Source organism: Bacillus sp. FSL M8-0049, from assembly GCF_038593355.1.
GTDB classification, from domain to species: Bacteria; Bacillota; Bacilli; order Bacillales; family Bacillaceae; genus Bacillus; species Bacillus safensis.
On sequence record NZ_CP151986.1, the window covers coordinates 2067545 to 2125215 of the forward strand.

The 57671-nt window shown below is 41.1% G+C and carries 67 protein-coding genes, 1 pseudogene and 2 riboswitches (2 of these 70 running past the window's edge); of the genes and pseudogenes, 7 read left to right on the plus strand and 61 right to left on the minus strand.

Annotated features, from left to right (window positions below):
* The 12 genes from ypeB to NSU13_RS10580 form a co-directional block, all read right to left on the minus strand.
* Positions 1-1327, minus strand: partial view of a germination protein YpeB gene (ypeB, locus tag NSU13_RS10525; RefSeq protein ID WP_101676906.1) — the 5' portion only. Its footprint begins 23 nt before the window's first position; only the first 1327 of its 1350 coding nucleotides appear in the window; its start codon is at positions 1325-1327; its stop codon lies off the left edge, out of view.
* A gap of 16 nt (positions 1328-1343) precedes the next feature.
* Positions 1344-2255, minus strand: coding sequence for a spore cortex-lytic enzyme (sleB, locus tag NSU13_RS10530; RefSeq protein WP_101676905.1), 912 nt, complete (start codon positions 2253-2255; stop codon positions 1344-1346).
* Positions 2256-2388: 133 nt separating this feature from the next.
* Positions 2389-3045: a glutamic-type intramembrane protease PrsW gene (gene prsW / locus NSU13_RS10535; RefSeq protein WP_024422824.1), complete on the minus strand. Its 657-nt coding sequence runs from the start codon at positions 3043-3045 to the stop codon at positions 2389-2391.
* A gap of 155 nt (positions 3046-3200) precedes the next feature.
* A complete protein-coding gene (locus tag NSU13_RS10540; protein ID WP_034280402.1) occupies positions 3201-4172 on the minus strand; it encodes a YpdA family putative bacillithiol disulfide reductase in 972 nt (323 codons plus the stop codon).
* Between the two features lie 124 nt (positions 4173-4296).
* Positions 4297-5571, minus strand: a complete 1275-nt coding sequence (locus tag NSU13_RS10545) for a Glu/Leu/Phe/Val dehydrogenase (RefSeq protein WP_007500982.1) — start codon at positions 5569-5571, stop codon at positions 4297-4299.
* A gap of 196 nt (positions 5572-5767) precedes the next feature.
* Positions 5768-6346: a genetic competence negative regulator gene (locus tag NSU13_RS10550; RefSeq protein ID WP_024428080.1), complete on the minus strand. Its 579-nt coding sequence runs from the start codon at positions 6344-6346 to the stop codon at positions 5768-5770.
* Positions 6347-6511: 165 nt separating this feature from the next.
* A complete protein-coding gene (locus NSU13_RS10555) occupies positions 6512-7300 on the minus strand; it encodes a metallophosphoesterase (protein ID WP_034280400.1) in 789 nt (262 codons plus the stop codon).
* Positions 7301-7387: 87 nt separating this feature from the next.
* Positions 7388-7843, minus strand: coding sequence for a DUF2663 family protein (locus NSU13_RS10560; RefSeq protein ID WP_070326536.1), 456 nt, complete (start codon positions 7841-7843; stop codon positions 7388-7390).
* Between the two features lie 64 nt (positions 7844-7907).
* Entirely contained in the window at positions 7908-8693 is a 786-nt protein-coding gene (locus NSU13_RS10565; protein ID WP_061109299.1) for a LysM peptidoglycan-binding domain-containing protein, read from the minus strand.
* The gene (locus NSU13_RS10570) at positions 8638-9279 is read right to left on the minus strand and encodes a CPBP family intramembrane glutamic endopeptidase (protein WP_034280396.1); all 642 of its coding nucleotides are present in this window, start codon (positions 9277-9279) and stop codon (positions 8638-8640) included. Before NSU13_RS10570 ends, NSU13_RS10565 begins: the two co-directional genes overlap by 56 nt.
* Complete coding sequence (locus NSU13_RS10575; RefSeq protein WP_342489510.1) at positions 9276-10784, minus strand: ATP-dependent DNA helicase RecQ; 1509 nt, start codon at positions 10782-10784, stop codon at positions 9276-9278. Before NSU13_RS10575 ends, NSU13_RS10570 begins: the two co-directional genes overlap by 4 nt.
* Positions 10777-11829, minus strand: coding sequence for a helix-turn-helix domain-containing protein (locus tag NSU13_RS10580; protein ID WP_328699566.1), 1053 nt, complete (start codon positions 11827-11829; stop codon positions 10777-10779). The genes NSU13_RS10575 and NSU13_RS10580 overlap by 8 nt, the downstream gene beginning before the upstream one ends.
* Positions 11830-12096: 267 nt before the next feature.
* Between NSU13_RS10580 and NSU13_RS10585 the strand changes: the two genes are divergently transcribed.
* Positions 12097-12345 carry a ferredoxin gene (locus NSU13_RS10585; protein WP_008361239.1) on the plus strand — a complete coding sequence of 83 codons (249 nt, stop codon included), beginning with the start codon at positions 12097-12099 and terminating at the stop codon, positions 12343-12345.
* 34 nt (positions 12346-12379) lie between these two features.
* On the opposite strand, the gene NSU13_RS10590 is transcribed toward NSU13_RS10585, so the two are convergent.
* Positions 12380-12961: an ECF transporter S component gene (locus NSU13_RS10590; RefSeq protein WP_034280389.1), complete on the minus strand. Its 582-nt coding sequence runs from the start codon at positions 12959-12961 to the stop codon at positions 12380-12382.
* 144 nt (positions 12962-13105) lie between these two features.
* A riboswitch (FMN riboswitch) is annotated at positions 13106-13236 on the minus strand.
* Positions 13237-13522: 286 nt separating this feature from the next.
* Between NSU13_RS10590 and serA the strand changes: the two genes are divergently transcribed.
* Complete coding sequence (gene serA / locus NSU13_RS10595) at positions 13523-15097, plus strand: phosphoglycerate dehydrogenase (RefSeq protein ID WP_024422834.1); 1575 nt, start codon at positions 13523-13525, stop codon at positions 15095-15097.
* Positions 15098-15332: 235 nt separating this feature from the next.
* Here serA and NSU13_RS10600 read toward each other — a convergent pair whose 3' ends face one another.
* From NSU13_RS10600 to NSU13_RS10670, 15 genes are all read right to left on the minus strand, one after another.
* The gene (locus NSU13_RS10600; protein WP_041117849.1) at positions 15333-15980 is read right to left on the minus strand and encodes a M23 family metallopeptidase; all 648 of its coding nucleotides are present in this window, start codon (positions 15978-15980) and stop codon (positions 15333-15335) included.
* Positions 15981-16084: 104 nt separating this feature from the next.
* Complete coding sequence (locus NSU13_RS10605) at positions 16085-17191, minus strand: sigma X negative regulator (RefSeq protein WP_342489511.1); 1107 nt, start codon at positions 17189-17191, stop codon at positions 16085-16087.
* On the minus strand, positions 17103-17711 hold the full coding sequence (gene sigX / locus NSU13_RS10610) for an RNA polymerase sigma factor SigX (RefSeq protein WP_024422837.1): 609 nt from the start codon (positions 17709-17711) through the stop codon (positions 17103-17105). Before sigX ends, NSU13_RS10605 begins: the two co-directional genes overlap by 89 nt.
* Positions 17712-17914: 203 nt before the next feature.
* Positions 17915-19696 carry an ATP-binding protein gene (locus tag NSU13_RS10615; RefSeq protein WP_034280386.1) on the minus strand — a complete coding sequence of 594 codons (1782 nt, stop codon included), beginning with the start codon at positions 19694-19696 and terminating at the stop codon, positions 17915-17917.
* Complete coding sequence (locus NSU13_RS10620) at positions 19693-20415, minus strand: response regulator transcription factor (RefSeq protein WP_003215596.1); 723 nt, start codon at positions 20413-20415, stop codon at positions 19693-19695. The genes NSU13_RS10615 and NSU13_RS10620 overlap by 4 nt, the downstream gene beginning before the upstream one ends.
* 85 nt (positions 20416-20500) lie before the next feature.
* Complete coding sequence (gene ccsB / locus NSU13_RS10625) at positions 20501-21679, minus strand: c-type cytochrome biogenesis protein CcsB (RefSeq protein ID WP_024428071.1); 1179 nt, start codon at positions 21677-21679, stop codon at positions 20501-20503.
* The gene (locus NSU13_RS10630; protein ID WP_034280384.1) at positions 21663-23342 is read right to left on the minus strand and encodes a cytochrome c biogenesis protein ResB; all 1680 of its coding nucleotides are present in this window, start codon (positions 23340-23342) and stop codon (positions 21663-21665) included. The genes ccsB and NSU13_RS10630 overlap by 17 nt, the downstream gene beginning before the upstream one ends.
* Position 23343: 1 nt before the next feature.
* Positions 23344-23874 (minus strand): thiol-disulfide oxidoreductase ResA, encoded by a 531-nt coding sequence (locus tag NSU13_RS10635; RefSeq protein WP_120208152.1) that lies wholly within the window; start codon positions 23872-23874, stop codon positions 23344-23346.
* Positions 23875-23964: 90 nt separating this feature from the next.
* Positions 23965-24699, minus strand: coding sequence for a 23S rRNA pseudouridine(2605) synthase RluB (gene rluB, locus NSU13_RS10640; RefSeq protein ID WP_024422842.1), 735 nt, complete (start codon positions 24697-24699; stop codon positions 23965-23967).
* A gap of 135 nt (positions 24700-24834) precedes the next feature.
* The gene (locus tag NSU13_RS10645; RefSeq protein ID WP_024422843.1) at positions 24835-25371 is read right to left on the minus strand and encodes a spore maturation protein; all 537 of its coding nucleotides are present in this window, start codon (positions 25369-25371) and stop codon (positions 24835-24837) included.
* 4 nt (positions 25372-25375) lie between these two features.
* Positions 25376-25963, minus strand: coding sequence for a nucleoside recognition domain-containing protein (locus NSU13_RS10650; RefSeq protein ID WP_034280382.1), 588 nt, complete (start codon positions 25961-25963; stop codon positions 25376-25378).
* Entirely contained in the window at positions 25951-27102 is a 1152-nt protein-coding gene (locus NSU13_RS10655) for a D-alanyl-D-alanine carboxypeptidase family protein (protein ID WP_120208154.1), read from the minus strand. The genes NSU13_RS10650 and NSU13_RS10655 overlap by 13 nt, the downstream gene beginning before the upstream one ends.
* 113 nt (positions 27103-27215) lie before the next feature.
* On the minus strand, positions 27216-27695 hold the full coding sequence (locus NSU13_RS10660; protein ID WP_034280380.1) for a YpuI family protein: 480 nt from the start codon (positions 27693-27695) through the stop codon (positions 27216-27218).
* Positions 27696-27808: 113 nt separating this feature from the next.
* Complete coding sequence (gene scpB / locus NSU13_RS10665; protein ID WP_024422847.1) at positions 27809-28402, minus strand: SMC-Scp complex subunit ScpB; 594 nt, start codon at positions 28400-28402, stop codon at positions 27809-27811.
* Positions 28392-29150, minus strand: coding sequence for a segregation/condensation protein A (locus NSU13_RS10670; RefSeq protein WP_034280379.1), 759 nt, complete (start codon positions 29148-29150; stop codon positions 28392-28394). Before NSU13_RS10670 ends, scpB begins: the two co-directional genes overlap by 11 nt.
* Before the next feature lie 209 nt (positions 29151-29359).
* On the opposite strand from NSU13_RS10670, the gene NSU13_RS10675 reads away from it, so the two are divergent.
* Both NSU13_RS10675 and NSU13_RS10680 read left to right on the plus strand, forming a co-directional pair.
* Positions 29360-29452: a YjcZ family sporulation protein gene (locus NSU13_RS10675; RefSeq protein ID WP_012010430.1), complete on the plus strand. Its 93-nt coding sequence runs from the start codon at positions 29360-29362 to the stop codon at positions 29450-29452.
* Between the two features lie 90 nt (positions 29453-29542).
* Positions 29543-30067, plus strand: a complete 525-nt coding sequence (locus NSU13_RS10680; protein WP_034280377.1) for a DUF309 domain-containing protein — start codon at positions 29543-29545, stop codon at positions 30065-30067.
* 24 nt (positions 30068-30091) lie between these two features.
* On the opposite strand, the gene NSU13_RS10685 is transcribed toward NSU13_RS10680, so the two are convergent.
* The 7 genes and pseudogenes from NSU13_RS10685 to NSU13_RS10715 all read right to left on the minus strand — a co-directional run bounded on the left by NSU13_RS10685 (position 30092) and on the right by NSU13_RS10715 (position 34446).
* Positions 30092-30445 carry a GNAT family N-acetyltransferase gene (locus NSU13_RS10685; protein WP_024422850.1) on the minus strand — a complete coding sequence of 118 codons (354 nt, stop codon included), beginning with the start codon at positions 30443-30445 and terminating at the stop codon, positions 30092-30094.
* 113 nt (positions 30446-30558) lie between these two features.
* The gene (gene ribE, locus NSU13_RS10690; protein WP_029706184.1) at positions 30559-31023 is read right to left on the minus strand and encodes a 6,7-dimethyl-8-ribityllumazine synthase; all 465 of its coding nucleotides are present in this window, start codon (positions 31021-31023) and stop codon (positions 30559-30561) included.
* Positions 31024-31097: 74 nt separating this feature from the next.
* Positions 31098-31676 (minus strand): annotated as a pseudogene (gene ribB, locus NSU13_RS10695) (3,4-dihydroxy-2-butanone-4-phosphate synthase); the annotation flags it as partial.
* 11 nt (positions 31677-31687) lie between these two features.
* Positions 31688-32338, minus strand: coding sequence for a riboflavin synthase (gene ribE, locus NSU13_RS10700; RefSeq protein ID WP_065214669.1), 651 nt, complete (start codon positions 32336-32338; stop codon positions 31688-31690).
* A gap of 253 nt (positions 32339-32591) precedes the next feature.
* A riboswitch (FMN riboswitch) is annotated at positions 32592-32733 on the minus strand.
* A gap of 106 nt (positions 32734-32839) precedes the next feature.
* Entirely contained in the window at positions 32840-33184 is a 345-nt protein-coding gene (locus NSU13_RS10705) for a hypothetical protein (protein ID WP_176967021.1), read from the minus strand.
* A gap of 229 nt (positions 33185-33413) precedes the next feature.
* Positions 33414-33650, minus strand: coding sequence for a DUF2164 domain-containing protein (locus tag NSU13_RS10710; RefSeq protein ID WP_061109305.1), 237 nt, complete (start codon positions 33648-33650; stop codon positions 33414-33416).
* A gap of 214 nt (positions 33651-33864) precedes the next feature.
* Complete coding sequence (locus tag NSU13_RS10715; protein ID WP_176967020.1) at positions 33865-34446, minus strand: TetR/AcrR family transcriptional regulator; 582 nt, start codon at positions 34444-34446, stop codon at positions 33865-33867.
* A gap of 316 nt (positions 34447-34762) precedes the next feature.
* On the opposite strand from NSU13_RS10715, the gene NSU13_RS10720 reads away from it, so the two are divergent.
* Complete coding sequence (locus NSU13_RS10720) at positions 34763-35986, plus strand: MFS transporter (protein WP_242025966.1); 1224 nt, start codon at positions 34763-34765, stop codon at positions 35984-35986.
* Between the two features lie 30 nt (positions 35987-36016).
* Here the strand turns inward: NSU13_RS10720 and NSU13_RS10725 are convergent, their stop codons facing one another.
* Positions 36017-36454, minus strand: coding sequence for a peptidylprolyl isomerase (locus NSU13_RS10725; protein WP_008359679.1), 438 nt, complete (start codon positions 36452-36454; stop codon positions 36017-36019).
* A 321-nt stretch (positions 36455-36775) separates the two neighbouring features.
* Between NSU13_RS10725 and NSU13_RS10730 the strand changes: the two genes are divergently transcribed.
* Positions 36776-37660 carry a DUF1002 domain-containing protein gene (locus NSU13_RS10730; protein WP_024422856.1) on the plus strand — a complete coding sequence of 295 codons (885 nt, stop codon included), beginning with the start codon at positions 36776-36778 and terminating at the stop codon, positions 37658-37660.
* 37 nt (positions 37661-37697) lie between these two features.
* On the opposite strand, the gene lysA is transcribed toward NSU13_RS10730, so the two are convergent.
* The 23 genes from lysA to NSU13_RS10845 all read right to left on the minus strand — a co-directional run bounded on the left by lysA (position 37698) and on the right by NSU13_RS10845 (position 55653).
* Positions 37698-39023, minus strand: coding sequence for a diaminopimelate decarboxylase (gene lysA / locus NSU13_RS10735; RefSeq protein ID WP_034280367.1), 1326 nt, complete (start codon positions 39021-39023; stop codon positions 37698-37700).
* A 115-nt stretch (positions 39024-39138) separates the two neighbouring features.
* Entirely contained in the window at positions 39139-40620 is a 1482-nt protein-coding gene (locus tag NSU13_RS10740) for a spore germination protein (protein WP_087975842.1), read from the minus strand.
* Entirely contained in the window at positions 40565-41173 is a 609-nt protein-coding gene (locus tag NSU13_RS10745; RefSeq protein WP_046311665.1) for a stage V sporulation protein AE, read from the minus strand. The genes NSU13_RS10740 and NSU13_RS10745 overlap by 56 nt, the downstream gene beginning before the upstream one ends.
* A 6-nt stretch (positions 41174-41179) precedes the next feature.
* The gene (gene spoVAE, locus NSU13_RS10750) at positions 41180-41530 is read right to left on the minus strand and encodes a stage V sporulation protein AE (RefSeq protein ID WP_024422860.1); all 351 of its coding nucleotides are present in this window, start codon (positions 41528-41530) and stop codon (positions 41180-41182) included.
* On the minus strand, positions 41530-42546 hold the full coding sequence (spoVAD, locus tag NSU13_RS10755; protein ID WP_034280361.1) for a stage V sporulation protein AD: 1017 nt from the start codon (positions 42544-42546) through the stop codon (positions 41530-41532). The genes spoVAE and spoVAD overlap by 1 nt, the downstream gene beginning before the upstream one ends.
* A 12-nt stretch (positions 42547-42558) precedes the next feature.
* Positions 42559-43011 (minus strand): stage V sporulation protein AC, encoded by a 453-nt coding sequence (spoVAC, locus tag NSU13_RS10760; RefSeq protein ID WP_034280360.1) that lies wholly within the window; start codon positions 43009-43011, stop codon positions 42559-42561.
* 20 nt (positions 43012-43031) lie between these two features.
* Positions 43032-43448, minus strand: a complete 417-nt coding sequence (locus NSU13_RS10765) for a stage V sporulation protein AB (protein ID WP_034280358.1) — start codon at positions 43446-43448, stop codon at positions 43032-43034.
* Positions 43438-44058 (minus strand): stage V sporulation protein AA, encoded by a 621-nt coding sequence (locus NSU13_RS10770; RefSeq protein WP_034280357.1) that lies wholly within the window; start codon positions 44056-44058, stop codon positions 43438-43440. The genes NSU13_RS10765 and NSU13_RS10770 overlap by 11 nt, the downstream gene beginning before the upstream one ends.
* 114 nt (positions 44059-44172) lie before the next feature.
* Positions 44173-44940: an RNA polymerase sporulation sigma factor SigF gene (gene sigF, locus NSU13_RS10775; protein WP_024422864.1), complete on the minus strand. Its 768-nt coding sequence runs from the start codon at positions 44938-44940 to the stop codon at positions 44173-44175.
* Between the two features lie 13 nt (positions 44941-44953).
* Positions 44954-45394 carry an anti-sigma F factor gene (gene spoIIAB / locus NSU13_RS10780; RefSeq protein ID WP_024422865.1) on the minus strand — a complete coding sequence of 147 codons (441 nt, stop codon included), beginning with the start codon at positions 45392-45394 and terminating at the stop codon, positions 44954-44956.
* Entirely contained in the window at positions 45391-45744 is a 354-nt protein-coding gene (gene spoIIAA / locus NSU13_RS10785) for an anti-sigma F factor antagonist (RefSeq protein ID WP_024422866.1), read from the minus strand. Before spoIIAA ends, spoIIAB begins: the two co-directional genes overlap by 4 nt.
* A 161-nt stretch (positions 45745-45905) precedes the next feature.
* Positions 45906-47093 (minus strand): D-alanyl-D-alanine carboxypeptidase family protein, encoded by a 1188-nt coding sequence (locus tag NSU13_RS10790; protein WP_342489512.1) that lies wholly within the window; start codon positions 47091-47093, stop codon positions 45906-45908.
* A 126-nt stretch (positions 47094-47219) separates the two neighbouring features.
* The gene (locus tag NSU13_RS10795; RefSeq protein WP_046311669.1) at positions 47220-48032 is read right to left on the minus strand and encodes a purine-nucleoside phosphorylase; all 813 of its coding nucleotides are present in this window, start codon (positions 48030-48032) and stop codon (positions 47220-47222) included.
* 11 nt (positions 48033-48043) lie between these two features.
* Entirely contained in the window at positions 48044-49228 is a 1185-nt protein-coding gene (gene deoB, locus NSU13_RS10800) for a phosphopentomutase (RefSeq protein WP_041117869.1), read from the minus strand.
* Positions 49229-49381: 153 nt separating this feature from the next.
* On the minus strand, positions 49382-50272 hold the full coding sequence (xerD, locus tag NSU13_RS10805) for a site-specific tyrosine recombinase XerD (protein WP_120208164.1): 891 nt from the start codon (positions 50270-50272) through the stop codon (positions 49382-49384).
* A gap of 6 nt (positions 50273-50278) precedes the next feature.
* Entirely contained in the window at positions 50279-50506 is a 228-nt protein-coding gene (locus tag NSU13_RS10810; protein WP_024428058.1) for a YqzK family protein, read from the minus strand.
* A gap of 117 nt (positions 50507-50623) precedes the next feature.
* Positions 50624-51076, minus strand: a complete 453-nt coding sequence (gene fur, locus NSU13_RS10815; RefSeq protein ID WP_003215577.1) for a ferric iron uptake transcriptional regulator — start codon at positions 51074-51076, stop codon at positions 50624-50626.
* Positions 51077-51186: 110 nt separating this feature from the next.
* Positions 51187-51831 carry a stage II sporulation protein M gene (gene spoIIM, locus NSU13_RS10820; protein ID WP_024422873.1) on the minus strand — a complete coding sequence of 215 codons (645 nt, stop codon included), beginning with the start codon at positions 51829-51831 and terminating at the stop codon, positions 51187-51189.
* A gap of 116 nt (positions 51832-51947) precedes the next feature.
* Positions 51948-53078, minus strand: a complete 1131-nt coding sequence (locus tag NSU13_RS10825) for a S8 family peptidase (RefSeq protein ID WP_081279475.1) — start codon at positions 53076-53078, stop codon at positions 51948-51950.
* 110 nt (positions 53079-53188) lie between these two features.
* The gene (locus tag NSU13_RS10830) at positions 53189-53410 is read right to left on the minus strand and encodes a hypothetical protein (RefSeq protein ID WP_034280349.1); all 222 of its coding nucleotides are present in this window, start codon (positions 53408-53410) and stop codon (positions 53189-53191) included.
* A gap of 68 nt (positions 53411-53478) precedes the next feature.
* Positions 53479-53931, minus strand: a complete 453-nt coding sequence (locus NSU13_RS10835; RefSeq protein WP_342489513.1) for a GNAT family N-acetyltransferase — start codon at positions 53929-53931, stop codon at positions 53479-53481.
* A complete protein-coding gene (locus NSU13_RS10840; protein ID WP_046311674.1) occupies positions 53918-55099 on the minus strand; it encodes a TIGR00375 family protein in 1182 nt (393 codons plus the stop codon). Before NSU13_RS10840 ends, NSU13_RS10835 begins: the two co-directional genes overlap by 14 nt.
* Positions 55096-55653, minus strand: a complete 558-nt coding sequence (locus NSU13_RS10845; RefSeq protein ID WP_046311676.1) for an NUDIX hydrolase — start codon at positions 55651-55653, stop codon at positions 55096-55098. Before NSU13_RS10845 ends, NSU13_RS10840 begins: the two co-directional genes overlap by 4 nt.
* Before the next feature lie 168 nt (positions 55654-55821).
* Here NSU13_RS10845 and NSU13_RS10850 point away from each other — a divergent pair, with 168 nt between their 5' ends.
* Positions 55822-56745 (plus strand): aldo/keto reductase, encoded by a 924-nt coding sequence (locus tag NSU13_RS10850; protein ID WP_024422879.1) that lies wholly within the window; start codon positions 55822-55824, stop codon positions 56743-56745.
* Between the two features lie 135 nt (positions 56746-56880).
* On the opposite strand, the gene NSU13_RS10855 is transcribed toward NSU13_RS10850, so the two are convergent.
* Both NSU13_RS10855 and NSU13_RS10860 read right to left on the minus strand, forming a co-directional pair.
* Positions 56881-57285 (minus strand): antimicrobial peptide LCI, encoded by a 405-nt coding sequence (locus NSU13_RS10855; RefSeq protein WP_338422732.1) that lies wholly within the window; start codon positions 57283-57285, stop codon positions 56881-56883.
* A gap of 184 nt (positions 57286-57469) precedes the next feature.
* Positions 57470-57671: the 3' portion of a YqkE family protein gene (locus tag NSU13_RS10860; protein WP_211043277.1), read on the minus strand. It continues 23 nt past the right edge of the window; only the last 202 of its 225 coding nucleotides appear in the window; its start codon lies beyond the right edge, outside the window — the gene reads right to left on this strand; the stop codon is at positions 57470-57472.

The following is a 57671-nucleotide window of genomic DNA, read 5'->3' on the forward strand; positions in this document are numbered from 1 at the left end:
CTGCGTTTTTTAGTTTATCTACTCGTTCTTCTTTTCCAGTATCTGCATTAATGAACATGCGATACGTATCGTTTTTTATCGTTCCGAGGAACTCATAGCACAGAACTTCCTCTGACATATCATTTTGCACAATCGCTAAATGAGTATCTTCAATCTGTACATGCTGATTTAATGTTTTCTTCGCTTCTTTTTGCGAGATTTTAGGTGATTTAATGTCACGTGTTTTATGATTCGTTAAATAATCCTTCGCTGAAAACCCAACAACCTCACCATCGTCCAATGCGACTTTCATGCGTATACTATCTGGATAAAGCAGAACATTTTTCTGAAGAGGAACATAGGTAAATACACCGATATTATCAAATTGTGCACTTTCATCTAAATGGAACGATTCTGTGTCAAACCCTTGCTTCTTTAAAAAGCTGAGTGCTTTTTCTGATGCATCATTTAAACTGATTTTCTGTTTTTTCACGTCACGATTCTGAAGAAGGTAAACTGGGTGTCCTCCTTTTTCAGTTAAGTCTAAATAAAAGTTTGCATGGCTGTCTGGATCAGACATCGATAAGCTGTACACGTCGCGATTGGTTTTGCTGCCGCTTTTTCTCACTTTAAAATGTTGATTATGGTCGGGTGTGAATTGCTGTGCAATGCGGATCGCTTCTTTTTTTGAAATCTTATCGCCTTTTAAATGATTGTATCCTTGTGTTTCTTTTTCTGTGGACACATTTGTAGGCCCAAGATCGACATCTGCAAATGCATCTGCATTTCTCTCGACTGTTTTCAGCCCGTCAATGATGGTGTTGTCGTTCTTTCGATCGCCGTCAGCGAGCGCCATTTCAACATCCATCCATTTTAAGTTTTTATTAAGTACGAGGTGCTGCACTTGTCTAAGTTCGTTTTGGATATCTGACGCTTGATTATATAGAGCTGTAATGGTTTTGTGTGTATCTTTATTTAATGGTTCATCTGATAAAGATTTGACTGATGATTTGTAGCTAAAGTCTCCGACATTCGCCAGAAATTCTTCCGTTTTATTAAAAGGCATCAATGTAAGCGGGAGCTGGCTGACATTGTTATGCGCTTCTGATGACATTCTCCATACATCTGCAAGTGCTGGTGAGATGGATGTTTGGCTGTTCATCGCAAGTGTTGCGCCCAGTTTGTCATGCAGCTGATCCACCTGATACGTTAAATCGTGGAAGGCTCTTTGGTAGTTGTTCTCAGCATGAAGCAGGACGGCGTCTTTTTCTTGATGTTCTTTATAGCCCCAGTAACCTGTTGAGATGACAGCAATTCCTAAAATAGCAATCAATATTCCTCTGATCATTTATTTACACCCCTTTTTATTCGCAGAATATATGTTTCCCGATTCGTTTAATTTGTGGTCTTCCCCAAATCCATGGACTTGTTGCTGTATCAGGATTAAAGTAATAGATGGCGCTCTCAGATGGATCCCAGCCATTGATTGCATCAAATACTGCTTTTTTTGCCGTTTCATCTGGCGTCATATAAAATTGCCCATCTGCTACAGCAGTAAACGCAAGCGGTTCAAAAATGACTCCTGCGATCGTATTTGGAAAGGTCGGATTGTTCAAGCGGTTTAAGATAACGGACGCGATGGCCACCTGTCCTTCATACGGCTCACCTCTTGCTTCACTGTAAACAGCTTGCGACAAGAGCTGAATGTCATTACTAGAAAAACCACCAGGCATGTTGGCTGCTGTTTGTTTTGGTGTTTGATTTCCCTGCTGGCTGCCTGACTGATTGCCGGACTTCCCAGATGATCCACTTTGACTTTTTTGATTTTCTTTTGTACCTTGGGCTGTCTTTTTTTGCGAGCTTTTTTGCGCAGGAGCCTTTGTTTGCTGATCAAGAGGCTTTCCGCCATAATGGGTAAACTGGTTCCCTTGCTGCAGCTGTTTTTGAACAAACTCTTTGTAGTATTTCGTCTTTTGAACTAATAAGTTTTTTGTTTTCTCACCTACAAGTCCATCGACCTTCTTCATGCCAAATTGGCTTTGAAAGTTGCGAACGGCCCAGTACGTCCCCCAGCCATAGACGCCATCGATTTTGCCATTGTAAAACCCATTGTATTGGAGCCGCGCTTGCAGCTCGACTACATCTTCTCCTGTTGCCCCGCGCTGGATGACTTGGCCGGTGAATGCTTCACTTTTACTGGCTGTCAAAAGTGAAGACGCAAGAAGAACGATTGAGAAGATAAGAACAATTTGTTTCATGAAACGAGCTTTATCCATATTTGATCCTCCTGTACTTTTGATGTTTGAATATATGTTTCTTCCGATCCCTATTTTTATACATTCAACACAGGAGAGAATTGGATGGAAAAGACAAAAAAACGCCCTATAAACAAATAGGACGTTTTCCAAATTAAATTTGCACCATTTTTACCGCACGGGCTTTTTTTGCTTTCCTTAAACCAAACCACCATAAAAAAATCATGAACGGCACCATGATATATCCCCAGTTTTTCATCCCTAATAGAATGAAATCATACAGGCCGTGAAACAGCACAGGGAGCGTTAAAGAAAGGATCAGCCATTTGCGCTGCTCTTTTTTATCAGAGAAGCGGGCTTTTCCGATATAAAATCCCATCACAACACCAAATAATGCGTGACTTGATACAGGTAATAAAGCACGGGTAAACGCATATTCGACCCCGTGGCCGACTAAGTAAAGGATATTTTCAAGTGTTGCAAAACCAAGTGAGACACTCGTTCCATACACAATTCCGTCATAGTGTTCGTCAAACTGGGCATGTGCATAAACGCTGACCATTAAAATAAACCATTTTAATGATTCCTCTAAAAAGCCCGACGTCACAAATGAAATCAAGATAGGATTTGTTGCAATATTTTCCTCTTGAAGGACATATTGAATAAACATGGTTGGAAACACAAGTATGACACCTAGCATAAAAGATCTGATGACCATGTGAACCGGCTCATTGTCGTACTGATCTTTCAAATAAAAATAACTTAAAAGTGCGATGCCGGGAGCTAAACCTGCTGAGATGATTGCGATCATAACCAGACCTCTTTCCCTACATTATCCTTCATTATCGTACCATGATTTACCCTTTTTTTATATGACTCGGGCCCATTTTTCTAAAAATACCTTTCTATATAATCCCAATTTATAAAAAAAAGAACCGAACCCCTTTGAAGGATTCAGTTCTTTTTTTATCCGTTAATTCTTTTTTTGATTTCTTCTGCAATGAGTCCGCCATGAAATCTTCCATTTTCGATAAAAATTTCATTGGCATTATTTCCAGCTGCAATGACTCCTGCAATGAAAATGCCTTCAACATTCGTTTCCATCGTCTCTTCATCAAATGCTGGACGGCCTGATTCTTGGTCAATCGTGACACCCATTTTTTCTAAGAAAGAATGATCTGGGTGATAGCCAGTCATGGCAAATACATAGTCACTTTTCACTCGATCCGTTTGATTTTGCTGGTTTGTGAAGATCACATCTTCTTCTGTGATTTCTTTCACCTGCGCACCAAACTCCATTCGAATCGTTCCATTACGGACAAGCGCTTCAAACTCTGGTAAAATCCAAGGCTTGATGCTGGATGAATATTCAGTTCCTCTATACAGCACAGTGACTCTGCTTCCGCATTTCACAAGTTCTAACGCAGCATCAACACTGGAGTTCTTCCCGCCGATCACCGTCACATCTTTATCAAAATATGGATGTCCTTCTTTAAAATAGTGATATACGTGGGGAAGGTCTTCTCCTTTGACGTTCATATAGTTTGGATGATCATAGTAGCCAGTCGCAATGACGACGTAATCACATGCATAGTCGTCTTTTGATGTATTCACCGTAAAACGGCCATCTTGTTTCGTCACGGCGTTTACTTTTTCAAAAGCATGCACACGCAGTTTTTTTCGTCTGACGACCTCTCGGTAATAGGAAAGCGCCTGAATACGAACGGGCTTACGGTTTTCAGTAATAAAAGCAACATCACCGATTTCAAGCTTTTCACTTGTACTAAAAAAGGTTTGATGTGTTGGGTAATGATAAATACTGTTCACGACATTCCCCTTTTCAATCACAAGTGCATCAATCCCAATTTGCTTGAATGCAATGGCAGCTGATAACCCGCATGGGCCGCCTCCTATTATGATCGCTTTTTCTTGTTTCATTTGTTCCACTCCTGTCATTTCACTGCAATAACAATTGCTGGGCTGTTTGATTCTTTGTTCCATTCCATAAAAAAATCTCCTATTTAAGGATAGGAGATTTTAAGGCGCGATGCAAATCAGCCGCTTAAATCCAGCCTCTGAATCGAGAAGCTTCAGCCATTTTACGTACACCGACCATATATGCAGCAAGACGCATATCAATTCGGCGGTTTTGCGCCATTTCATAAATATTATTAAATGATTTCACCATCATATCTTCTAAACGAGTTTCAACTTCTTCTTCTGTCCAGTAGAACCCTTGGTTATTCTGAACCCATTCAAAGTAAGAAACAGTTACACCACCCGCACTCGCAAGTACGTCTGGAACAAGCAGTACACCACGATCTGAAAGAATTTTGGTTCCTTCCAGTGTCGTTGGGCCATTTGCTGCTTCTACGACAATTTTGGCTTTAATGTTTGCCGCATTATCTTCTGTGATTTGGTTTTCAATGGCTGCAGGTACTAAGATATCACAATCCAGCTCAAGCAGCTCTTGGTTTGTAATTGTATCGTTAAATAGTTTAGTGACGGTTCCAAAGCTGTCACGTCGGTCAAGCAAGTAGTCAATGTCTAGACCATCTTCATCGTATAATCCGCCGTACGCATCTGAAATTCCTACGATTTTTGCTCCAGCATCATACATGAATTTAGCTAAGTAGCTTCCTGCATTTCCGAATCCCTGTACGACAACACGAGCCCCGTTAATGTCAATTCCTTTTTTCTTCGCCGCTTCTTTGATGCAGATCGTCACACCTTTTGCTGTTGCAGTATCACGTCCGTGTGATCCTCCAAGAACAATTGGTTTTCCTGTAATAAATCCTGGCGAGTTAAATTCATCAATTCTAGAATATTCATCCATCATCCATGCCATAATTTGAGAGTTCGTAAACACGTCTGGTGCTGGAACATCTTTTGTTGGTCCAACGATTTGACTGATGGCGCGAACATAGCCGCGGCTTAGTTTTTCAAGCTCTCTGAATGACATTTCTCTTGGATCACAGATAATACCGCCTTTTCCTCCGCCATAAGGAAGATCCACAATTCCACATTTTAAACTCATCCAAATTGAAAGCGCTTTTACTTCTTTTTCCGTAACGTTCGGGTGGAAACGGATTCCGCCTTTTGTTGGACCGACAGCATCATTGTGCTGTGCGCGGTAACCAGTGAAAATTTTCACCGATCCATCATCCATACGTACTGGAATTTTGACCGTTAATAGACGAATTGGCTCCTTCAGCAATTCATACACTTCCTGCGGATACCCTAATTTGTCTAGCGCTTTATGTATGACGGTTTGAGTTGACTTTAAAACATCTAGCTTATCTTCTGCGTTATGAGCGGCGTTTTGATCGGCTGCCATTAAAATAAACCCCCTAGAAATCTTTCATGATCTACTGCTCCCTTTCAAGCAATAGTATACACCTTCGTACTGGTAAAGCAAAGGTAAAAAGCGTTTTTTATCAAAATAAAATATCAGCGTTTATAAATATAAAAAAGGATATAAAAAAATACTGTTGTTTCATCACAACAGTATTAAATATAATAGAAAAAAGTGATTAAAAATACATTTGAATCGTTTTCACAGCATCTTCTTGCATGATCACTTTTCCATATTCTTTTAGCCGGTGAATGGTGAGTGTCGTAGGTGAACCAAACTCTGCTAAAATCGAAATGACTGTATCAGCAGATAATTCTCCAACATCATCCAGGCTGAGGTAATATTGACCTTCATAATGGTAAACTGTACCCCCTAAAAGTCCAATACGACTTAAACTATGGGACAGTTGAATCACATCTTCAAACGAGGCAAATTGATAGAGCACATGCTTACTCTCGTCGAGCTTGACTTGCATCTCAATGTAATCTTCATCAAACTCATCATCAGCATCTTCCTGCTGACTCTTTGTGACAATGACGACCATCCCCTGCGCCTGAAGAGAAAATACTTCAACAGCAATCGGTCCATTCGCTTCAAAACCGAGCTCCTGATTCGCTTCGTTCATCATGTCTTTAAACAGCTGATGGACTTTGAACGAATCTTTCCAAAGGTCTTCTTTCGTAAGACCTCGGTCTGTCAGGTCATCTAGTGTGAGAAAAATTTTGATTTTATTATAATTCAGACGCTCCAGTCGCATAACGTTCCCTCCTGCCTCTTCTAAACACACATCATACTGTAGTATATGAGATGATGAGTCATAGGTTCTTAATTTTGTATTCAGTTTACACTGTGTCAAGACGGAAGACAAGCACGAAGCTAAGCTTACGGTGACTTTTATGGAAAATATTGAGGGTGCCGCAAGTTAACGCGTTTTTAGAGGCATTAAATAGATCAGATGGGTTTCTGGTTCTGCTCCGAGACGCAAGGGAATTTTTGTTGTTCCGTAGCCATTACTAATGAGAAAGAACGCACCTTTGACCTGGCCAGTTCTTCCTTTTTCATACGGTCCAAATTTCCCAATTCGGATCTGTCCCCCATGCGTATGACCGCTCAGGACAAGATCGATTCCTTCTTCTTCACTCATCAAATGATGTACATCTGGATTGTGTGATAAGAGAATATTGACATCATCTTTCACAAACTCAGGCCGTATCGCTTCATAATCTGCTTTTTCAAGCCGAATATCATCAATTCCTCCAATTTTGATTCGCTGCCCTTCGAAATTCCATACAGCCGTTTCATTTTGCAAAGTCGTGACATCGTATGCATGAAGAATTTCTTTAAACCTTTGCTGGTGCAGCTCATGATCATTATTTCCCCAAACAAAATAAACCGGCGCAATTCTTGATAAACGTTTCACATTTTCTTCAATCCTTGCATAGGGTACACCTTTTTCTGCTAAATCTCCGCCAATCATAATCACATCTGGCTCTTCCTGTCTGATTTCTGCTAATAAAGTGTCACTGATGAGACGTCTGTGTGTATCAGAAATAAAGAAAATGACAGCAGGCCGGTCTGATTGAAGTGCTTCTATTGTAAAGTAATGCTTTTTGATGTTGTTTTGTTTTGCCGTTTTCACCATTTTTGCCGTTACACACACACCTGTTGTAACAGCCGCAATGGCGGCAGTAAATCCGATGGCATATTTCATCACAAATGGCTCCCTTACATATCTTTCTTTCATAAGACGCTTGAATGAAAAAAGACGTTTCAACTGTTAAACGTCTTTTTTTCTCATTTATTTACTTTCATAATAGAGATTAATGTCGTATTGCTTCTGCATATAGTGAAAAACCGTCTCGCGCTCTTTCCACTGATTTGATTGCGGCCATAAATCTGTGCTTTTTTGTATAATTTCACATCGAAGCCGATGATATTCATCCTCAGCCTTTTCTTCTTTTTTCTTGTAGTAATAAGAGGCGTAAAAAGCAAAGACTTCAGCCATGATCCAAAACAGAAAAACTTCATGACCAAGCAGTGTGGCAATCATGGCTTCCGGCTGAAGCGAGCCGCCTCCCGCATTTGCCGTGATCACAAAATAAAACAAAAGAATGGCCAGCGATAGAAGGGCTGTCCATTGCCATCTTTTGCACTGCTTGGCAAAGCCCTCATATTTATGCTTTCTTTTGATCAATGTTTCCATCATTTTCCGTGTCGGCTGATCCATATATCGGCTGATTGCGTGCAATGTCATCACATACACCCTGTCCCTTTTTTCTACATATGTATGTGCGTGCTTCTTCATTCATGTCAGGTGATTAGTTTTCTAGTGGAATATTCAGCACTTGACCACTATACACGCTGTTACCTTTCAAATGATTATAGGCTCTAATTTTCTCTTCACCCGAACGGTTTTTGTAATACTTCATTGAAATTCGATACAGGTTTTCCTCTGGACCAACGGTGTGCTGCACGACACGAACTGGCTTTTCTTCCTGCTTCTTTTTCTCTTCGGCCTCTTTTCGTTTTTTCTCTTCCTGTTGCTTTTGCAAGGCTAGCTGCTGCTGTTCACGCTTTTTGGCAGCTTCGGCTCTCGCGCGCTCTTTTTCTTTCGCTGCTTGTTCACGCTCTTCTTTCTCTTTAGCAGCTTTTTCTTTTTTCTGCTGTTCAGCTTTTTCTTTCGACCGCTGTTTTTCTTTCTCTTTCTTTTGCTTCTCATCATCAGACGCATCCGCTTTATCAACGCTTGAGTCATTTTTCGTTTCGACAAGTGCTGACGGGACTGGGTCTGTGTCAGCACTTGATGTAGAATCAATATTATATACATCTTGATTATTATTATGGTTGATTTCCTTTGATGTGTAGTAGATCAAAAGGAAGAACACTGTGACGACGATAATAGGAAAGATAATAGCAAGTGTTGTAAACAATGGATTACGCACCTTTTTCGTGCGCTGCTTTTTATATTCATGAAAATCTTCTCGTGTAGGAAAGTGAGAGTCATCTGAAGGCTGCACTTCTTCTTCAAAAATTTTCTCTGCATCATCGTCATGGATGTTTGTCAGCTGCTCCTTCTTTCTCTTCATTCTCGACATTTCTTCCATGTTCATCCCTCCCCCTATATTTCAAACGAATTTGACAAGCAAAGACTAAGTCAATGACAAAATGGGTCATGACAGGAACAAATAAATTCCCAGTCCACTCGTATAAAAGTCCTAAAAAAATACTAATAGAAACCACAAGGATAAACAAGAGTATTTTTGATAAGTAGCGAAAGTGAAGGAGCGCAAACACAATACTGGCAATCTCCAATCCAAATTGCTGCTGAACGATCCCTCGGAATAGAATTTCCTCTGAAAAGGCGATGAGCAGTGTTAACCAAACAATATGCGGGATGCTGCGATTTTTGAACATTTTTTCATTTAATCCGCCATCATCATACATATGAGCAGGAAACACCTTCATGACAATCGCATCCACAATAATCACAACCGCAGCGCCGCCAATTCCATAAGTCAGTATCCGCGCATCTTGGATCTCCCAAAGGGATGTAAAATCTGTCCAATGATTGAACATAAATATACCTAGTAAAAAAGAAATGATCAGCATCAGCAGCTGCGTGAAATACAGCTGTTCTACAACTTGTCGATCGGTTAATTTTTCGATGATTCGGCGATGTTGTTCAATCAATGCTGCGCCTCTTTTGTCAGATGAAACATATGGTCCAGCACGGTCTTCCAGTGTTTCATTTCATTCAGCTCCAATGGTTGATCTTTTTTTTCATAATCAGACAGGTCAAGTCCGCAAGAAGAGCAGCAGCTGCCAGAGGATGCGCTCTCCGTTTGATCAAGCTGTTCGTAAAAGTATGATAACAGAGATTGTCTAAAGCAGCTATGATCTGTGATCCGCTCCTTAAATTGCCACACTTTTCTCAGTTTTTCAGTTTGTCTGTCCTGCAATTTCTCTTTCAGTTTCATCAGGAGCACACGAGGCTCGTCAGACTGATACATCCTGTAATAATGGATCAGCATTCTTGCACGTGTCTCCTGAAGCCCTGATTCCATCAATTGTTCACGTAGTTTCTTTTCATCATTTGTCTGCATTTGTGTCAGCCTGGCTAAGAAAAAATCAATTTCTGGATCATCAAAGCCCTCTGCTTGTATTAAATGCTGTTGAATATCCGCGTCCTCTTCTGTATATAAAAGAATGCTCACACTATTTTTCCCGTCCCGTCCTGCTCTTCCAATTTCCTGCATAAATGCTTCAATAGACTGCGGCGGGCTCATATGAATAACAAATCGTATATCTGCTTTGTCAATTCCCATTCCAAAAGCACTTGTACAACAAATGAGGTCAAGCTGTCCGCTGATAAATTGCTGCTGAATAAGCATGCGGTCTCCTGCATCCATTCCGCCATGGTAATACTCTACACGCTGATGGGTTTTTTGTTTCATTATGAGCGCCATATCTTCTGTCATTTGCCGGGTCGGGCAATAAATCAGGCCAGGGCCTTGCAGGAATTCCACAAGCTCAATGGCCCGTTTCTCTTTTGCTTCTTTCGTTTCATGCGCTTCTTTGACTAATGCGATGTTTGGCCGGTTGACAGAATGGATATGAAAGTCTGGATGCTGCAATCTTAACGTTTGCACGGTATCTTTTAGCGTTTGTTTTGTTGCAGTTGCCGTCAGTGCTAAGGCAACAGGATGACCTAACGCTTCTCTCCATTCTCCCAGCTTGGAATATTCCGGACGGAAATCATGCCCCCATTCGGATATACAATGGGCTTCATCGACGACGAACAGACCAATATGCATCGATTTGAGCTGTTCTAGCAGCACCTCTGACATTAATGTCTCAGGCGCGACGAATAAAAATTTATATGATGGCAAATGCCGAATGATATGCCGTCTCTCCTGAAAAGATAATGTGCTGTTCAGTGCCGCCACTCGTTTTTCCCCGCGCATTTTCATTCGTTCGACTTGGTCCTCCATAAGCGATAACAGCGGCGAAATAATGAGAACTAATCCTTCAGTCATATAGCCGGGAATTTGATAGCAGATGGACTTCCCTCCGCCAGTAGGCAGCATGGCAACCGTATCTTTCTGATTCAGTACACTTTGAATAATGTCCTCTTGACCTGCCTTAAATGAGTCGTAACCAAAATATCGCATGAGCGTCTGATGAAGCTTATCCATTTGCTTTCACCATCCTTGTCAGAGCCAATCTTATTTGAAAATAAGTAAATGGATGTTCGAGTTTTTCTTTAATCAGCTTCATTTTATTTGTTTGAAGCTCCCTGGCTACTGCATGAATGGCCTGCTGCTCTTCTTCACTCACATACGGCTCTATTGAGAAGCTCGGTTCATGTATGGACAGCTCGACAATATGGTCTTCGATCGTTGCCTTTTTTAATGAACGAATGTGAGCAATCTGATCAATATCATAGCCTTTTTGCACAAGCTCGAGCGTTTTATGAGTAGAGGTTGTTAGCACGCGTTTGAATTCAAGGTCACCTACGAGCTGCTGCATGACCTGCGCTTCACCTTTTCGGGCAGCATGAATAAAATAATGGAGGACATTCCAAAAAAGCAGGTACACATACCACACATCTTCTTTTAGCCACTCTGCCATTTGCTGATACGTACGCCCAATTCTTTCATTTGACGTCAATGAGTAAACAAAAATCAGCGCCTCTTGATCACTTATACGGGAAAGGAGCTTGTCTAGTTCATGATGCAGCTCTTCCGAAAGCTTATTCTTCTCGTGATGCTGTTTTAAGAAGGATTTCGTCCAGCTTTGTACAGATACATCTCTTTGTATTGGAACATATTGATGCGATCCAGCCAGATGGTGAGACAGCACTTGTACAAGTAACGAAAGCCTCATCCATAGCACCTTTGCTTTATCATGATATTTGGCACCGTGAAAATAAGCGGGCATCGGTTTTTCTGAAAAATACTGGTTTAGCATACGCTGTCCTGCATTTGTAACAGTGAATGTCTCCCCTGTTTTTACAATGTAGTGCTTTTCGTCAAGCTTTATAGCAGAGCGATTCAGCTGATCCCTCGTAAACCCCGGGTAACAGCCGAAGTACTTTGAAAGCTGAAACAAACTGGCATCCTGTATGGTTTGTGATGATTTCTTTCCTTTAAAAAGATGGTAGACAGCACTTATGGAGCGTTCGCCGTTCAATTTATGTACGCTGTCCATTAACATGACATCCAAGTAATGAAGAGTCATTCGCCAAAGCACCTGTCTTCCTGACAAAATTCGAATATTTTCTCCCTTTATTTTAACAGATTTCATAGAAGAAGAAATGTTTAAACTCAATTTGTGGGGGAAAGTTATGAACAAACCCTTATGTGATAAGCATTCTCAATCACTTTACAGTTGAAATGTGAAATTAAAATCATTACAATAAGGTTTGAGGAAATTGTTTTTTATCGGTGAAACTAAAAAGGTTAGACCATTTGTTCCATCGAACAATCTGGGAGGTATTTTTTTAACATGGCAAAATATACAATTGTAGACAAAGACACATGTATTGCTTGCGGCGCATGCGGTGCAGCTGCTCCAGACATTTATGATTATGATGATGAAGGCATTGCATTTGTTACGCTTGATGACAACCAAGGGACTGTAGAAGTTCCAGAAGTACTTGAAGAAGATATGCTTGATGCATTTGAAGGATGTCCAACAGATTCAATCAAAGTTGCGGACGAATCTTTCGATGGTGACCCGCTTAAGCATGAATAGTATAAAAGCCCCTTATGCAGGGGCTTTTTTTATATTAACTATTTTGAAGTCGGCGTTTATTTTCAAACCATGGACGCATTTTCACAAAAATGAGGCTAAACACGATGGTAATGATGATTCCTTTAATAAAGTTAAATGGTAAGATCCCTGCTGTAATGGTCGTCTTGAGCGCATGATCGGATAGTTCTGGCGCGTTTAAGAACCATGTGTAAGCTGGCAGGAATAAGAAGTAATTTAAAATACTCATCATCACAGTCATAAGCAATGTACCCGTGATCATAGACCATGCCATCCCTTTTGCTGATTTGATTTTTTTAAACATAAAGGCGACTGGCAAGATAAATAGTGTGCCTGCAATGAAGTTCGCAACTTGCCCAACTGGAACGCCGGACATACTGCCTTGAATGAGGTAATGCAGTACATTTTTTAATGCCTCAACAGCAATCCCTGCACCCGGTCCATAAATTAAAATCGCAATAATTGCCGGGATATCACTAAAATCAATTTTCAAATACGCTGGAAGACCCGGGAAAGGAAAATCCAATAAAATTAACACAAACGAAATACTGCTGAGCATACTGGTAACAACTAAACGCTTTACTTTACTTTGATTCAATATTCTCTCTCCTTTTCGATCAAATCTTTCGAAAAGAGGATTGTTCCATTTTAGCCACAAAAAAACCGCCCTTGAAAACAGGAGCGGGGAAATTGGGCTAGACAAATAAACGTGTGAACATCAATGTTTTCAACGTTTATGAACCTCCATCTTCTCCCATCCAGACTATACTGTCGGCTTCGGAATCACACCGAATCCTGCCAAAAAGGCTCGCGGGCTTAGAGACTATGCTCATCACCGCCGGTAGGGAATTACACCCTGCCCCGAAGATTGATCATTATTCAATTCGACATCATTATATATGATATATGAGCATTTGTACAGATAAAAATCTGAGCAAATTCATCAGTTTTAAGAAATCGTAAAAAACACAAAAATTATAATGACAAATGCGCAAAAATTGGTTATCTTTTGTTTAAAGGTGTTCATTCTTTATAAAGACACAAAGAAATGTTCGTGTTTTCTTTTTCACTTTACTGCTTTAATTTGATTGACACAGTGAAAAGGAATATGGTAAATTATCAGATATTTATGACGTTTATTTTAGGAGGAAATCTTACGATGTTTCGAGTATTAGTCTCAGATAAGATGAGCAATGATGGTCTTCTACCACTTTTAGAATCAGATTTTGTTGAAATTGTCCAAAAAAATGTAGCAGAAGCAGAAGATGAATTACACACGTTTGATGCCTTACTTGTCAGAAGTGCCACGAAAGTAACGAAAGAGCTTTATGAAAAAATGACTTCATTAAAAATTGTCGGCCGTGCCGGTGTGGGAGTAGACAATATTGACATTGATGAAGCGACCAAACACGGCGTCATTGTGATCAATGCACCAAACGGTAATACGATCTCGACAGCTGAGCATACGTTCGCTATGATTTCATCACTTATGCGTCATATTCCGCAAGCCAACATTTCTGTCAAATCAAAAGAATGGAACAGAGGTGCATATGTTGGTGCTGAGCTTTACGGAAAATCTCTTGGGATTGTCGGCTTAGGCAGAATCGGAAGTGAAATCGCGCAGCGTGCAAGAGCATTTGGCATGACAGTCAACGTGTTTGACCCATTTCTCACAAAGGAACGTGCAGAAAAAATTGGCGTCAATGCGAAATCACTTGATGAAGTACTCGAAGTATCAGATATTATTACTGTACATACGCCATTAACAAAAGAAACAAGAGGACTTCTCAATAAAGAAACGATTGCAAAAACGAAAAAAGGTGTTCGCCTTGTAAACTGTGCGCGCGGCGGCATTATTGACGAGGCTGACCTTCTTGAGGCACTTGAAAGCGGCCATGTCGCAGGAGCTGCACTCGATGTATTCGAGGTAGAACCGCCAACTGATAATCCGCTTGTGGATCATCCACATGTCATTGCAACTCCGCATCTTGGTGCCTCTACAAAAGAAGCACAATTAAATGTAGCGGCGCAAGTATCTGAAGAAGTCCTTCAATTTGCAAAAGGTCTTCCTGTCATGTCATCTATTAATCTACCAGCGATGACAAAAGACGAGTTCAAAAAGATTCAGCCTTATCATCAATTTGCAGGAAAACTTGGACGTCTTGTCTCTCAATCAATGAGAGAACCTGTAAAAGAAGTAGGCATTTCTTATGAAGGCTCTATTTCAAAACTCGAAACATCCTTTATCACAAAGAGTCTTCTGTCAGGCTTTTTAAAAGAGCGTGTTGATTCGACTGTGAATGAAGTAAATGCTGGAATGGTCGCAAAAGAACGAGGCATTAGCTTTAGTGAAAAAATTTCTTCCAGCGAATCTGGTTACGAAAACAGTATTTCCATTGAAGTCAAAGGTGATCTTTCAACCTTTACTCTAAAAGCGACTTACATCCCGCATCTAGGGGAGCGCGTTGTTTCTATTAATGGTTTTAATATTGATTTTTATCCAGATGGACACCTTGTCTATATCCAGCATACAGATGCACCTGGTGTGATTGGAAAGGTTGGACAGATTTTAGGCGACCATGATGTCAACATCGCCACAATGCAGGTGGGACGTAAAGAAAAAGGCGGCGAAGCCATTATGATGCTTTCTTTCGACAAGCATCTAGAGGACGAAATTGTGAAAAAATTAACTGAAGTGCAGGATATTCTTTCTGTCCGCCTGATTGATCTATAAAAAACAGTGATAAACCTCATGCTTTGCATGAGGTTTTAGATTGTCGACAAAGAGCTAAAATGATTTTCATTTTAGCTCTTTGTCTTCTTTTCAGCGTGATTGAAAACCTTTGCAGCCCTAGGAAGGGCGGCTTATCTTTGCGGAGCGAATTTGACATTCGTGAGCACCGGCACGCAGCCCTGACAACGAATGCGAGGGTTTGTCTACACGCTGACCTCATGCAAAAGCATGAGGTTTATTTAGTTGAAACCATTAAACGGTCTCCTGTTCGAATGAGGTGAGTGGTCAGCTCATTAATCTTTTTCAATTGTTCTACAGTCATTTCATGCGCCTTTGCTATCGACCAAAGGGTATCCCCTTGTTTAATGACATATGTATTTTTTTCATGTCCATTTACATGAAGAGCCGGCTCTTGGAAACGTTCCACAGCAATCATTTTGAGCGGATCTACCGCATCCTTTTTGCTGACTGACCAATTGCCACGATGTACTTCAAAATGCAAATGAGTGCCTCTGGAGGCTCCTGTGTTGCCAATTATGCCAATCGGCTGTCCCGCTTGTACATGGTCACCCTTTTTCACAAAACGCTCGTGTAAATGAGCATAGACGGTTTCGTATCCATTTGGATGCTGAATAAATATAACTTCTCCATATGTAGCCGATACATACGAACGCGTGACCACACCTTCACTTGCAGCAAAAATGGATTCTCCTTCTGGCGCAGCTATATCTAATCCCTTATGCGAGCCGCCCCTTTTCCCAAACAAGTCAGTGACTTCTCCTTTCACTGGTTCCACCCATTCGTTTGTCTTCTGCGCATGGGCAGATGGCGCTAAGATCAAGAGCAAAAAACAGCTGGCACCTATGAAGCAATACCTTTTCATCAGTGACTCCCCTTTTTTGAGGTTCTTTTCATGACAGCTTAGTATACAGCAAGAAGACCCTTTTCTATACATCAAAAAAGAACGCATTGAAATGCTTGCGTCCTTTAACGATCTTTAATGACAACTGGATTCGGCAGGGCCGGTACCTCTATTGGTTCATTTAATTCATATGGTCCTACTTGATCTGTTCCTTCATATTGAATGGTGACATCTGTAAAACCAAAATCTTTCGCTGTGAGCAGCAGACCTTCAATGAGTAGAGTATGATCAATTGAGTCCGATAATTGTGCTGATGCTCCAAACGTGATGGTTACATGTTTACCTTTTGATGTCACTTCTTTAATGGGTTCTTCTTTAATTAATGGTTCAAGTCCAGAATCACTCGTGCGTTTCATGGCCTCTACAGCTTCTTCATAAGAAGAATAATGTGTTTTGGAGGGCACCAAAAAAGTCCCGCTCTTATTTTCTAACACGTAATAAGCTTTCTTCGTTTGTTTATCAATTGATATTGCGCCAATGCTGCTAGCCCCTAATTGAAGATGAGAGCCTTTGACTGATTTGATTTCCACTTGTTTATACCTGCTCCATTTGAGCGTTTCTTTTACCATATCTTTAAATCGATTGGCTTCCTTTATCGTATCAAGGGACAAATCATTTTTTAACTGAAAAACAAGTGTATTCCCATTTTCACGAAGGTCCACCATCTCAAGATAAGATTGAAGTGGCTTTGTCATTTCAGGCAGCTGCACCTGTTCATATGTGTTCATCATTTCCTGCAAATGGTCATGTTCATTCTCTTTTTCAATACTAATGGGAACCACTTGAGATGTTGATTCATCTATGTATGCAACCGTCATATACTTTTGCTTGTCTTCATGAGAAACAACGTGTGTGGTACCATTTGCCTGTTTGACCGGCTCTAATGTGGCATTTGCCTGTCCTTTGTCAGCACTTGAGTCCATTTTTATCTGTTTATGCTGTTCTTGAGCAGCCGGCTGAAATAAATGAGGAGAAATTAAAAACGCCATAAATAAAACCACAACGGTTGCCACCGCTGGACCGATCCATTTGACACTTTTCTTTTTCTTCCCGCTTGCCATCAGCACCTGCTGGTATATCTGCTTAGATGAACGGTTGTCCTCCACCTTTGGAAGCTGACTTAGTAACACCTTGATTCGTTCTTCGCTCCAATCGGACCTGTTCGTTTTCATTCACTAGCTCCTCCTTCAAAAGCTCCATATGTTTTCGGAGCACTTTCAGGCCTCGGTGCTGCGTTGTTTTGACTTTGCTTTCCGAGAACTTTAGCGCCTTTGCCGTCTCCATGATTGAGTAGCCCTGGATAAACCTTAAAATGATGACAGCTCTTTGATCAATCGTGCAGTGATCAAGCGCGGCATAAATTTCTTTAGTATTTTCATCCTGTACAGCCAGTTCGTCTGGGAGCAAGTCTGGGTCTTTTACATCCTGCTTATCCCAATCAAACGTGCCGAGTACCCGTTGTCTAATGGTTTGCTGCTTGCGAAACCAGTCAATCGCCACATGCCTTGCAATTGAAAACAGCCATGTTTTCTCGCTGCTTCTTCCTTCAAAAGTTTTATATGAGTGAAGTACCCGAATGTAAACCTCCTGTACGAGATCCTCTGCCTGATTTTTATCTTTAACCATATAAAATAAAAACTGGTACAAATCTTGATGGTACGAATCATATATTTTTTGAAAGGTTTCGTGCATAGGAAACCCCTCCGTTCACTTATTTTTGTCGAGTGACTCTTATAAAACGTTACATTACAACTTTATGACAAATATATTACAAGTTCGACAGTTTGGAAAGGGCTTTTTGTTTAACTTCTCCTTAAAAATTTTAAAATAGAAAAAACACTTCATTTTCTTTACGAAAAGAAGTGTTTCTCATGTAACAAGATTCTTCGTCAAGATTAGACGAGTTCCTGCTTTTTTCTCGGAATATAGAATGTGAAGTGTGTACCTGCCCCCGCTTTGCTGTGAGCATGTATAGAGCCTTGATGCGCCTCGATGATGTTCTTCACAATCGCAAGGCCAAGTCCAGTACCAGAACGCCCTCTCGTCCTTGCTTTATCGGCTTTATAAAAGCGTTCGAAAATAAAGGGCAGATCCTCTTCCGGAATTCCACTCCCCGAATCTTTTACATCCATTTTCAGTCCGTTTTCCACCGATTGAACCGAGAAGTGAACCTCGCCGCCTTCTGGTGTATGACGAATAGCATTATCAATGAGATTCGTAAACACTTGCTCAATCTTATCTGGATCGAATACAAAGTGCGGTTCATCCACTTGAATATCATACGTAAGGTCGATTTGTTTTTCTTTCGCAATCCCGAGAAACTTACGGTAGATCTTCTCTGTCAGCTCTTCCGTATCTGTTGATTCAAGATTCAGTGTAATATGACCTGCTTCCATTCTCGCTAGATCTAGAAGGTCATTCACAAGACGTCCCATTCGAAGTGATTCATCATAGATAATTTGCGCAATCTCTTTCTTTTCCTCTTCTGATCCAGCAATATCATCTACAATTGCCTCACTGTACCCTTGCAGCATGGCAATTGGTGTACGAAGTTCATGACTGACATTGGCAATGAAGTCTTTTCTCAGTTTATCAAGTCTTCGTTCCTCCGTCATATCACGAAGGACTGCAACTGCTCCCCTGACATCCTGCTGATTATACAGCGGAGACATGAGAAGAACCCAGGTACGCCCTTGCAGCGTAACTTCGATCATTTGCTCTTTTTCTGTGCTGACAGCTGTATGAAATAGCTCGCGCGCTTCTGGCGGCAGTTCATCTCCATCCTTGATCTTCATATTTTGCTCGTAATACCATGCCTGCAAAAATCGTTCTGCAGGAGGATTTGTCATCAAAATCGTTCCATCAATATTGATGGTGATGACGCCATCAGCCATACTGCTTAAAATATTAGATAAATGTTCTTTTTCTTGATTTAAGGCTGTGATATGGAATTTAAGCTGCTTCCCCATTTGATTAAAGGCGATCGCCAGTTCTCCAATTTCATCTTGCGTTAAAATAGGAATCTTTGTATCAAATTTCCCTTTCGCCAAATCTTGTGCACCCTCTCTCATCTTTCTGAGAGGATAGGTGACACGTGTTGACAAGAAGAAAGCGAATATAGTGGTCAGTACAATCGCAATGCCGGCGGCTAAAAAGATGTAGCGTGTCGTATGTTTCGTTGTTTGTTCTACAGCGAGGAGTGATTGAGAAAGAAAGACCATGCCTTTTTTTCCGTTCGCTTCATATGGAACACCGACTACAATCCGTTCATCTTTTCGATTGCCTGCATCAGGTTCTGCACGTTTACTGATTTTTTTACGATCTTTCAGTGCTTGATTTAAATCGTTGTCCGCTTCAATTTGTTTCTTTGTAATCGCAGGAAGCTTCCCGTCTTTTTCAGACGAATACCACTCTAGCCCGTCCTCTTGGATGATCGCAATACTTGTCAATTTGTCAGCGAGTTCTGATGTAATCGACCTCGCAAGCGATTGATCCTCATGGCTTTCTAAAATGACCGCTACTTTGTTTGCCATTTGTGTTAAATCAGATTTTGCTTCTTCTACATGATAATTCTCAATGAACTCTAAAAGAAGCACAGTTAAAATAGATAAAACGATCAGGACGAGGAAAAGAATGGTTAACCATAGCTTTCCTACAACACTTTTCCACAGTTTCATTCAGCGCCGACCTCAAATTTGTACCCGACACCCCATACAGTTACGATTTTTTTCGCTGCTTCTGGTGACACTTTATTCAGTTTTTCACGAAGTCGTTTGACATGAGTATCAACTGTTCGTAAGTCTCCAAAGAATTCATATTGCCATACTTCTTTTAGCAGCTTTTCTCTGTCATAGACCTTATCTGGTGTTTTTGCAAGGAAATATAAAAGCTCATATTCCTTCGGCGTGAGGCTGACTTCTTTACCATCAGCCGTCACTCTATGTGCATCATGGTCAATAGAAAGATGAGAAAACACAAGAACATCCTTTGTTGTTGTCCCAGTATTCAAATAAGACGTTTGAGACGATCTTCTGAGCAATGCCTTTACACGTAAAACCACTTCACGCGGGCTGAAAGGTTTGACGATGTAGTCATCCGTTCCTGCCTCAAATCCTTGAACGCGGTTGGCTTCTTCTCCTTTTGCGGTCAGCATAATGATTGGAGTCGCTTTTTTGTCTCGAATTTGATTACACACTTCGATTCCATCTGTACCAGGCATCATTAAATCGAGCAAAATGAGGTCATAATCGGTTTGAAGCCCTTTTTGAATCGCCTCATCTCCATTTTCCGCTTCATCGATTTCATAATTTTCACGTTCTAAATACATTTTTAAAAGGCGGCGAATTCTTGCCTCATCATCTACGACTAATATTTTCGTTTGAGTTGTGTGTTCCATTAGACAGTCCTCCTGCTTTCTCCGTTGTTACATTCATTTTAACAAAAAGCCGAATTGAATCATAAAAGTTGGCTTTTCCTTGTGATTATGCGTAAGAATGAAGCCCCGCAATGACAAGGTTGACAAAGATGAGATTAAACATAATAATGGCGAAGCCGATCACAGCAAGCCATGCGGACTTTTCACCATGCCAGCCTCGCGACAAGCGAAGATGAAGATAGGCAGCATAAAAGAGAAACGTAATCAATGCCCATACTTCCTTCGGGTCCCAGCCCCAAAACCTAGTCCATGCAATTTGCGCCCAGATCATGGCAAAGATCAGCCCGCCTAACGCAAATACAGGGAAACCAATCGAAACAGCCCTATACCCAATTTCATCAACTAAATCTAGGTTCACCTGTTTCACTAGCGGTTGAAGCAGTGCGCTCAGCCGTTTGCGAATGATCAATCGAATGAGTCCGTATATGATCAGCCCTACGCCAAATGACCATAACACCGTATTGACCTTTCTACCTGAAAAAACAGGCGGCAGCTCAACAAACGGTTCCAAACGATCTTCCGTCACAAGCTCCCCTTTATGAGGTCCGACAAGAGCTGGGAGCTCATAGACCATCTCACTTTTTTCTTTATTTTTATCAATCCAATTAAATGTTGCTTCATATCCTGTCATTCTAAAGATAGACGTAACAGCGATAAATGCAAGTGTGACCACAATCATAAACATGACAAGCTCTAAACCAAACGTCTTCTTCCCTGGCTTTGTTTGATCCACATGCTTTAGTAGAAAGATGACACCTGCCACAAAGCTGATGGCTAAAATGGCTTGGCCAAGTGCTGCTGTTGTCACGTGAATATAAAGCCAATTACTTTGAAGTGAAGGAATCAGCGGTGAAATATCTGATGGGAACATACTTGCATAGGCAATAATCAATAAAGCGATTGGAAGTGTAAATAAACCAAGTACAGACACTTGATACACAAAATATAAAATGATGAATGCAAGCACCAGCATCATGCCAAAAGCCGTTGTGAACTCAAACAAATTACTGACAGGTGCATGACCAGATGCGATCCATCTTGAAATAAAATAGCCCAACTGGCTCAAAAAACCGATGATGGTAAGCGTAATGCCAATGAGTGCCGCCTTATTTCTGCGCGGTCCTTCTTCTTTCTTTTTTCCCTTAATGGCACCACCAAAAAAAGGAACTGCCGCTAAATAAAATAGAAAAGCTGCAAATAACAGATTTTCACTGACTGCCGCCATCTAATCCTTCCCCCTTGCTTTTGCTGATACTTGTTGTATCAGGCAGTTCTTTTTGATCAACTGGCTGTTTGATGCCACTGCCGTGCAGTAACACACCAAGATCGGACTTTAAGCCGAACCAGTTTTTGTTTGTATGTCCTGCCACCAATACTTTTCCATCCTTTGCCGACAGCCAGATTCTTCTATGCTGCCAATACATCCCCTGCACGACACCGATCATGAAGATGATTCCGCCTACTATGAGCACGCCAAGTGTTAAATCCTTTCTCACTGTTAACCCTGTGACGTTTTTCGTTTCGACCCGATCAAACTTCATTTTATATAGATTGTTATCAGAACCCTCTACTGTCTCTTGAATGGCGACAAAGCTTTTTTCACCTTTAGGTTTTTCAGGAGAAATCATTTCAAACACGAAAGCAGGATTATTCGGATTCCTTGTTTTCGTACTTGGCGTTCCATCATCGTCAAAATAAAAATCAGGCAGATAGCTCATCACCTTGACTTTGTAACCGCTACCAAGATCATATTCTGACTTAGGCTCCAGCAGATTAATCTTCACTGTACCGAAAGATTTTTCTGTATCTTTACGAATCAGCTGAAAGACCATTTGATCGAGTTCATTTTGTTTAAAATCCACTTGATATAATGAGAAATTGTCAAACTTGAGCGGTTCATTCACTTTGATATCGTGTTCTGTTACCTGCTTCAGCTTGGGCTTTTCACCAAATACAACTTCTCCTTCACGTTTGTATAAAATGGCATCCGTTTTATAGCTTTTCACCACTTGACCATCGCCAGCTTTTTCAATGGCATTCTCAAACACTTCTTTTTCATTTCCAGTTTCATAGCGATCAATTGAAAACGCATTATTTTTCAAGAAGTATTGACCATCCGTACCTGGAATTGGTGCAGTTTCCCCTTCTCTGACCCAAAGCGTTTCATCCACGTACATGCCCGGGACAAACCGGAGCATCGCTCCAATGAGAAAGATGATTAGTCCAATGTGATTGACGTAAGGTCCCCAGCGTGAAAAACGTCCTTTTTCGGCTAAAATATGCCCATTTTCTTCTCGCACGCGGTAACGCTTTTGTTTCATTGCTCTTATGATGCCTTCATATGTATGCTGATCTAATGTTTTGTCTGTCTCGCTAAACAGACGCTGTCTTCTCATAAAGCCTTCTTTTTTGATAACCCCTTGGTTTTTGAGTGCTCGATAAAGAGGAATAACGCGGTCGAGACTGCAAATGACAAGGGAGATTCCGATTGATGCGACAAGAGCTAAAAACCACCAAGAATTATAAAGATCATGGAATCCAAGTGTGTAATACAGCTTGCCAAACGATCCATATTGCTCTTCATAATACGTGGAAGCAGATGCACCTGGCGGAATAAATCGCTCCTGCGGAAAAATCGTTCCAAGCGAAGAAGCGAGCAGTGTAATGACAATCAGCCACACACCCACTTTAACGGAAGAAAAAAAGTTCCATACTTTATCAACAATCGTTTTGTTGTATGTTTGCGAGCGTCTTGCACTGCCGTCATATCTCATATCAAGCAGCTTTGAAGAGTTTTTCTCTTTAGCCGCAATGGGATTCCCGCATGATTCACATAGAACAGTACCGATTGGATTAATATGTCCACACTCGCACTTTACCTCTTTCATTCTATGACCCCTTTGGTTTAATCAAATTCATATATTCATAGACATTACGTTCTGTCATCGTTCCCTTTATGACTTTGATTACCTTGCCTTCAGGATTGATTAAAAATGTGGTTGGCAGCGGCGTAATATCATATGCCTCTGTCACTTGACGATCTTTGTCCATGACAACAGGAAAATTCACGCCATAGGATTCCATAAAATTTTTCACGGCAATCTTGGATTCCGCAACATTGACTGCAACAATTTCCACACCGCGATCCTTGAACACTTCATATTGATTCGCCATATAAGGAAATTCTTGTTTACACGGTCCACACCATGTACCCCAAAAATTAAGAAAGACACCTTTGCCTTTTAAGTCCTTTAACTCAATCCGATCCCCATCGACAGATTGAAGGACAAAGTTTGGCGCAATAGATCCTTCTTTGACTCGATCCTGTTTGGCAAATACTGAGTTATACATTGTATAACATAGTGCCGCAAGCATCACGAGGAGAATGCCCGTCCGTATGAAAAACCGTCTTTTTTTCATCTGAAGTACCCCTTCCCCATAGACATTCAGGTAAATTATAGCATTCTCCTTCTTTTGATGCTTCTTCATTTTTTGAAGTTTATGTGAAAATTAAAAAGCGCTTTTCCCATGATCGGCAATTGCTCTCAGGCGCTTTACTTCATGCGGAGACAATTCTCTGCGGTCTCCTGGTCTCATACCTTCAATATGAAGGAACGAATATTGCTCCCTTTTTAGCTTTAACACATCATGTCCAATCGCTTCAAACATGCGGCGCACCTGTCTGTTTCTGCCTTCGTGAATGGTTAATTGAACAATACAAGTTTGCTTTCGTTTATCAATAGAAAGCATTTTCGCACGAGCAGGTGCTGTTTTTTTATGATCTAACATGATCCCTTTTTCTAGCTTTCTAAGCAGTTCCTTTGAAGGAATGCCTTTTAGCTTCGCTGCATACGTTTTATCAATTTCGTATTTCGGGTGCATGAGCTTATGGGCAAATTCCCCATCATTTGTAATCAAAATCAAACCGCTCGTATCATAATCTAACCGGCCGATTGGATAAAGACGCTGCGGGACATCATCAAAGAAATCTGTGACGACCTTGCGTCCTTTATCATCCTCGGCAGCCGAAATGACGCCGCGCGGTTTATAAAGCATAAAGTAAACCGGTTCTTCTCTTTCAAGCTTTAATCCATTGACTTCAATTTTATCTGAAGAGCCCACCTTCACTCCGAGCTCTGTCACTGTTTGACCATTAACGGTAACTCGTCCTTCTTTAATTAATTCTTCAGCCTTTCGTCTTGAAGCGACGCCGGCATGTGCAATTACTTTCTGTAAACGTTCCATTTGTCTTTCACCTCATGTACTATCTTACTTGCTTGACTTAAAACAAACAAGCATTCGTGGAAAAATAAGCGTTTCGTCTGTCTAATTTCAGCTAAAAAGCGATTTTCCATCCATGAAATACAAAAAAGCGCCTGATTAGGCGCCGCTAAATAACAAACTGACGATAATGACAGATGCAATGACACCAATGAGATCTGCTAACAAACCTACTTTCAGCGCATCTCCCATTTTTTTAATCCCAACTGCTCCAAAATAGACCGTTAAAATGTAAAGGGTGGTGTCTGTTGACCCTTGCATGACAGCTGCAAGCTGGCCAATAAAAGAATCTGGGCCATACGTCGCTATCAAGTCTGATGTCATTCCAAGTGCAGCCGTTCCTGATATCGGACGAATAAACGCAAGCGGCACCACTTCTGGCGGGAAACCAATCGCTGTAAAGACTGGTTTTAATAGTCCCATAACAAAATCAAGCGCACCTGACGCACGGAATATCGTAATGGCTACAAGCATACCGACTAAATAGGGAATGATTGAAAAGGCAATTTGAATGCCCTCTTTTCCTCCCTCCACAAATGTTTCATAGGTTGGTACCTTTTTAATGGTTCCAGCAATCAAAATTCCTGCGATGATCAGTGGTATCAAAGCAAGTGACAGCCAGTTAATAAATGCCACAAGATCACCCCCGCCTGCTTCTGCGATAGTGGAAATAACGATCGATGATAATTGCACCGATTCCTGAAATGAGTGTTGCTAAAATGGTTGGCCCTACAATGTCTGTTGGCTGATCTGCCCCATAGGTCATTCTTATTGCAATGACGGTTGTTGGTACAAGTGTGATAGAGGATGTGTTGACCGCTAGAAATGTAATCATAGAACGGCTTGCTTCATTTTTCCCGCCGTTTAATGATTTCATCTGCTCCATCGCCTTAATTCCAAGCGGTGTAGCGGCATTCCCGAGACCAAAGAAATTCGCCATGAGATTGGACAAAATATACCCCATTGCAGGATGATTAGGCGGAATATCCGGGAATAGCTTTGAAATAAAGGGCCGGCACAATTTACTAAAGAAATTTAACAGCCCTGCCTCTTCGGCAATCTTCATAAGCCCGAGCCAAAAAACGAGGACACTAATCAAACCAATTGAAATAGTAACCGCTTCTTTTGAGCCTTTAAATACAGCCTCGTTCACTTCCTGCATCGTTCCATTAAACATCGCATAGACAAGACCGATGACAGTGAGAAATACCCAAATTAGATTGACCATGAAGATCCGCCTATAGATGTCTGAAAGACAGACTTAAACATTTCTTGGAAACTTTTTTGAGGCATGCGGTTTCGTTTATTTTCATAAAAGATCGGTAATTGCTCGATCACCTGTCCATCTAATAAAATCGTCATTTTTCCGACAACATCTGGGATGGTTTCGGCGTTTTTTTTCCATTTCTTTTTTGGAGCGAGCATTTCCGTTTCAATTTTCACAAGTTTTTTTTCATCTTCATTTAAAAAATAGTCCACATCACGCTTGATAAACGCTTTTTTTTCGTAAAAGGTCCCTTTTAACGAAGCAAGCCTTCCTTTTTCAGCAAGCACATACGTTTTATAGTGATCAAATGCATATTCAAACATAGAGATATGATCCTTCCAGTCGTCCGGCGCATTAATGGTCACAGCGATCAGCTCGGCATCACCTTTTGCAGCGGTGGAGACAAGTGTTCGTTTTGCAAGCTTTGTATATCCTGTTTTCCCTCCAGTGGAATATTCGTATAAACCGGTGAGCAGCTTGTTTTTATTTTTCCAATAGCCTTCCATTGTCTTCGCTTTATAAAAAGTTGTACCGGCAATTTTTTGATATTGTTTATGCTTCATTGCGTATTTTGTTAGGATCGCCATGTCATAGGATGATGAATAATGATTTTTATGATCATCGAGTCCGTGCGGATTTTGAAAATTTGTATTCTCCATTCCTAGTTCAGCCGCCTTTTGATTCATCATAAAAATAAAGCCTTCTAAGCTGCCGCCAACATGCTCTGCAATGGCAACAGCTGCATCATTTCCAGAACGCAGCATGAGCCCGTATGTCAAATCTTCTAAGCTCACCTTCTGCCCTTCCTTTAAATAAATGGATGACCCCTCTGCCCCAATCGCACGTTTTGATACTTTAACGGTATCTTTCATTTTTCCTGATTCAATGGCTAATACAGCCGTCATGATTTTTGTAATACTGGCGATTCTTCTTTTTTCGTGCTCGTCCTTTCCAAATAGGACTCTGCCTGACTGTCCATCTATTAAAATGGCGCTTCTTGCACTCACTGATAATGAAATGTCTGCTTTGGCATGTGAAGAAAAAGGCAGTAAGAGTGTAAATAGAAGAAGGACTGCTGTTCCAATTTTTAAATAGGGCATGTTCATTCACGTCCTTGTCCGTTTTGTACAAGTGTATGCTCAGCTGAAAAAGTTATGATGCCTCGTCCATAAAAAAAAGCGCCTCTACATGTAGAGGCGCTTCTTCAAGTTGCTTATACCATTTTCACTTGCTGATGAGATGCCGTATATTCCAGCTCTTCTCTCATCGCTAAAAAGTCTTTTTCTAATGAAGAAAATAATTGTTTCATATCAGCGGATACTTCATGGTGAAAGACAATGCTGCTTTTTCCTGTATAGGCCGATCGGCTGTCTTCATACCATGTATCCTTTTTTGGCGTGAAAAATTCTTCAATGCATTGATGATAAATACGGTGAAGCATCTGCTGTGCGGCCTGCTGCGGGAATGTCTGCTGCTGGCCCATTTTCCTGCAAACTGCTGCTGCATCCTCGCTGTACACTGCAAGCTTCCGTAATGTACTCAATATGTCACAATAATAGGCTTCCGCTTCGGGGTTTAATCGTTTCAAGCTTGATAAGGTGGCTTCGTTCAGAAAACCATTCATTTCAATTGCAACCTTTGATAAAAAGACGCCTGCTTGATCAACTTGAGCCTTTACATTCATATGTGCCATTTGTTTCGTGTTTACCTTCCCCTCATGGCTTTGTCACCATTTTATCTGTCATCAAAAGATTTTAGACCTAAAATCTTTTTTATATTTTATCATACATTTTTCCTTCTTTTGAACTATTTTATGTCTTCAAATGTTTGATTGAAGTTTTCAAAAAATAGATCAGCCTCTTCTTGTACCCCGTCTGCTTCCACATTTTCTGGAAGCGGCGGTAATTCATCTAAGGCTTTTAAGCCAAATTGCTCTAAAAAGGTAGGGGTTGTCCCATAAAGAATCGCTCGTCCCGGACCATCGGCACGTCCTACTTCACAGAGCAGTGCTTTGGCTACTAAGCTATGAAGTACCCGCTCTGATTTGACTCCTCTAATCTCCTCTACCTCACTGCGTGTAATCGGCTGTTTATAAGAAACAATGGCAAGCACCTCCAGCGCTGCCTGCGACAAACCCTTGGATGGTGTCTCGACTAATTTTTTTAAATACATGCTGTATTCTTTTTTCGTCAGCAGCATATATGAATCTGCATATTCAATGAGCTCAATCCCTCGTTCTTGTTTTTGATATTCTTCCTTTACGGAAGACATAATGTCGAGTAATACCGACTCATCTACTTCAAGAACAGACATGAGCTGTTTTCTTGTTAAGCCTTCGTCACCTGCTGCATACAGCAGCGCTTCTAAGATGGCTTTCCAATTCACGATATCAAGCGTCATGAATCGTTTCACTCCCTATGATATAAATGTCTTCAAAGTTCCCTTCCTGCTCTAGCAAGATTTGATGACTTTTCATCAATTCGAGAACAGCAAGAAACGTCACGACAAGGTGCTCCTTTTGATCATGTTGAAATAGAGTCATGAAATTGGTCCGCTTTTTTGTTTTTCTTAAATGGTTCATAATCTCATTCATTTTGTCTTCAATCGGGATTTCTTGTCTTGTAATCTTTGATGGTGCTGGTTTCGTTATTTTCTTTCGATTTAATACCTTTTGGAACGCACCTAACATATCATACACCGTTACGTGTAAATTTGTGTCCTTCGCTTCTGATTCTTTTGCAAATTCGCTTAAATCACTCGGTGGTTTTGTAAAGGCATTTTGCCTTTCTTCTTCGCGTTCCTTTAGTTCTTGTGCTGCATTTTTATACTTGCGGTATTCAATCAATTTGCCAATCAGCTCTTCTCGAGGATCTTCTTCCTCTTCGAGCAGGTCTTCATCAAACAGCTCTTCCTCTTGTTTTGGAAGAAGCATTCTGCTTTTAATACTCAGGAGTGTTGCAGCCATGACCAAATATTCGCTCGCAACATCGAGCTCAAGCTCCCTCATCGTGTGGACATATAATAAATACTGCTCCGTAATTTTAGCGACGGGAATATCATAAATATCAATTTCCAACCGGTTAATTAAATGTAAAAGCAAGTCCAAAGGACCCTCGAACGAATCTATTTTCACCTGATATTCCAGCATCTTTTTCTCACCATTTCTACTGTCTTCTAAGTACCGTTTCACCGGCTAACCTTTAGTATAAGACAGGATAAAGCTCTCGTCCAATATAATTTCGGCCATAATGCCTTAGGCAAATCAAGAAAAACAGTGGATCCGCCCATACCAATAAGGGCATTTATACATAGAATACCATTGTAATCAGAACTGATGAAAAAGGAGGCCGTATCATTATGGGAGATGGCTATAACTTCGGCGGAGGATTCGCGCTTATTGTCGTGCTTTTCATCTTGCTGATCATCGTTGGCGCGGCTTGGGTTTATTAAAGAAACAGAGCGTCCTTTTCACTAAAGGGACGCTCTTTCTTCTTTTCTTTTCGATATGTTAGACTGAGAGTGGAAAAGGAGATGACCGCTGTGTATCCTGAAGCGTACGTGGCTTTTTTACACGAATTTCATACGACAAGAGATTATTTTGAGTGTCATGAAATTCTAGAGGAATATTGGAAAGAAGATCCCCCTAAGCAGCGCAAAGACTATTGGGTCGGGCTCATTCAGCTCGCTGTTGCCTTGTATCATCAAAGACGGGGAAATGGAAAAGGAGCAAAACGGCTCATTTCTAACAGTCTTCATTTGTTAGAAGCAAACCGTTCAGTATTATCGAATCTCGGTCTGGATGATGAGGCATTTCTGATGCTTCTGAGAACGCTGAAAAAGAAAATGGATGAAGATATGCCCTATGAGAGTGTGATGCTGCCGATCAAAGATGAAGCACTTCTTTCTTTATGCCAAGAAATGGCCCAAAAAGAAGGACTGCTCTTTGGACAGGAAAGCAACTTATCCCATACATTTTTAATCGAAAAACATAGACTCCGTGACCGGACAGAAGTTTTGCTGGAACGAAAAAAGCAGATTGAACGTAAAAAAAGCAGAGGACTGTAGCCTCTGCTTTTACATGTGTGATATTTAATTTGATTCGCTGTGACACTTATGAAAGAAGCCTTGCGTTAATTCATTTGGAATGAGTGTTTTGGTTTTAAATATTTCTTCCACGGCTAAAACCATTTCCTTGCCGATTCCTTGATCACGATGGGATGGATTCACACTAATATGCTCAATTTGTACTTGGTCGTCTGTTTTGAGCACACCAATAGCACCTACAATATCCTCGCCATCTTTCCATAGGAACAGCTGCCGATCTTCATCCATTTCATATGACTTCATCGTCTGCTGAAGCTGTTTGACGTCTTTCTCACCCGGCATAAAGGACAGAAGTCCCATGGCAATTTTTTCAAAAGACCTCTTGTAACGAATTAACATATATACCCCTCAATATTCAAATTATCCTAATTTCCAGCAAATGTCTTATGATTCATTTGCTCATCACACATTATAAACATTTTTATACCGTTTTTAAACTCTTTTTCACTAAATTAAGAGAACGTTCGATTGAGATTCGCCATTTCAATAGCAGCTGCAGCCGATTCGCTGCCTTTATTTCCTGCTTTTGTACCAGCTCTTTCAATGGCTTGTTCAATAGATTCTGTTGTGAGTACACCAAAGATAATCGGTACCCCTGTTGACATAGCACTCTGAGCAATTCCTTTAGCAGCTTCATTACAAACGTAATCATAGTGAGTCGTTGCGCCTCTGATCACGGTTCCAAGTGTGATGACTGCATCATATTTTTTGGTTTCTGCTAATTTTTTTGCCATGTACGGGATTTCAAAAGCGCCTGGTACCCACACAACATCGATATCATCACCATTTGCTCCGTGTCTGAGTAATGTATCTTCTGCTCCATCTAACAGTTTACTTGTAATAAAATCATTGAATCTCGCTACAACGATTGCAAATTTTAGTCCTTCTGCTACTACATGACCTTGTATTGTATTCATATGTTGATCATCCTTTTTTGTGATTTTTATTTTGTTTCAATAGCGGCTGTTCGATTGTTGTTTAAATATGTCTGTAATGCTTCGATTGTCAGCATCTTTAAATCATGCTGTTTTTGGATCTCCTTTAGTTCAGGGACGCGCGCCATTGATCCATCTGCATTCATAATTTCACATATGACACCCGCTGGCTCTGAGCCTGCCAGTTTAGCAAGATCAACCGCCGCCTCTGTATGACCCGGTCTTTCTAGTACGCCGCCCTCTTTTGCAATAAGCGGAAAAACATGTCCTGGACGGGCAAATTCGTCTGGTTTTGCGTCTTTATTTAACATGGCCAGCATGGTCGTGGAGCGCTCAAAAGCACTAATACCAGTCGTCGTTGTCACATGGTCGATGCTTACTGTAAATGCTGTATGGTGTGCATCCGTATTATGTTCAACCATTGGATGCAGATTCAGGTGTTTTGCGATCGACGCATCGACTGGCGTACAAATGAGGCCTCTTCCATGTAAAGCCATGAAGTTAATCACCTCAGGTGTGGCATGCTCAGCAAGTGCCACAAAGTCTCCTTCATTTTCTCTGTCTTCATCATCCACTACGATAATGATTTCTCCTTGTTTAAGGGCATTTACTGCCTCATCAACGGAATGATACATACAATCGCCTCCTAGAATCCGTGCTCTTTTAGAAATGATGGGGTCAATCGAGATGGCTGTTTTTCGCTCTGCTCTTTTGTTAAAAAGCGATAAATGTATTTACCGATCATGTCACACTCTATATTCACGATATCCCCCATAGATTTAGTCGGGAAAATAGTTCCTTCAAGCGTGTGAGGAATAATAGAGACTGTGACATGTGAATCTCGCAAATCGAAAATGGTCAAGCTGACACCATCTATTGCGATCGAACCCTTTTGGGTGAGCATATCTGTGAGGGTCTTGTTCATCTTTAAATCATAGTAAATGGCATTACTCTTCTTTTCTATCCGGGTAATGACAGCCGTTCCATCAACATGGCCTGAGACAAAGTGGCCGCCAAATCGTCCATTTGAGGACATGGCTCGCTCTAAATTCACTGGACTGCCTTTTGTCAGCTGATCCAGCGATGTGGCTTTGACCGTCTCTGGCATCACATCTGCCGCGAACTGTTCTTTTGTGAAGCTAGTGACTGTGAGACATACTCCATTAATGGCGATACTGTCTCCGAGGTGAACATCTTCCAGCACACGGCTGCATGTAATGACAATTTCCATGGCAGCTGCTGACTTTTTACTTAATGACTGAACGGTGCCAACTTCTTCAATTATCCCCGTAAACATGTGATCCTCCCTTTCGTTTCATTTGTATTTCTCACTTTTAAAAAAAGCGATGTTAGGGACATGTGATCGATTGAGCACCTTCGTCGCTTTTTATGGTCCATACAAGGTAGATGAGGGATCACCTAATAAACACTGTATGCAGTCTATTAAAGACAGAAACATACAGAAAGCCCCGGAAAAAATTCCGGGGCTGTGGTTTTTTTGCATCAGAAATAAGACTATGATCAACAAATATTTTTCGTTCATAGCTTTCTTTATCCTTCTCCCATCCAGACTTTCACTGTCGGCTTCAGCTTTTCACTGAATCAACCGTTAATAAATTAACGGGTCACGGGCTGTAAAGCATTTGCTTTATTACCGTCGGTCGGGATTTTCACCCTGCCCCGAAGGATACAATCGATATTTAGCTGTCCTTAGGGGCTATTATAGCGATCCTTGTTGTCAAATGCAACAATCAAGATTTCTTCACAAAAAAAGCCTCCTTATAGGAAAGGAGACATGTTAATTGACGACTTTTACAACTTTTATCAGCCCATCTATTCTTTTTTCATTACTAAAGTAGGCTTTAATACGATCTCCTTTTTTCAGATCGGCCACATCATCTTCAAATTTCTTACCATTAAAAATGATTTTTGTGCCATTCTTCGCTTGACCGTAATATTCATCTCCATCAATTTTCGTAATGGTATATTCATAGATGGTGTAATCTTTATCATTATTTGTTAAGCTTTCGCCAATAGCTGTTGGCACATCATCAATTTTCATGCCATTCATGTATAAATAACCTGCGCCTAAACAAAGCAGTAAAACAAATAAAATCGCAATTTTTAATTTAATTTTCCCCATATTTAGAACCTCCATCATCTGCACTTCGCCTATTTGTATGTTTTATTCCTTCTTTTATTGAAATAAAACCAAAAAAGCATATTTTCATTAATGGTTACTTATATAACGATTCAGATGGCCCTTTGGTTCCACCTCTTAATCATTACATATGATACGAATATGCGTTCTTTATTAAGGGGGTCTTTTTCCTATTTATTAGTTCGTAACACACCATACTGCAAGCTTTTCATTATATTCTTTTTTCGAGTGCGAATAAGTCTTCCTCTAACAATTGTGACCGCTGAACAGCGATGCTGCGGCTGTCGCGAACCCCTTGATTATAGTAGTAGCTTCCAAGGTTTTTTGTGATAAATTCTAGTATATTAATGGCTGCTAATTCACCAATCTCTTCTTCTCGTTCTTCGGCAAAATAACGCTGAATAGCCATCGTCATTTGATTTCTCTCTTCTTTTGTGAGTGGTTTCAAAGTCTCCCCTTCTTTCTTTTCGCTTTCTACATTTGCATTCTGGATGTGCTGGCACCCCCCGAATACGAATGTTTGTTCTCTTATCATATCATAAAAACACATTCTGTGCATGACTGCCCTATAAGAAAAAGCGTATTTTGATGTAATGGATCAAATACGCTTTCACTATGCTGTATGATTTTTTCACGGAAGCTGTCATAGCGTGTTGTCCATTTTATTTTAAAATGGATAGGATCGTCGCTACAGAATGATCTACAAATGAACGCTCTGGACGTGACTTCATGAGGACGGTAAGCCCGATGAAAGAAACGACCAGCGTCTGTGCTAAGGCTTTAGCATTCAAGCTGCTTTCAAGCTCACCAGAGCGAATACCTTGCACAATCTTTTCTTCAAATATGACCGAAAGATACATCTGATGCTCTCTTGTCAGAATTTCAAATTTCTCTTCGTGTGGAGCAAGCTCCACTATCGTATTAATGCAAAAACAGCCTTTACTCGGGCCATCCCTGTATTCCTCTTCCACTACATCTGTAAATAATGTATGAAATGCTTCCTTTACAGATTGATTGTTTTGAAGTTTTGTTCGAATACGGACTGCATGCTGCTTTGTATATTTGCGTAAGGCAGCCTCAAATAACTCCTCTTTATCTCCAAAGGCTGAGTATAAGCTTGGCCGCTGTATTCCCATTTTTGCAGTCAAATCGCTTAACGTTGTAGCTCTATATCCCTTTTCCCAAAAAAGCACCATTGCATCATCCAACGCTTTTTCCTCATCAAACTCACGCTGTCGAACCATCATCAATTCCTCTTTTCAATAATAAAATCATTTCACCAAAACAATTATTCATTTATTTATTTGTAAGGATATCATTTTTTATTACCAATCAGTACATTATAATTTTATTTTATTCATTTAAAATTGTCAAACCTACCTTTTTACTTTCAAAATTAACTTAGAATAACTGGATTAAACTCTTGACTTTAAAACATTTTGTTGGTTATCCTTAACAGAAATCAATTTATACTTATCGGTATATTATACTTTTTAGTATAAAAAGGAGAGGATGCAATGAATGGTTAAAGATAAAATGACTCCAAGAGATCATCCTGATATGAAAACGGCTCATTTTCGAATAAAGCCTGGATCAAAAATGACTCACTATATGGCACTACTTTTTGCAGCATCGTGCGGGATGGCTGTTGCAAACATATACTTCGCACAACCGTTATTAGATTCACTGGCAGACGAGTTCGGTATCACGTATTCATCCATCGGTATTGTCATTACGATTACTCAGCTTTGTTATGCAGCGGGGCTGCTACTGATAGTACCACTTGGTGATCTGTTGAATCGACGCCGGCTCATCATTGGTCAGATGCTTTTATCTGTGCTTGCCCTCATTCTAGTCGGCATTGCTCCTATCATCGCCGTCCTATTTCTAGGATTAGCAGTGGTCGGACTGCTCGCTGTAGTCACTCAGGTACTCGTTGCGTTTGCAGCAAGTTGGGCTGCTCCAGAAGAGCGCGGCCGTATAGTCGGCTTGGTGCAAAGTGGAATTGTAATCGGTATTCTTCTCGCCCGGACCTTTGCCGGTGTATTAACCGATTTTGCTGGCTGGAGGTTTGTTTATCTTGTTTCTACCGTCATCATGCTTATCCTGACTGGCGTATTGTTCCGAGTGCTCCCGCATGATAACAGCAAAAGAGAATCATTATCCTATGCTGATCTGCTTCGTTCAATGTTTACATTGTTTATACAAGAACGAATTCTCCGCATCCGTGGGATTCTGGCTCTTCTGATTTTTATTGTCTTTGGTACGTTATGGACTTCACTCGTGCTGCCTCTCAGTACAGCGCCATACTCTCTTTCACATACTGCTATTGGCGCATTTGGTCTTGCTGGGGCAGCCGGAGCGTTAGGAGCTGCTCGGGCTGGCAGCCTTGCTGATCGAGGTTTTGGACAGTTCACAACCGGTATAGCCCTTGTCCTCTTATTCATTTCATGGTTTTTCATCAGTTTGACTGAATATTCACTTATTGCATTAGTCATTGGCATTATCATTCTTGACGTATCTGTGCAGGCAGTACATGTGACCAATCAGAGTATGATTTTTACAGTACGGCCTGAGGCGAGAAGCCGGCTTACTGCCGCTTACATGATTTTTTACTCCATCGGCAGTGCGACCGGTTCAATTGTTTCAACCAGCATATACGCAGCCTATGGCTGGAGCGGAGTATGTCTTTTTGGTGCCTCTATCAGCGCTTTAGCCATTTTGTATTGGATCATCACCTATCGCATAACGAAACAAATCACGGTAGAATCAGAAACAAAATAAAAAAACACCGCGATTAAGCGGTGTTTTAGATTAAGCATCTACAACTTCAACTTTTTCCATGCCTTGGCCTTGCTCCATATCAAGTACAGCCTCGATACCAGATGTTACCTTGCCAAAAACAGTGTGAACACCGTTTAAGTGCGGCTGCGGGTCATGTACGATAAAGAATTGGCTGCCGCCTGTGTCTTTACCAGCATGTGCCATTGATAATGAACCTCTTTCGTGCTGATGTGGATTTCCTTCTGTTTCACATTTAATTGTGTAACCAGGACCACCCGTTCCATTACCGTTTGGGTCGCCGCCTTGGCTGACGAAACCTGGAATCACACGGTGGAATTTTAATCCATCGTAGAAGCCTTCATTCGCTAATTTTTCAAAGTTTGCTACTGTACCTGGAGCAGCCTCTGGGTAAAGTTCAAACTCAATTTTCTTTCCATTCGTTAATTGTATGTATCCTTTTTTCGCCATTTTTCACATTCTCCTTTCAGGTTAAACAACGCTCATTATAGCACATTTTCGGTGATGTTAAACATCCCCTGCTCTTCGATTGTCATTTACCTCTTAACTGATGATTGATAAAATAGGGTTGCTTGATTCTTTTTTCCTAATAAAATGATATCTGACTAAATGACATGTCTTCATTTATTGGAAAAGGAACACATCTTAAAAAGAAAATTGAAACGTCGAGCCAATTTGTTACGTCTATATGATGGAGTGCACTTCATCACGTGTACTCAAAAGATGAGTTTCTCTTGAAAGAGGAACGCTTTCGACTTGAAGGAGGTCAACATGTTTAAAAAAATGATGCTTGGTATGATGGCAGCGCTCCTTTTCCTAATTGGTGCGCCAAAAGTCAGCTTAGCGGATGCAGCTGTCGGCGATGTCATCGTCACACTCGGGCAAGACCTAACACCGGCTGATCGCCAGAAGGTGCTTGACGAGTTGAACCCACCTGAAAATGCGACAAAAATTGAAGTAACCAATAAAGAAGAGCACGAATATTTAGGAAAGTATATCCCTCGTTCTTCTATCGGGACGAGAGCATTATCATCTTCATCGATCACCATTGAAAAATCAGGTACTGGTCTGACTGTGGATACACACAACATCAAGACCATTACAGATGAGATGTATTTAAATGCTTTAATGACAGCAGGTGTCAAAGATGCCAAGGTTGTCGTGACTGCTCCATTTGAAGTATCTGGTACAGCCGCACTGACGGGCTTACTAAAAGCGTATGAGGTGTCAAGCGACAAAGCCATTCCAGAAGATGTGAAGCAGGTGGCAAACGAAGAGCTTGTGACAACTTCTAAATTGGGTGACTCTATCGGAAAAGACAACGCTTCTGCCCTTATTGCAAAAATCAAAGATGACATTGCAAAAAATGGTGTTCCTAAAACCACAAAAGAAGTAGAAGAAAAAGTGGATCAGGCTGCTTCTGATTTGAACTTAAATCTGACGCAGGATCAAAAAGATCAGCTTGTCTCGCTATTTGATAAAATGAAAAACATCAATATCGATTGGAATCAAGTAGGATCTCAAATTGATAAAGCAAAAGACAAGATTACTAAATTCATAGAATCGGATGAAGGGAAAAACCTTCTTCAAAAGATTTGGGATTTCTTTGTCTCCATTTGGAACGCGATCGTTTCTGTATTCACTGGAGGAAAATAATTCATGAAAAAAGCTGCCTGAACACCAGGCGGCTTTTTTAAGTAGATGATTTCACTTTTGATTGATACGGTAAATCAAGTTTGACAATGTCCTCATATGTTTCACGCTCAACCACTAGCTGCGCTTCCCCGTCTTCTACAAACACAACAGCTGGGCGCGGGATACGGTTATAGTTGTTTGACATACTATAGCCGTAAGCTCCGGTACAAAAGACAGCTAATAAATCCCCTTGTGATAATTCTGGCAGATCGATATCCCAAATGAGCATATCTCCGCTTTCACAGCATTTACCGGCAATTGAAACCGTTTGATCATGCGTTTGGCTCATTTTGTTGGCACTTGCGGCTTCATATTTCGCTTGATATAAAGCTGGACGAATGTTATCACTCATTCCGCCATCTATCGCCACATAATCGCGGATGCCAGGTACATGTTTTGATGATCCGATCGTATAAAGAGTCGTCCCTGCATCTCCAACAAGAGAACGGCCTGGTTCTATCCAAATCTCCGGCATATCAAACTCATAGCGGGCAACGTTCTCTTTCACAGCTTGGATAATTTTCTCGACATATTCTGTTGCAGGAAGTGGTTCATCCTCTTCTGTATAACGAATCCCAAAACCGCCGCCTAAGTTTAACACTGTTGAAATAAAACCAAATGATTCTCTCCATTCATCCAGCTTCAAAAAGATTTTATCTGCTGCAAGGACAAAACCAGCCGTATCAAAAATTTGTGAACCGATATGACAATGAACACCTAAAAGCTCGATCACTTCTGAACCAAGCACTTGTTTCACCGCTTCATCTGCTTGTCCATTGTGAAGATCAAAGCCAAATTTTGAATCCTCTTGACCTGTCGTAATGTAATCATGCGTATGCGCTTCGACACCAGGCGTGATGCGGAGCAATACTTTGACTTTTTTTGACAGCTCTTGACCAAGCTGTTCAATGAGCTTCATTTCATAGAAATTATCCACAACAATACAGCCGATCCCATGCTCTAAAGCCATTTTTAATTCTTCTCTGCTTTTATTATTGCCATGGAAATGAATTTTTTCTACTGGAAATCCAGCGCAAATGGCTGTGTGAAGCTCACCGCCTGATACGACATCAAGAGATAATCCTTCTTCTTTGGCAAGCTGAAACATAGCGATGGAGGAAAATGCTTTACTCGCATATGCTACCTGCGCCGTTAATTCTTCTTCTATAAACGCTTTTTGAAAGCTTTTTGCGCGCTCCCGTATTAAAGCCACATCATATACATAAAGTGGTGTCCCATACGTTTCAGCTAAAGAAACGGCATCAACACCACCAATTTCTAAATGACCGAGTTCATTTTGTCTGCAAGTGCCGTGTAAATACAATGTCATTCCCTCTTTCTCCGCTTCGGCTGAAAAAAGGCAGCTGCGTGAGCTGCCTTTTGCCGTGTCTCAAAGTTAAAAATACAATATCACAATCTTCAGCCACTTTCAATGAGCGTTAAGAATTTGGCGGAATTTTTGATCTGTTTTGAGGGTGAACGATGCTCGGCCTTACTTTTGAGCCAGGAACAGACGTCCGAATTAGCACTTGCCACAAAGCCTTTCCATTAAAAGGAATGAACGGCCACATATAAGGCGTCTGCAATGAACGAATGGATGTTAAATAAATGATTAACAACGTAAAACCAATGATGAGTCCATTCAGCTTAAAGATTGCCACTAGTGCTAGGATGATGAGCCTTACAATCTTATTGGCGACACTCAGCTCATAGCTTGGCGTTGTAAAGGTACCGATCGCTGCCAGCGAGACGTATAAGATGACCTCTGGTGTAAATAAACCAACATCAATGGCGATTTGTCCAATTAAAACAGCCGCGATCAGCCCCATGGCGGTCGACAATGCGGTTGGCGTATGAATCGCAGCCATCCTTAAAAATTCCACCCCGAAATCAGCAAGAAATACTTGGAGAATCACAGGGATATGAGAAGGTTTGTTAAATCCAATATAGCTTAAATTGTCTGGCAGGAGATTTGGTTCGAGGATAAAAAGAAACCAAATCGGCAAAAGAAAGGTAGAACATAAAATGCCTAAAAAGCGTACCCATCTTAAGAATGTACCAACGGCAGGTGCCTGGCGGTATTCTTCTGCATGCTGAACGTGGTGAAAAATAGTGGTTGGTGTAATGATGACACTAGGGGATGTATCCGTAATGATGATGACATGCCCTTCTAATATGTGGTTAGCGGCGACATCTGGACGCTCGGTGTAACGCACTAGCGGAAAGGGATTATATCCTTGCTTAATAATAAATTCTTCAATCGTTTTATCAGACATCGTCAACCCATCGACTTTGATTCCTGATACTTCTTTTTCTATAATATCTACTAAGTCAGGGTCTGCAATATCTTCAATATAGCAAACACAGACATCCGCTTTTGAACGTTCGCCTACTTTGAGCATTTTGTATCGCAGCTTTTCATCCCGTACTCTTCTTCGAATCAGCGCTGTGTTTACAATAATGTTTTCAACAAAGCCGTCCCTTGCTCCCCGGACCACCTTTTCTGTATCCGGCTCCTCAGGCATTCTGCCAGGATAGCTTCTAACATCAATGATAAAGGCGTAGTTTTCACCTTCTACAACGACTGCTACAAGCCCAGACAGTACTTGATCCACTGCTTCATCAAGCGTTTCTACCTTGGACACCTGCTGATTGACAAGGCGGTTCTCGACTACATGTGCAAGATCATCTGATTCAGGTTCGTTGTCATTGATTTCGATTAGTTCCTTTAATAAGTAGATGACATACTGTGTATCACACAATCCGTTTACATAGTAAAGCTGGATTTCCTGATCGTGTATATAAATTTTCCGAACACCAAGGTCAAAGCTGAGACCCATCCCGACATTTTCCTTGAAGTAATCTTCATTTTTCTTCGGGTCTCGGTACACGTTTACCTTGTCTTTCTTCATGGTAACCACTCCTTTCTAGTATTAATTCCACTGCTTTCATCGTGATTGGAGATCCCTTGCTCAGATCATCTTTTCGTCCCATCTTGCCAATATCTCCAATCCCGACAACTAACGGAAGGTTGAGGGAGTCAAGGCAATACACTGTATCCCCGCTCATTTTATGGGGCTCCATTTCGGGAAGACCGTGTTTGTCGACACCATATTCTGTCAGTTCACCTTCCCGGTCAATCGAGACATGAACCTTTGTCCATTCTGCTTGATGCGTCTTGGATGCAACTGCGATCGCACCAATAACTTCGATTTCAGGGTGGCGCGCCACATGTTTCATCGCCGTCTCCCCTGTTCCTTCACCTGTCAGACCAGAATCATCAAACATCACAAAGACTGGATCATACGGCGTTTTTAAAATCATCTGAACAAGTTCAGGTCCTGTCCGTTTGCTTGGATTTCCTTTTGAACTGGAAATACATCGTCCGCCGACGTTTTTAGCAGCAAGCTCTATGGTTTTGGCAGCATATATATCTCCGTCTGTCACTAAAATGACTTTCCGTCTTTGCCCCATATTCGGTTATCCTTTCGGTTTAAAGATAAGTGCGACAATAAATGAGAATAAAATCGCAGCTGATATTCCAGCAGAGGTTAATTCAAAAATACCGATACCGATGCCGATGAATCCATGTACATCTGCCTGATGCATTGCCCCATGAAGCAAGCTATGACCAAAGCTGACGATTGGTACGGTTGCACCCGCACCTGCAAATTCAATAAATTTATCATAAATACCGAATCCATCTAAAATGGTACCCGCTACAACAAAAGTAGTCATGACATGTGCAGGCGTGAGTTTAAGTACGTCTAGTAAAAGCTGGCCAATGACGCAAATAAGTCCGCCTGCCACAAAAGCGATAAGATAATCCATTAGCTCTCTCCTCCTGCACGCTCAAATACGACACCGTGCGCAATGGTTGGAATGGTCTCTTTTTGCTGAACCATCATCGGGCTGAGTAACGCCCCGGTTGCCACAACAAGTACTCTTTGCAAATTCCCTGCTTTCATTTCTTGAAAAATATGACTAAATGTCACAATAGCTGAACAAGCACAGCCGCTGCCTCCAGCGAATACGTTTTGGTCGGGTGTATAGATAATTAAACCGCAATCATCGTGCTTTCGCCCAAGCTGAATGCCGTCTTCTTTCAGAAGATCCTTTAAGATCGGTGAACCAATGCCTGATAAATCACCAGTTAAAATCAGATCGTAATCATCTACTGTTCTTCCTAAGTCTTCTAAATGCTGCTTGATGGTGTCTGCCGCTGCCGGTGCCATGGCCGATCCCATATCAAATGGATCTGTAATGCCAAGATCCATGACCCTGCCTACTGTTGCGCTTGTAATTTGAATGTCAGAGATTTCTTGGCTGATAATAACGGCTCCGCTTCCTGTCACTGTACTTGTTGCTGTATCGGGCTTTTGTCCGCCGTATTCTGTCGGATTACGAAATTGGCGTTCTGCCGTCGCATTATGGCTGCTTGTCGCTGCAATGGCTCTATTTGCAAAACCGCCATCAATGAGCGCTGACGCAATGGCAACCGATTCCATTGAAGTCGAGCATGCCCCAAACAAGCAAAGAAACGGGATCTTCAGCTCTCTTGCCACATAGTTTGCAGTGACGTTCTGATTGAGTAAATCTCCAGCCAGCAACAGGTCAATATCGCTTTTTTGCAAATTTGCTTTTGATAAAGCGGTTGATATCGCATCATCCATGAGCTTCCTTTCAGCCATTTCCCAATTCTTTTGATCACAGTGCATTTCATCATACGTTTTATCAATTAAATGGCCAATCGGGCCTTCTTTTTCTTTCGGTCCTGCAGCAGTTCCTTCTGCATTGACATAAAGCTTGTGCTCAAATACCCAAGATTGTTTACCTGTTAGTTTCACCTTTCATTCCTCCTACGAAAACATCTTTTCAAAGACGTATCGAATGATCCCTACGACATATGCGGAAACGACACCAAACACAATGACGTTCCCAGCGAGTTTAAACATATTTGTGGCAACACCTAAAACAAGCCCTTCACTTTTATGCTCAAGGGCAGCACTTGTCATACTGTTAGCAAAGCCTGTCACTGGTACGGCCGATCCGGCTCCAGCAAACTGGCCGATTCTATCGTAAATACCGATACCCGTTAATAGAGAAGAAATTAAAATGAGGGTTGCCACCGTCGGATTCCCTGCTGTCTTTTCGTTAAAATCAAAAAAATGGATATAGAAATTTTGCAGTCCCTCACCTATCAGACAGATTAAGCCGCCAACTAAAAACGCCTTGATGCAGTTGATGACATAAGGAGGTTTGGGCTGATACGTTTTTACCTTAGATGGATAGTTCTCTTTTAAACTCGACACGTGTTGTTCCCTCCAATTTCTTAAATATAAATAAGCCAATGAAATAGTGAACCAAATACCTTTCCTAAGACGATGGCCATGAGCAGCAAAACAATTTTCCCGTCCATTCCAATTCTTTTCGTTAATATAGGAAGTACATTTAATACTTCAGTGAGTGCAGCTGCAAGCATGCCGACAAAGATACCTGATAAAAGACCGACCGGCAGTGCCAGCCATTTGGTTAAATGCAGATGTATTTGACTTAAGGTGGCCCAGCCGCCAACGACTGCACCGCTAATGACAGCCGCCTCGTACCCTTGTATGAAGCGCTGCGTTTTGGTTAATTGCATTAAGCGGGGAATGATGCCAAGCACTGTAAGAAATGCCACAAATCCTGCTCCGACCGTTAAACCGCCGCCAAGTCCAACGAGTACGACAAAAAGCCATTTACCGATCATGGATATCTTTCAATGTTTCTTTATTTTCGTTGAGTGCGACGTAATGATCGAGATCAAGCTGATATTTAAACATTTCCACCTCGAGCGGACTTGGTTCTTCATTTAAACGCTTTTTAAATACATGATTGAAAAACAAAATCATGCCAAAGCCGAGTCCAAAGCTATATGGAATTTGTAATAAATACGGATGCTCAACCGTTTTTCCAGTGATCATTTCATATAGACGGATATGAACGAGCCGCATACTGACATCCTCGTGGAAATTCATAATGGCAAGGGCCGCTCCGACAAATAATAGGAGCCATACAAACACAAATAAAACGGGAGAAAGCTGGCGTTTGCCTGTATCAATTTCAACAATAGCTTCAGAGCCGCCGACGGTTTGAATGTCGATATCCGGCCACGTTTTTTTGATCGTTTTGACGACATGCATGATATCAAGTACGACGATGTGACGATCCTTTTTGCTGACATGATACACCGGCATTTTGCTAAGCTTTTGCACAGCAAACTCATCACCAGTGATTTGGGCGATATCCTCTAAATAAATGAGCTGATCAATACCGGTCTTGATTCGATGGCGCAGCCGAATAAAGATTTGTCCGTCCATCCAAGTCACTTCCTATACGATGGGTTAAAAATAGTATGTGGTGAAAAATGGTTCTCATACTGATAGAACTTGATTTACCGGTAATTACCACACAAAAAAAGCCAGCCGAATTGGCTAGCTGTCTTTTTGATCCATTTGCATTTGGATTTGTTTTAAAATTTTCTTTTCAAGCCGTGAGACTTGTACTTGTGAAATGCCAAGTCTTTCTGCAACCTCAGATTGTGTCTGATCTTTATAATACCTTAAATACACAATGAGTTTTTCCCGTTCTTCTAATTCCTTGATCGCTTCTTTCAGTGCGATTTTGTCAAACCATCTTTCCTCAGAATGATCGGCAATTTGATCAAGCAATGTAATCGGATCCCCATCATTTTCATACACCGTTTCATGAATGGATGATGGGGAGCGTACCGCTTCTTGGGCGAGGACGACATCCTCTGGTGTGATATCAAGGTATTCGGCAATTTCCTGAACGGTCGGCATTCTTCCATGAGACTTAGACAATTCATCCCTTGCCCGCCGAATTTTATTTCCGAGTTCCTTTAATGACCGGCTGACTTTGACCGTTCCATCATCCCGAATGAATCGCTGAATCTCACCAATGATCATGGGAACGGCGTACGTTGAAAACTTTACATCATATGACAAATCAAATTTATCAACAGATTTCAGCAGTCCAATACAGCCAATCTGAAACAGATCATCTGGTTCATATCCCCTATTTAAAAAGCGCTGAACAACGGACCAAACAAGACGCATGTTTTTTTCTACGAGGAGGTCTCTTGCTTGCTGATCACCGTCTTGGCTTTTTTTGATGAGCTCTTTGACTTCATCATTTGACAGCTGGGCTTTTTTAGCTTGCTTTTTTACCTCCACATCCATATGAGCAGCTCCTTTAATTACAAAGCGCTTTGCTTTTTGATAGATGCTTTGTTAAACGGATGGTCGTGCCCATTTCTGGTGATGAGTCCACCATGACATCATCCATAAAATTCTCCATGATGGTAAAGCCCATTCCAGAGCGCTCTAAGTCTGGTTTTGTTGTAAAAAGCGGCTGTCTTGCTTCCTCAAGATCTGTAATACCCATACCTTCGTCACGAATGGTAAGATAAACGACATGGTCATCTAGCGTGACATGGATATGCACCTTTCCATCTGGATTCCCATCATAGCCATGGATGATGGAGTTTGTCACTGCCTCAGATACAACGGTCTTGATTTCTGTTAATTCATCTAAAGTCGGGTCAAGCTGAGCGATAAACGCCGCGACTGTCACCCTTGCAAACGATTCATTTTGGCTTAATGCCGAAAAAGTCAGGTTCATTTCATTTCTCATGATGCCACCCCCAATGTTTGCAAAGCCGTTTGCTCAGAAGGCTCCATCCGAATGATTTTAAACAAACCAGACATATCAAATAACCGGTTCACCGCTGGCGAGATGGCACAGACGACCATTTCCCCGCCAAGCTGCTTAATTTCTTTATATCTTCCTAAAATCACTCCGAGTCCAGAGCTGTCCATAAACGATAAATCAGCCAGATTCAGCACAATGTGGCGAATGTCCTCTGTTTCCAAATAATTCGTCACCTTTTGTCTCAATGTTTCTGCGGAGTGATGATCGAGCTCTCCTGTTAACCGAATGCAAAGTACGCTCTCTTTTACTTGAAAATCAATACCAAGGCTCATTTTTTTATTCCTCCTTGCTCTAATTTCGGATAAAGAATGTTTCTCTTTTATATGAAGTAAATCCTTCACCATGACAAAACTAGTGACCATTCGTCACATTTAGATGTTCTTTTCTTTTCCTCATAGCAAAAAGACTGCCAATTACAGCAGCCTTTCGCCTTTTATTTCCATTTCACAAAATCAGCCATTGCTCGTTTGAAGAAAGTCCAAACGCCTGCCTTTTCCATTCCTTCTTTTGCTTCTACAGGGCTTTCATGCAGCACTTTTCCGTCTTTTTTCAAGACGATCGTACCAAGTTCCGTTCCTTTTGAAAATGGAGCTTTGACATCATGAGACAATTTGATTTCTTTTTTGATCTGATCCACATTTTCGCCTTTTTTCGTTAAAAGGGATATCGGTTCAGAAGTCACGAGCTGAATGTTTTTCTTTTTCCCTTTGCTCACTTTGACCTCCGCCACATCTTGCCCTCTTTTGTAAAGCGGATGAGTCGTATATTGACTAAATGCGTAATCTAACATTTTGACTACCTGAGCATTTCTGTCTTTCGGCGTGCTTGCGCCGAAGACAACCGCAATGACGCGCATTTTGCCTTTTTTAGCAGATGCAGTTAAACAGTATTTCGCTTCACCTGTAAAACCGGTTTTCACCCCATCGACCCCTGGATAAAATTTAATCAGACGGTTTGTGTTGACAAGCCAGAATTTTTTATCTGTGTTTTGCCGTAAATAGTCTTCGTAGACACCTGTGAATTTGGTGATTTGTTCATATTTCAACAGCTCTTTTGCCATTTTTGCCATATCGTGAGCTGTGCTGTAATGGTCTTTTTCAGGAAGTCCTGTTGGGTTTTGAAAGACCGTTGAGGTGAGGCCAAGCTCTTTCGCCCTTTTGTTCATCTGCTCAACGAACTGTTCTTCAGATCCTGCAATATGCTCTGCCATGGCAACTGAAGCATCATTTCCTGACGCAATCGCAATGCCTTTCAGCATTTCTTTCACGGTCATTTCTTCTCCTGGTTCAAGGAAGATTTGTGAGCCTCCCATGGACGCTGCATAGTCGCTCGTTCTGACCTTGTCTGTCATTTTTAGTTTACCCTGATCAATGGCTTCCATGATGAGAAGCATCGTCATGATTTTGGTCATACTTGCGGGTGCAAGCTTTTCATCGCTGTTTTTATTGTAAAGCACCTTTCCCGTGTCTCGTTCTATTAAGATCGCTGATTTGGCTTCGTGTGCCAATTCTGATGTTTGTTTTTCTCCTGGTTTTTCAATCTTTTCTTTTGCTATCGCTGATGGTGAAACCATTGAGATAAGGATCATTAAAATAAACAATGCACATATATGACGTTTCAAGTGGCAGACCTCCATTATCGTAATCCTTTCTATTTTTTCCTCATATAGGCTGTTTTATTCAGAGATCGTATGATTGCAAATAAAAAAAACCTTCTGCTTGGGTAGCAGAAGGCTTCTGGACACATGCTATGAAAGTTGTTTGACAATGTCTTTTACTAAATCAAGAAAACTTGCTTTCACTTTTTCCGTTACTTCGATCACTTCATCATGAGACAGCGGCTGATCCAAAATACCAGATGCCGCATTGGAAATGCATGAAATGCCAAGTACTTTGATTCCTGCATGACGCGCAACAATGACTTCTGGAACAGTCGACATTCCGACCGCATCTGCTCCAAGTGTTCTTAGGAAACGAACTTCAGCAGGTGTTTCATATGAAGGCCCTGTCATCCCTGCATAAACCCCTTGCTGTACAGATATACCTAAACGCTGGGCTGTTTCTTCTGCAAGTGCCATTAGTTCTTTATCGTACGGTGCAGACATATCAGGGAAGCGAACGCCTTGACTGTCATTTGGGCCAATTAATGGATTGGTTCCCATCATATTGATATGATCTGTGATCAGCATGAGATCTCCTGGGCGGAATGACGTATTCACACCGCCGGCTGCATTTGTGACAATGCATGTGTCAATGCCAATTTCTTTCATCACACGGACAGGAAACGTCACTTGCTTCATATCATATCCTTCATAGAAATGAAAACGTCCTTGCATAGCGCAAACGACAGTGCCTTTCAGCGTTCCGATCACGAGCTGTCCTGCATGTCCCTCTACTGTTGAAACAGGGAATCCAGGAATATCTTCATATTTTATTTTGATTGGATTTTCAATCTCATCTGCTAAAATGCCAAGTCCTGATCCTAAAATGAGCCCAACTGTTGGTACATATGTCGATGCTTGTTTAATGTATGCCGCCGCTTCTGAAAACTGTGCTCCCACGAAATCTCCCCCTATTTGAGTTTAGATAAAAAGCTTGTTCCGTATTTTGGCATCGTTGTCTTGAAATTATCTGCAACGGTTGCCCCAAGATCAGCAAACGTTTTTGCTGTTGGCAGTTCATTTGCTTCCTGATGCTTTTTGCTGTAAGCAATGAGCGGAACATATTCTCTTGTATGATCTGTTCCGTGATGAACTGGGTCATTACCATGATCTGCTGTGATCACAAGAAGGTCATCCTCTTTCAACAGGTCAAACACTTCAGGAAGACGTGCATCAAATTCCTCTAGTGCTTTTCCATAACCCTCTGGATCTCTTCTATGTCCGTAAAGAGCGTCAAAATCAACAAGGTTTAAAAAGCTGAGTCCTGTAAAGTCTGTTTTAAGTGTATCGACCAGCTTGTCCATTCCATCCATGTTTGATTTTGTTCTAAGAGATGATGTGATACCCTCGCCGTCATAAATATCAGAGATTTTTCCGATCGCAATGACATCGAGTCCATCATCTTTCAGTTCATTCATGACTGTACGGTCAAATGGTTTTAACGCATAGTCATGACGGTTTGGCGTTCTAACAAATGCGCCAGGCTCTCCGACAAACGGACGAGCGATAATCCGGCCAACCATATATTTTTCATCTAATGTAAGTTCACGGGCAATTTCACAAATACGGTAAAGCTCATCTAATGGCACAACTTCTTCGTGCGCAGCAATTTGCAGCACAGAATCCGCAGATGTATAAACAATTAAATCACCTGTTTTCATGTGCTCTTCGCCAAGCTCATCTAAAATTTCCGTACCAGACGCAGGTTTATTTCCAATAATACCTCGGCCTGTTTTTTCTTTTAGTTCATTTAATAGTTCATCTGGGAATCCTTCTGGAAAGACTTTGAACGGTGTGTCTATGTAAAGACCCATGATTTCCCAGTGTCCTGTCATTGTGTCTTTACCGTTTGATGCTTCTTGCATTTTTCCATAATACGCAAGCGGTTTTTCATCCGCTGGAATTCCTTTGATTTCTTTAATATGACTCAGCCCAAGCTTCGCCATATTCGGCATATGAAGCCCGTTCATTTTTTCAGCAATATGTCCAAGTGTATCTGCACCTACATCATTAAAATCAGCAGCATCTGGTGCTTCCCCAATTCCTACTGAATCCATGACGACGAGGAAAATGCGTTTATACTGATAATCAGGCATTAAAAAGCGCCTCCTTCAATATTCTTGTCTTTTGACCTTACAAACAGCGAGAGGTCAGACATCTCAAGTATAAACCGTTTACAAGCCAGTTGACAACCATAAACGATGTAAACATGAAAAAGCATGACACCCGTTCACTGTGTCATGCTTTACTTATGCCCTTGGATGGAATTTGTGATACACATCTTTCAGTCTTGTTTTCGTCACATGTGTATAAATTTGTGTTGTTGAAATATCGGCATGTCCGAGCATTTCCTGTACAGCTCTTAAGTCCGCACCGTTTTCAAGCAGGTGTGTAGCAAATGAATGTCTGAGCGTATGAGGCGTCAGTTCCTTTTGAATCCCTGCTTCGATGGCTCGTTTTTTCAAGTTCTTCCAGAAGCCTTGACGCGACATTTTTTTTCCATGATGATTGAGAAATAGGGCATCGGACGGCTGTTTTTTTAACAGCTTGCTTCTTCCCTTTTCGATATATTCTTCAATTGCGCTTGCAGCAGCTTCACCAATTGGCACAATACGCTCTTTTCTTCCTTTTCCAAAACAGCGGACAAAGCCCATTGTGAGGTGAACATCGGCAAGGGTCAGATCCAGCATTTCACTGACGCGAATCCCCGTTGCATATAAGAGCTCAAGCATTGCTTTGTCTCGGTAGTCAAAGGGAGTGTGCTGATTTGGTGTATCAAGCAGCTTTTCGACCTCCCCTAATGATAAAACTTTCGGTAAAGTCCGCTCTGTTTTTTGCGTTTCAATGTTCCATGACGGGTCATCCGCTGTCACTTTTTCCCGAAGCAGAAATTGATGAAAGGAACGAATCGATGATAGATGCCGAACAGATGTTTTACTCGATTTCCCTTCCTCTTTTAGCTGCTTTAAATAATGAATGATATGCAGACGCGTGACATCGCTAATATCCGTCAGCTGTTCATGTGTCATTAAAAAAGACAAGTAGTTCTGTAAATCTCTTTTATAAGAAACAATGGTATTTTCAGAGAGTCCTCTCTCTACGGTCATAAAATGAATAAAGTCGGATAATTGATCGTTCAATGATTTCTACTCCCCGTTTTGATAAAAATAAATCAATCGGTCTTGCCAATTGTCTTGGTTCGGCTGATCCATTTCCATCACTTTAATTGCTGCACCCTCTGGTTTATCATAACGATGGTAGCTTTCATATTCTGAATTTATCCATATCATAGCATAATAGAACAGGACGGTAAAACCAGTGAACAAGATAAATACTTTGATCACTTCACCTGTTGTTTTGAGCCATTTTCGCATAAACTTCAAGTCCTTTCTCACCTTCTCATTACTTCAGCATATGCCAGGTGGGACAAGGAATATACAGCGAAAATGCAAAAAACCTCTTCATCTTAAATGAAAAGGTTCCAATTCGGATTATTTGCCGGATTCATCATCATGACACCGGTGGCAAATACCATGGAATGTCAATCTATGATCCTTAATTTTAAATTTCCAGTCACGTTCAATAATCTCTTCGACATCTTCTAATAAATCATCTTCTATCTCATCGACTGTTCCGCATTCCATGCAGACAAGATGATGATGGAAGTGAGCAGCTCCTTCTTTGCGAAGATCATATCGCGAAACGCCGTCTCCAAAGTTAATTTTATCAACAACTTTCAGTTCAGTGAGCAATTCTAACGTCCGATAAACAGTAGCAAGACCAATTTCAGGAGACTTCTCTTTTACGAGGAGGTATACATCTTCTGCACTTAAATGGTCTTCTTCATTCTCAAGCAGTACTCTTACTGTGGCTTCACGCTGTGGCGTGAGCTTGTAGCTGGAAGAATGAAGCTGCTTCTTAATTCGATCAATCCTATTTTCCATTGACTTTCCCTCCTACGCCACATTACTTGATCATTATATCAAATGATGTGCTGAGAGCCAACTATAATCATTTTAAATTGATAAATAAATTGATTATTAATTAATAACAATTATAAAAGAACACCTGCCAGCTTTTTCATCAGCATGAATGATATATACGATTCAAAAAAAGACGACAGTGCAGCAAGCGCTAAAATCATCAGCAGAACAGATGCATACCGGCCAAACCACTGGACGGGTGCTTGACTGATGGTTTTTTTCATGAAGAGCTGTCCAATGAGACGGATGGAAAACGCAATTGCACAAGTGCCAATCACTAAATAGGCTGGAATGAGCAAAATGTTTTGCGGAAGCACCGATACAAACGAGAGAAAAAATCCACTCAGCCCCATTTGATTCACGAGAAAACCAACAGTAAACCCAACAACAATTCCTTTTAAAAAGATCATAAGAAAGATAAGCGGCAGACCAACGATGGAGATTCCCAGAATCCACATAAGGCCTAAATATTTCATATGATGCAGAAAGCTTTGTAAAAACATTTCTTTTGATTCTGCTGCTTTCTCATTTGTCAGCTGACCAAAAAATTGATTTAAATAATAGAATAAATCCTCTTTCTGGCTGAATGTCATGCTATTGACAATAATCGCCCCGAAGATCACACCCATTAAAAAGAGTACAGAGACAAATAAATAAATCGAGAGATGATCTTTTACGTGCTGAAGAAGATGCTCCTTCCAAGACTTTTTCCGCATGTGTCTTCCTCCCAAATAGTAAGGTTACTAGATTCTATGAGAGAGATTACGAAACATGACCGTTTTATCGAAAGAAAAAAGAGAAAGCAGCCTGCTCACTGCTTTCTCTTTTTCATTTATCGAGCGGCTTTTTGTACGTTCACAAGCCCGGCACCGTAATAAAAAGGTTCTCCAAGCTTTGTCGCCGTTTTTGACAGTCTCTCGCGTACTTCATCGTTTGTCAGATTCGGATGTTTTGATAGAATGACAGCCGCAGCGCCCGCTACATGCGGTGATGCCATTGACGTTCCGCTCATGTAGCCATATTCGTTATGAGGAATGGTGCTCAGCGTTGAAACGCCTGGTGCTGAGACTTCCAGTTCTTCGCCAACAGATGAATCAAAAGCTCTTTGCTTTTTTTGGTCAACAGAGGCAACCGCCATCACTGAACTGTATTTAGCCGGATAGTCAATCGTATTGAGAGAGCCATAGCTTCCTTCATTCCCTGCAGAAGCCACAATGAGAATCCCTTTATCATACGCTCGATCTACCGCTTCTTTCAGCGCCTCAGATTCACTTGCTCCCCCCATACTAATATTGATGACATCCATGTCATTCTCAATGGCCCATTCAATCCCTTTTATGATCCAGCTATAGTAGCCGTCACCATTTTCATCTGCCACCTTGACAGCATAGATAGAAGCTTTTGGTGCAACACCCACGACACCTACCTTATTATCTAATGCTGCAATTGTGCCTGCCACATGCGTTCCATGTTTATGCGGATCAACAAATGGATCAGACTCTGCCGGTACAAAGCTCACGCCGCCGGTGACATGTAAATCCTCATGTTTGCCGTCGATGCCGCTGTCAAGAACGGCTACTTTGACATTCTGTCCAGCGTATCCATGTTTATGTACCTTTTGTGCTTTGATGCTTTTGACGCCGTATGGAATCGTTTGAGCGCTTGTTTTTGCTTTTTGGTCTTCCTCGATAAAGGTCACTTCTTTTGCTTCATTCAGTTTCTTTTTCGAAGTCTCATTCAGCGACACTTTCATCATATCTATTTGCTCTATTGATTCTTTCACATGCCCGCCAGCTTCTTCTACAAGCTGTTTTTGTGTTTTGTCTTGAACGGAAGAAGAAAAGCCGATCATGTACTCTTTTTTTGTTTGCTCCTTTGCAGAAATATCTGACGCGCCAAACATGACGGATGTCACAAGCACACTTGCCATACAAAGCCCTGCTCCAAATGACTTGACGTTCACGATACTCACTCTCCCTTTCGTTTCTTTTTGTCATTTAACTACATATTTAGACAAAAAGAAACGACCGTTTGTCCTATTTTTTAAATTTTTCCATTTATTTAATCTAGTTGTCACAAAAAAGCAAAATAAAAATGCTTATGATCCTCTTGATAGTGATCATAAGCATTTCGTCCTTTATGTTTCTTCATCATATGCTGCAAGGCTTCCTGTTTTGTTTTTGTCTTCCTTTCGTGTGTGCTAAAATGCGGCATGTTTCCTCTCGACAGTTCTGGATTTCGGCTCTGCTGCCTTTGGATATGCTCTCGTTTTTTCTTTGCTTTGCTTTTTCCCATTTGGCAAAACCCCTTTCGTTGACGTTATGATACACGATGTTACATAAAAAAGATAGACGTAAAAACGTCTATCTTTCTGTTTTCACCATATCAAGATGCGGAATCCCATCTTCATCATAAACATCTGAGACAGCCTTGAAACCAAATGATTCGTAAAATGACTTCAGGTAGGCTTGCGCCTGTATTTTGACACTTGTTTCACCTAGTTCACTAAGCTTTTCCAAAGCCTTGATGAGCAGCAGCTTTCCATAGCCTTTTTTCCGCCCGGCCTGCGTCACAAGCACGCGGCCGATGGACGCCTCCTTGTACATGAGCCCGTTTTGGAAAATTCGGCAATAAGCCACAATCGTGCCGTTCTCTTTTGCGATGAGATGAAGCGCATCTTGGTCCCGGTGATCAATTTCAGGGTAAGGGCATGTTTGTTCTACAACAAACACGTTGACTCTTTCCATGAGAATCAAGTAAAGATCCTCTTTTGACAATTGTTCAAACGTTTGACATGTCCATTTAATGTGACTCATGATTGATATCCACCTTACCGTACACTCCACCTCCACCAGCGATCAGTTCGACTTCGCCCTTCCTTGCTTTGATGATGTAGCCCGCTGTCTTTTCTGGCAGAACGGCTTTTAGTTCTTGTTCTGTTGCTTGATGTAGAATATTCATCTCTGTGTGAAACACGGCTTTTAGCTTCTCCAGCGTTTTTGGTCCAACACCCGGAATAAACTGAAGCGGGAGCTGATGAACATAAGGAGGTCTCGTTCCTTTTTCACTTTCTTGGTCAGCAAGCTCTTTTAAACGTTCACTTACTCCTTTTGTCATCCGTGTATGTCCGCATACATGGCACTCTTCTTGATCTGGTGCGTGAGGTCTAACCCCGCATTTCTCGCAAGTCGTATGATAATACTTCCCAAGCCGCGGAGCAAGTCCATAATTTCCTGTGACGGCTCTGCCATCTTTTTCTTCAAGAGCTAGCTTGAATTCGGCAAAAGAGGCATGATCCATTTTGATTTTTGTATATTCCCGCGCGATTTTTCCTAAAGAATGAGCATCCGAATTCGTTAAAAAAGGATACCGGTTCAGCTCACTCAGCTGGGACGCCATTGACGTATCACAGCTAAGACCAAGCTCAACAGCATCAATAAGGTCAGGATCAAATACTTCCGTCAAAGAAGTGTTGACCCCTTTGCCGTATAGACTTTTATGAGGCGTGAATATATGAGCAGGAATAAACAATCCTCCCAGCTCCTTAACCTTGCGCTGAAGTGTTTTCCCATCAACATAGAGGCGCTGTGAACTCAAATGCACATTTTTCATATGAAGCGAAAGCCATGCGGAAAACTCAGACATTTTGTGTAGTGTGGGCATAAATGCCAGCACATGAATCGGACCCTTTGAATGGTCATCATTGATTTCTAATTCACTGCCTAAAAGGAGCACTGTCTCTCCAAATGATAAACCGCCGTCATTTAGTTCCGTGTACCTGCCTTCCTCTACACCTTCTATTAATTCTTCTAGGACTTCTGGAGATTGTGCATCAATCACACCAATCATCCCCATCCCTTTACTTTCTGCTGCTTCAATAAGAATTTGGTCAATTGTCAGTGACCTTGCACCTGTAATTTTGACAGCTCTGCCTGTTCTTGTTCTGCCAATATGGATATGGATGTCTGCAAAAAATTCCTTCATTTTGTTGACTCAAGTACCTCTTGCAGTTGTAAGTACTGAATGGCATAGGCTGTTTTTGCATCATAAATATGCTGCTTTTCAATGAGGTGCAGAGCTTCTTCTAATGAAACTTCCATTACTTCGACAAATTCATCTTCATCCAGCTCTCTTTTTTCTTCAAGCGGAACTAGCTGATCTGCTAGATAGATGTGAACAATTTCATCTGCAAAACCAGGTGATGTATAAAAGGCCGTCAGCTTTTGAAGCTGCTGGGTTGTATATCCTGTTTCTTCTTCTAATTCTCTTAATGCTGTATGTGCCGGCTCTTCCCCTTTTTCTAGTTTTCCGGCCGGAATTTCAACGATGGCTCTCTCTAGTGCTTTACGGTATTGTTTGACCAAGATGATTTTATTTTCGTCTGTACGTGCAATGACGGCTACTGCACCAGGATGTTTAATGATTTCGCGTTTGCCTTGTTTTCCGTTAGGCAATTCTACATCTTCAAGAACCAAATCAATGATTTTTCCGTTGTATAATTCTTTCGACGATAATGTTTTTTCTTCAAAGTCCTTCAATTTTGTCAGCTCCTCGTTCTACTTTCACTTTTTACTTCATTTATTTTAACATAGATGATTTAAGAGAAGCGAAAAGCGAAACGCTTGCTTCAATACGCCATTTGAAATCACCTAGCTTGAATTCCTGATTTTTTTCACTTAATGTGAAGGGATAGGAGTGTGATGGAATTGAAAAAAAGACGAATTGGCACCTCAGATCTCTTAGTGAGCGAGGCGGCACTAGGATGCATGTCTCTTGGGACGGAAAAAGAAAAAGCGCTCTCTTTATTAGATGAGGCCATTGATCTCGGAATTAACTATCTGGATACAGCCGATTTATATGATTTTGGGACAAATGAGGAAATTGTCGGGGAAGCCATTAAAAACAGACGGCAGGATTTGATTTTGGCGACAAAAGGCGGCAACCGCTTTGAAAAAGGCAAACCAGGCTGGGACTGGGACCCTTCAAAAGCGTACATAAAGGAAGCAGTAAAACAAAGCCTCAAGCGGCTTCAAACAGATTATATTGATTTATATCAATTGCACGGAGGCACGATTGATGACCCCATTGATGAAACGATTGAGGCTTTTGAAGAATTGGTAGAGGAAGGCGTAATTCGCTATTATGGCATTTCATCTATCCGTCCAAATGTCATTAAAGAATATGCCAAAAAGTCCAATATCGTAAGCGTGATGATGCAATATAGTTTACTCGACCGCCGCCCAGAAGAATGGTTCTCTCTACTTGAAGAACAAAGCATTAGTGTCGTCGCAAGAGGTCCTTTAGCGAAAGGATTATTAACTGAAAAGCCACTTTCTCAAGCAAGTGCAGCGATTCAAAAAAACGGCTATCTTCAATATTCATTTGAAGAGCTTCAGCAGATCATTCCTTCTTTAAAGAAAGTCGCTTATGACCTATCACTCACTGAACTGTCCATTCAGTATATACTGAAACATTCTGCGGTCAGTTCCGTTGTATTTGGTGCAAGCTCAGTGGATCAGTTAAAAGAAAATATAGCAGCAGCAAATGCACGTTCATTAAGTGACCAAGAAGTCAAAGCATTAACTTACTATACAAAACCATCTGTGTATGAAACGCACCGGTTCAAATAACAAAAAAGATCACATGATGTGATCTCTCAGATTGTAGAAAAACTCATGTTTTTCTACAATCTTTTTATTTTAGCGTATGTATGATGCTAGTGTTTCTCTATTAAAAATGAAGAGGGGCTAAAAGCCCCGTTGTCCTTATCTTGCACTTTCATAATATGCATAATTTCCAGATTTGCCTTTAAGATAAAATGTAGTACCAAAGCGACTGAAACTATTTGCAAAAGAACCATTATCTGAATACATACATAGTCGATTACTTGCGCCTTTAAAAGGGGTTACAGAACAATCAACAATTGAAGTAGCCTTTGTACTTAAATCCGCATTCGTTAAATCATTTGTAGCAAGAGCTTGTCCAGAAACAGGTAAAAGCAATCCTAAAGATAAAGCGACTCCAGCCATTGTTTTTCTCAATTTCATGTGAATCATCTCCATTCCCAAATTTTGTAATACACCTTCATTATAAGGAGAATGATCCTCTATCAAAAGGGTATTAATAACCATATTTTCAATAAAAAGGAATTTAAATAATTCAATACTCACCTTTTTACTTCTATCTTAAACACAAGTTATGGGATTTCGTTTCGTTTGACTGTAAATATCATACTGTCACGATTCTGAAATGAAGTGATGTGAAGGGGGAAGAAGTGCTTTTCTTTTTAAACACTTCTATGTTTCTGCTGTGGATCTATCTTAAGAAAAAAAGAGAGCATCATCGCCCTCTTTTTTAGCTTTTATACTTTCTCCAGTCTAAATGGCTTTCATCTAGCAGCTCTGAAAAACTTTTGTTTTTTTCTTTTTCTTTCTGCTGCCGAAGGAGGTCTTTTCGTTTTTGTTCTTCTCTTTTTTCTGTCTCGACGGCAAGGTTTTTCTTCATTTGAAGAAGCTGCTGTTTGACATCATCGTTTATGCCGTCCTTTAATTTTGCT

Coding starts and splice junctions, on each gene's coding strand:
- sleB (WP_101676905.1), bottom strand. CDS start 2,255: ATGGATAAAGCTCGTTTCATGAAACAAATTGTTCTTATCTTCTCAATC.
- prsW (WP_024422824.1), bottom strand. CDS start 3,045: ATGATCGCAATCATCTCAGCAGGTTTAGCTCCCGGCATCGCACTTTTA.
- NSU13_RS10540 (WP_034280402.1), bottom strand. CDS start 4,172: ATGAAACAAGAAAAAGCGATCATAATAGGAGGCGGCCCATGCGGGTTA.
- NSU13_RS10545 (WP_007500982.1), bottom strand. CDS start 5,571: ATGGCAGCCGATCAAAACGCCGCTCATAACGCAGAAGATAAGCTAGAT.
- NSU13_RS10550 (WP_024428080.1), bottom strand. CDS start 6,346: ATGCGACTGGAGCGTCTGAATTATAATAAAATCAAAATTTTTCTCACA.
- NSU13_RS10555 (WP_034280400.1), bottom strand. CDS start 7,300: ATGAAATATGCCATCGGATTTACTGCCGCCATTGCGGCTGTTACAACA.
- NSU13_RS10560 (WP_070326536.1), bottom strand. CDS start 7,843: ATGACATTGCACGCAATCAGCCGATATATGGATCAGCCGACACGGAAA.
- NSU13_RS10565 (WP_061109299.1), bottom strand. CDS start 8,693: ATGGAAGAAATGTCGAGAATGAAGAGAAAGAAGGAGCAGCTGACAAAC.
- NSU13_RS10575 (WP_342489510.1), bottom strand. CDS start 10,784: ATGGATAAGCTTCATCAGACGCTCATGCGATATTTTGGTTACGACTCA.
- NSU13_RS10580 (WP_328699566.1), bottom strand. CDS start 11,829: ATGACTCTTCATTACTTGGATGTCATGTTAATGGACAGCGTACATAAA.
- NSU13_RS10585 (WP_008361239.1), top strand. CDS start 12,097: ATGGCAAAATATACAATTGTAGACAAAGACACATGTATTGCTTGCGGC.
- serA (WP_024422834.1), top strand. CDS start 13,523: ATGTTTCGAGTATTAGTCTCAGATAAGATGAGCAATGATGGTCTTCTA.
- NSU13_RS10600 (WP_041117849.1), bottom strand. CDS start 15,980: ATGAAAAGGTATTGCTTCATAGGTGCCAGCTGTTTTTTGCTCTTGATC.
- NSU13_RS10605 (WP_342489511.1), bottom strand. CDS start 17,191: ATGAAAACGAACAGGTCCGATTGGAGCGAAGAACGAATCAAGGTGTTA.
- sigX (WP_024422837.1), bottom strand. CDS start 17,711: ATGCACGAAACCTTTCAAAAAATATATGATTCGTACCATCAAGATTTG.
- NSU13_RS10615 (WP_034280386.1), bottom strand. CDS start 19,696: ATGAAACTGTGGAAAAGTGTTGTAGGAAAGCTATGGTTAACCATTCTT.
- NSU13_RS10620 (WP_003215596.1), bottom strand. CDS start 20,415: ATGGAACACACAACTCAAACGAAAATATTAGTCGTAGATGATGAGGCA.
- ccsB (WP_024428071.1), bottom strand. CDS start 21,679: ATGGCGGCAGTCAGTGAAAATCTGTTATTTGCAGCTTTTCTATTTTAT.
- NSU13_RS10630 (WP_034280384.1), bottom strand. CDS start 23,342: ATGAAAGAGGTAAAGTGCGAGTGTGGACATATTAATCCAATCGGTACT.
- NSU13_RS10635 (WP_120208152.1), bottom strand. CDS start 23,874: ATGAAAAAAAGACGGTTTTTCATACGGACGGGCATTCTCCTCGTGATG.
- rluB (WP_024422842.1), bottom strand. CDS start 24,699: ATGGAACGTTTACAGAAAGTAATTGCACATGCCGGCGTCGCTTCAAGA.
- NSU13_RS10650 (WP_034280382.1), bottom strand. CDS start 25,963: ATGGTCAATCTAATTTGGGTATTTCTCACTGTCATCGGTCTTGTCTAT.
- NSU13_RS10655 (WP_120208154.1), bottom strand. CDS start 27,102: ATGCCCTATTTAAAAATTGGAACAGCAGTCCTTCTTCTATTTACACTC.
- NSU13_RS10660 (WP_034280380.1), bottom strand. CDS start 27,695: ATGGCACATATGAATGTAAAGGCTCAAGTTGATCAAGCAGGCGTCTTT.
- scpB (WP_024422847.1), bottom strand. CDS start 28,402: ATGACGCTTGATATCGTGAATTGGAAAGCCATCTTAGAAGCGCTGCTG.
- NSU13_RS10670 (WP_034280379.1), bottom strand. CDS start 29,150: ATGCTGGAATATCAGGTGAAAATAGATTCGTTCGAGGGTCCTTTGGAC.
- NSU13_RS10675 (WP_012010430.1), top strand. CDS start 29,360: ATGGGAGATGGCTATAACTTCGGCGGAGGATTCGCGCTTATTGTCGTG.
- NSU13_RS10685 (WP_024422850.1), bottom strand. CDS start 30,445: ATGTTAATTCGTTACAAGAGGTCTTTTGAAAAAATTGCCATGGGACTT.
- ribE (WP_029706184.1), bottom strand. CDS start 31,023: ATGAATACAATACAAGGTCATGTAGTAGCAGAAGGACTAAAATTTGCA.
- ribE (WP_065214669.1), bottom strand. CDS start 32,338: ATGTTTACGGGGATAATTGAAGAAGTTGGCACCGTTCAGTCATTAAGT.
- NSU13_RS10705 (WP_176967021.1), bottom strand. CDS start 33,184: ATGGGGAAAATTAAATTAAAAATTGCGATTTTATTTGTTTTACTGCTT.
- NSU13_RS10715 (WP_176967020.1), bottom strand. CDS start 34,446: ATGGTTCGACAGCGTGAGTTTGATGAGGAAAAAGCGTTGGATGATGCA.
- NSU13_RS10720 (WP_242025966.1), top strand. CDS start 34,763: ATGAAAACGGCTCATTTTCGAATAAAGCCTGGATCAAAAATGACTCAC.
- NSU13_RS10725 (WP_008359679.1), bottom strand. CDS start 36,454: ATGGCGAAAAAAGGATACATACAATTAACGAATGGAAAGAAAATTGAG.
- NSU13_RS10730 (WP_024422856.1), top strand. CDS start 36,776: ATGTTTAAAAAAATGATGCTTGGTATGATGGCAGCGCTCCTTTTCCTA.
- NSU13_RS10745 (WP_046311665.1), bottom strand. CDS start 41,173: ATGGGGCAAAGACGGAAAGTCATTTTAGTGACAGACGGAGATATATAT.
- spoVAE (WP_024422860.1), bottom strand. CDS start 41,530: ATGGATTATCTTATCGCTTTTGTGGCAGGCGGACTTATTTGCGTCATT.
- NSU13_RS10765 (WP_034280358.1), bottom strand. CDS start 43,448: ATGATCGGTAAATGGCTTTTTGTCGTACTCGTTGGACTTGGCGGCGGT.
- NSU13_RS10770 (WP_034280357.1), bottom strand. CDS start 44,058: ATGGACGGACAAATCTTTATTCGGCTGCGCCATCGAATCAAGACCGGT.
- sigF (WP_024422864.1), bottom strand. CDS start 44,940: ATGGATGTGGAGGTAAAAAAGCAAGCTAAAAAAGCCCAGCTGTCAAAT.
- spoIIAB (WP_024422865.1), bottom strand. CDS start 45,394: ATGAGAAATGAAATGAACCTGACTTTTTCGGCATTAAGCCAAAATGAA.
- spoIIAA (WP_024422866.1), bottom strand. CDS start 45,744: ATGAGCCTTGGTATTGATTTTCAAGTAAAAGAGAGCGTACTTTGCATT.
- deoB (WP_041117869.1), bottom strand. CDS start 49,228: ATGCCTGATTATCAGTATAAACGCATTTTCCTCGTCGTCATGGATTCA.
- NSU13_RS10810 (WP_024428058.1), bottom strand. CDS start 50,506: ATGCGAAAATGGCTCAAAACAACAGGTGAAGTGATCAAAGTATTTATC.
- fur (WP_003215577.1), bottom strand. CDS start 51,076: ATGGAAAATAGGATTGATCGAATTAAGAAGCAGCTTCATTCTTCCAGC.
- spoIIM (WP_024422873.1), bottom strand. CDS start 51,831: ATGCGGAAAAAGTCTTGGAAGGAGCATCTTCTTCAGCACGTAAAAGAT.
- NSU13_RS10830 (WP_034280349.1), bottom strand. CDS start 53,410: ATGGGAAAAAGCAAAGCAAAGAAAAAACGAGAGCATATCCAAAGGCAG.
- NSU13_RS10835 (WP_342489513.1), bottom strand. CDS start 53,931: ATGAGTCACATTAAATGGACATGTCAAACGTTTGAACAATTGTCAAAA.
- NSU13_RS10840 (WP_046311674.1), bottom strand. CDS start 55,099: ATGAAGGAATTTTTTGCAGACATCCATATCCATATTGGCAGAACAAGA.